This is a genomic window from Nostoc sp. (genome assembly GCF_036916575.1).
Classification (GTDB): Bacteria; Cyanobacteriota; Cyanobacteriia; order Cyanobacteriales; family Nostocaceae; genus Nostoc.
The window spans coordinates 1-57,671 of the sequence record NZ_JBALGC010000139.1 but is presented as its reverse complement, the minus strand read 5'-3'; the positions used below and the strand labels follow the sequence as shown (position 1 = coordinate 57,671).

Annotated in this window: 42 protein-coding genes and 2 pseudogenes (1 of these 44 running past the window's edge); 12 read left to right on the top strand and 32 right to left on the bottom strand. The window is 42.6% G+C overall.

Annotated features, from left to right (window positions below; translation table 11 throughout):
* A protein-coding gene (locus V7L29_RS31010) for a sucrose synthase (RefSeq protein ID WP_334737899.1) crosses the window boundary here: on the bottom strand, positions 1 to 1,291 show its 5' portion. Its footprint begins 1,121 nt before the window's first position; the window shows 1,291 of its 2,412 coding nt (coding positions 1–1,291); the start codon lies at positions 1,289 to 1,291; its stop codon lies beyond the left edge, outside the window.
* 604 nt (positions 1,292 to 1,895) lie between these two features.
* On the opposite strand from V7L29_RS31010, the gene V7L29_RS31005 reads away from it, so the two are divergent.
* Entirely contained in the window at positions 1,896 to 2,279 is a 384-nt protein-coding gene (locus tag V7L29_RS31005) for a hypothetical protein (RefSeq protein WP_334688810.1), read from the top strand.
* A 261-nt stretch (positions 2,280 to 2,540) separates the two neighbouring features.
* Here V7L29_RS31005 and V7L29_RS31000 read toward each other — a convergent pair whose 3' ends face one another.
* The 10 genes from V7L29_RS31000 to V7L29_RS30955 all read right to left on the bottom strand — a co-directional run bounded on the left by V7L29_RS31000 (position 2,541) and on the right by V7L29_RS30955 (position 13,035).
* The gene (locus V7L29_RS31000) at positions 2,541 to 5,216 is read right to left on the bottom strand and encodes a DEAD/DEAH box helicase (protein WP_334737898.1); all 2,676 of its coding nucleotides are present in this window, start codon (positions 5,214 to 5,216) and stop codon (positions 2,541 to 2,543) included.
* Between the two features lie 119 nt (positions 5,217 to 5,335).
* On the bottom strand, positions 5,336 to 6,154 hold the full coding sequence (proC, locus tag V7L29_RS30995; RefSeq protein WP_334688808.1) for a pyrroline-5-carboxylate reductase: 819 nt from the start codon (positions 6,152 to 6,154) through the stop codon (positions 5,336 to 5,338).
* 174 nt (positions 6,155 to 6,328) lie between these two features.
* Positions 6,329 to 6,928, bottom strand: a complete 600-nt coding sequence (locus V7L29_RS30990) for a cell division protein SepF (protein ID WP_334737897.1) — start codon at positions 6,926 to 6,928, stop codon at positions 6,329 to 6,331.
* Between the two features lie 85 nt (positions 6,929 to 7,013).
* Positions 7,014 to 7,262, bottom strand: coding sequence for a hypothetical protein (locus V7L29_RS30985; RefSeq protein ID WP_334737896.1), 249 nt, complete (start codon positions 7,260 to 7,262; stop codon positions 7,014 to 7,016).
* A gap of 50 nt (positions 7,263 to 7,312) precedes the next feature.
* Positions 7,313 to 7,981, bottom strand: a complete 669-nt coding sequence (locus V7L29_RS30980) for a YggS family pyridoxal phosphate-dependent enzyme (RefSeq protein ID WP_334737895.1) — start codon at positions 7,979 to 7,981, stop codon at positions 7,313 to 7,315.
* Positions 7,978 to 8,256, bottom strand: a complete 279-nt coding sequence (gene pipX, locus V7L29_RS30975) for a transcriptional coactivator PipX (RefSeq protein ID WP_229451666.1) — start codon at positions 8,254 to 8,256, stop codon at positions 7,978 to 7,980. The genes V7L29_RS30980 and pipX overlap by 4 nt, the downstream gene beginning before the upstream one ends.
* A 483-nt stretch (positions 8,257 to 8,739) precedes the next feature.
* A complete protein-coding gene (locus V7L29_RS30970) occupies positions 8,740 to 10,257 on the bottom strand; it encodes an anthranilate synthase component I (RefSeq protein WP_334737894.1) in 1,518 nt (505 codons plus the stop codon).
* 125 nt (positions 10,258 to 10,382) lie between these two features.
* A complete protein-coding gene (locus V7L29_RS30965; RefSeq protein WP_334737893.1) occupies positions 10,383 to 11,303 on the bottom strand; it encodes an energy-coupling factor transporter transmembrane component T family protein in 921 nt (306 codons plus the stop codon).
* Between the two features lie 147 nt (positions 11,304 to 11,450).
* Entirely contained in the window at positions 11,451 to 12,812 is a 1,362-nt protein-coding gene (gene der, locus V7L29_RS30960; RefSeq protein WP_334737892.1) for a ribosome biogenesis GTPase Der, read from the bottom strand.
* A 49-nt stretch (positions 12,813 to 12,861) separates the two neighbouring features.
* Positions 12,862 to 13,035: a hypothetical protein gene (locus V7L29_RS30955; protein ID WP_334737891.1), complete on the bottom strand. Its 174-nt coding sequence runs from the start codon at positions 13,033 to 13,035 to the stop codon at positions 12,862 to 12,864.
* 436 nt (positions 13,036 to 13,471) lie between these two features.
* On the opposite strand from V7L29_RS30955, the gene V7L29_RS30950 reads away from it, so the two are divergent.
* Both V7L29_RS30950 and V7L29_RS30945 read left to right on the top strand, forming a co-directional pair.
* Positions 13,472 to 16,960, top strand: a complete 3,489-nt coding sequence (locus V7L29_RS30950) for a caspase family protein (RefSeq protein ID WP_334737890.1) — start codon at positions 13,472 to 13,474, stop codon at positions 16,958 to 16,960.
* A gap of 355 nt (positions 16,961 to 17,315) precedes the next feature.
* Complete coding sequence (locus V7L29_RS30945) at positions 17,316 to 21,911, top strand: nSTAND1 domain-containing NTPase (protein ID WP_334737889.1); 4,596 nt, start codon at positions 17,316 to 17,318, stop codon at positions 21,909 to 21,911.
* Positions 21,912 to 22,085: 174 nt separating this feature from the next.
* On the opposite strand, the gene V7L29_RS30940 is transcribed toward V7L29_RS30945, so the two are convergent.
* Complete coding sequence (locus V7L29_RS30940) at positions 22,086 to 23,282, bottom strand: site-2 protease family protein (RefSeq protein WP_334737888.1); 1,197 nt, start codon at positions 23,280 to 23,282, stop codon at positions 22,086 to 22,088.
* 577 nt (positions 23,283 to 23,859) lie between these two features.
* Entirely contained in the window at positions 23,860 to 24,114 is a 255-nt protein-coding gene (psaK, locus tag V7L29_RS30935) for a photosystem I reaction center subunit PsaK (RefSeq protein ID WP_334688800.1), read from the bottom strand.
* A gap of 111 nt (positions 24,115 to 24,225) precedes the next feature.
* Between psaK and V7L29_RS30930 the strand changes: the two genes are divergently transcribed.
* Entirely contained in the window at positions 24,226 to 24,870 is a 645-nt protein-coding gene (locus tag V7L29_RS30930) for a phosphoribosylanthranilate isomerase (protein WP_334737887.1), read from the top strand.
* 83 nt (positions 24,871 to 24,953) lie between these two features.
* On the opposite strand, the gene folE is transcribed toward V7L29_RS30930, so the two are convergent.
* From folE to V7L29_RS30905, 5 genes are all read right to left on the bottom strand, one after another.
* On the bottom strand, positions 24,954 to 25,661 hold the full coding sequence (folE, locus tag V7L29_RS30925; protein WP_334688798.1) for a GTP cyclohydrolase I FolE: 708 nt from the start codon (positions 25,659 to 25,661) through the stop codon (positions 24,954 to 24,956).
* Positions 25,662 to 25,754: 93 nt separating this feature from the next.
* A complete protein-coding gene (locus V7L29_RS30920; protein ID WP_334688797.1) occupies positions 25,755 to 26,480 on the bottom strand; it encodes an SDR family oxidoreductase in 726 nt (241 codons plus the stop codon).
* A gap of 362 nt (positions 26,481 to 26,842) precedes the next feature.
* Positions 26,843 to 27,823, bottom strand: coding sequence for an acetyl-CoA carboxylase carboxyltransferase subunit alpha (locus tag V7L29_RS30915; protein ID WP_334688796.1), 981 nt, complete (start codon positions 27,821 to 27,823; stop codon positions 26,843 to 26,845).
* Positions 27,824 to 27,944: 121 nt separating this feature from the next.
* On the bottom strand, positions 27,945 to 28,964 hold the full coding sequence (locus tag V7L29_RS30910) for a long-chain acyl-[acyl-carrier-protein] reductase (protein WP_334688795.1): 1,020 nt from the start codon (positions 28,962 to 28,964) through the stop codon (positions 27,945 to 27,947).
* Positions 28,965 to 29,386: 422 nt separating this feature from the next.
* On the bottom strand, positions 29,387 to 30,085 hold the full coding sequence (locus V7L29_RS30905) for an aldehyde oxygenase (deformylating) (RefSeq protein WP_334688794.1): 699 nt from the start codon (positions 30,083 to 30,085) through the stop codon (positions 29,387 to 29,389).
* A gap of 178 nt (positions 30,086 to 30,263) precedes the next feature.
* Here V7L29_RS30905 and V7L29_RS30900 point away from each other — a divergent pair.
* The 3 genes and pseudogenes from V7L29_RS30900 to V7L29_RS30890 all read left to right on the top strand — a co-directional run bounded on the left by V7L29_RS30900 (position 30,264) and on the right by V7L29_RS30890 (position 34,293).
* A pseudogene (locus V7L29_RS30900) lies at positions 30,264 to 31,090 on the top strand (carbohydrate ABC transporter permease).
* A gap of 242 nt (positions 31,091 to 31,332) precedes the next feature.
* Entirely contained in the window at positions 31,333 to 31,620 is a 288-nt protein-coding gene (locus V7L29_RS30895) for a hypothetical protein (RefSeq protein WP_334688793.1), read from the top strand.
* A 312-nt stretch (positions 31,621 to 31,932) separates the two neighbouring features.
* Positions 31,933 to 34,293 (top strand): two-partner secretion domain-containing protein, encoded by a 2,361-nt coding sequence (locus V7L29_RS30890; RefSeq protein ID WP_334737886.1) that lies wholly within the window; start codon positions 31,933 to 31,935, stop codon positions 34,291 to 34,293.
* A 123-nt stretch (positions 34,294 to 34,416) separates the two neighbouring features.
* Here the strand turns inward: V7L29_RS30890 and V7L29_RS30885 are convergent, their stop codons facing one another.
* A complete protein-coding gene (locus tag V7L29_RS30885) occupies positions 34,417 to 35,463 on the bottom strand; it encodes a hypothetical protein (protein WP_334737885.1) in 1,047 nt (348 codons plus the stop codon).
* 315 nt (positions 35,464 to 35,778) lie between these two features.
* Here V7L29_RS30885 and moaA point away from each other — a divergent pair, with 315 nt between their 5' ends.
* Positions 35,779 to 36,765 (top strand): GTP 3',8-cyclase MoaA, encoded by a 987-nt coding sequence (gene moaA, locus V7L29_RS30880; protein ID WP_334737884.1) that lies wholly within the window; start codon positions 35,779 to 35,781, stop codon positions 36,763 to 36,765.
* A 95-nt stretch (positions 36,766 to 36,860) separates the two neighbouring features.
* Here moaA and rpsD read toward each other — a convergent pair whose 3' ends face one another.
* The gene (gene rpsD / locus V7L29_RS30875) at positions 36,861 to 37,469 is read right to left on the bottom strand and encodes a 30S ribosomal protein S4 (RefSeq protein ID WP_334688789.1); all 609 of its coding nucleotides are present in this window, start codon (positions 37,467 to 37,469) and stop codon (positions 36,861 to 36,863) included.
* Positions 37,470 to 37,930: 461 nt separating this feature from the next.
* Between rpsD and V7L29_RS30870 the strand changes: the two genes are divergently transcribed.
* Entirely contained in the window at positions 37,931 to 38,605 is a 675-nt protein-coding gene (locus V7L29_RS30870) for a hypothetical protein (RefSeq protein ID WP_442944297.1), read from the top strand.
* Positions 38,606 to 39,354: 749 nt separating this feature from the next.
* Here the strand turns inward: V7L29_RS30870 and hetR are convergent.
* Entirely contained in the window at positions 39,355 to 40,254 is a 900-nt protein-coding gene (hetR, locus tag V7L29_RS30865; RefSeq protein WP_334688788.1) for a heterocyst differentiation master regulator HetR, read from the bottom strand.
* Positions 40,255 to 40,335: 81 nt separating this feature from the next.
* On the opposite strand from hetR, the gene V7L29_RS30860 reads away from it, so the two are divergent.
* Complete coding sequence (locus V7L29_RS30860) at positions 40,336 to 40,557, top strand: hypothetical protein (RefSeq protein WP_334688787.1); 222 nt, start codon at positions 40,336 to 40,338, stop codon at positions 40,555 to 40,557.
* Positions 40,558 to 42,016: 1,459 nt separating this feature from the next.
* Here V7L29_RS30860 and V7L29_RS30855 read toward each other — a convergent pair.
* The 5 genes from V7L29_RS30855 to V7L29_RS30835 all read right to left on the bottom strand — a co-directional run bounded on the left by V7L29_RS30855 (position 42,017) and on the right by V7L29_RS30835 (position 48,350).
* Positions 42,017 to 42,142 (bottom strand): hypothetical protein, encoded by a 126-nt coding sequence (locus V7L29_RS30855; RefSeq protein ID WP_334737883.1) that lies wholly within the window; start codon positions 42,140 to 42,142, stop codon positions 42,017 to 42,019.
* A gap of 187 nt (positions 42,143 to 42,329) precedes the next feature.
* Positions 42,330 to 44,663 (bottom strand): EamA family transporter, encoded by a 2,334-nt coding sequence (locus tag V7L29_RS30850; protein ID WP_334737882.1) that lies wholly within the window; start codon positions 44,661 to 44,663, stop codon positions 42,330 to 42,332.
* Positions 44,664 to 45,287: 624 nt separating this feature from the next.
* Positions 45,288 to 46,601, bottom strand: a complete 1,314-nt coding sequence (locus V7L29_RS30845) for an inorganic phosphate transporter (RefSeq protein WP_334737881.1) — start codon at positions 46,599 to 46,601, stop codon at positions 45,288 to 45,290.
* Positions 46,602 to 46,682: 81 nt separating this feature from the next.
* The gene (locus V7L29_RS30840) at positions 46,683 to 47,729 is read right to left on the bottom strand and encodes a zinc-dependent dehydrogenase (protein ID WP_334737880.1); all 1,047 of its coding nucleotides are present in this window, start codon (positions 47,727 to 47,729) and stop codon (positions 46,683 to 46,685) included.
* A 165-nt stretch (positions 47,730 to 47,894) separates the two neighbouring features.
* Positions 47,895 to 48,350, bottom strand: coding sequence for a helix-turn-helix domain-containing protein (locus V7L29_RS30835; protein WP_334737879.1), 456 nt, complete (start codon positions 48,348 to 48,350; stop codon positions 47,895 to 47,897).
* 339 nt (positions 48,351 to 48,689) lie between these two features.
* On the opposite strand from V7L29_RS30835, the gene V7L29_RS30830 reads away from it, so the two are divergent.
* On the top strand, positions 48,690 to 49,196 hold the full coding sequence (locus V7L29_RS30830; RefSeq protein WP_334737878.1) for a GNAT family N-acetyltransferase: 507 nt from the start codon (positions 48,690 to 48,692) through the stop codon (positions 49,194 to 49,196).
* Positions 49,197 to 49,482: 286 nt separating this feature from the next.
* Here the strand turns inward: V7L29_RS30830 and dacB are convergent, their stop codons facing one another.
* Positions 49,483 to 50,955, bottom strand: a complete 1,473-nt coding sequence (gene dacB, locus V7L29_RS30825) for a D-alanyl-D-alanine carboxypeptidase/D-alanyl-D-alanine endopeptidase (protein ID WP_334737877.1) — start codon at positions 50,953 to 50,955, stop codon at positions 49,483 to 49,485.
* Between the two features lie 234 nt (positions 50,956 to 51,189).
* Here dacB and V7L29_RS30820 point away from each other — a divergent pair, with 234 nt between their 5' ends.
* Complete coding sequence (locus tag V7L29_RS30820; protein WP_334737921.1) at positions 51,190 to 51,789, top strand: hypothetical protein; 600 nt, start codon at positions 51,190 to 51,192, stop codon at positions 51,787 to 51,789.
* Positions 51,790 to 51,945: 156 nt separating this feature from the next.
* Here V7L29_RS30820 and V7L29_RS30815 read toward each other — a convergent pair whose 3' ends face one another.
* From V7L29_RS30815 to V7L29_RS30795, 5 genes and pseudogenes are all read right to left on the bottom strand, one after another.
* Positions 51,946 to 52,416 carry a tellurite resistance TerB family protein gene (locus tag V7L29_RS30815; RefSeq protein ID WP_334737876.1) on the bottom strand — a complete coding sequence of 157 codons (471 nt, stop codon included), beginning with the start codon at positions 52,414 to 52,416 and terminating at the stop codon, positions 51,946 to 51,948.
* A 393-nt stretch (positions 52,417 to 52,809) separates the two neighbouring features.
* A complete protein-coding gene (locus V7L29_RS30810; RefSeq protein WP_334737875.1) occupies positions 52,810 to 54,324 on the bottom strand; it encodes a hypothetical protein in 1,515 nt (504 codons plus the stop codon).
* A complete protein-coding gene (locus V7L29_RS30805; protein WP_334737874.1) occupies positions 54,321 to 54,698 on the bottom strand; it encodes a hypothetical protein in 378 nt (125 codons plus the stop codon). The genes V7L29_RS30810 and V7L29_RS30805 overlap by 4 nt, the downstream gene beginning before the upstream one ends.
* Positions 54,699 to 54,701: 3 nt before the next feature.
* Positions 54,702 to 56,132 carry a CHAT domain-containing protein gene (locus V7L29_RS30800; RefSeq protein WP_334737873.1) on the bottom strand — a complete coding sequence of 477 codons (1,431 nt, stop codon included), beginning with the start codon at positions 56,130 to 56,132 and terminating at the stop codon, positions 54,702 to 54,704.
* Positions 56,066 to 57,671 (bottom strand): annotated as a pseudogene (locus V7L29_RS30795) (CHAT domain-containing protein); the annotation flags it as partial. The pseudogene V7L29_RS30795 and the gene V7L29_RS30800, both read right to left, overlap by 67 nt.

Here is a 57,671-nt window from a genome sequence, read left to right as displayed (position 1 = left end):
CAATGTTGCACTGGGTAACTTTCAGCCAGCGAGATAGAAGAAAAGCCACTAAATTACCGTCGCTGTAATTGCCGATAATCAGATTAGGTTTACCTTGGAATTGAGCTAGTAATTCTTTTTCTGCATCTAGAGCAAATTGTTCTAAATAAGGCCAAATCTCAAATTTAGAAATCCAATTGTTGGTAATTTCTGGATTGAATTCACCAAAAGGAACGCGCAATATCCAAGCATTTTCAGTATCTTGGACTTTTTCTAAGCGCAGGTTGCAAAATGTCCCTTCACAGTTAGGGATTAGCCGAGTGAGAATAATCACATGTGGTTTAATACCCAGCAGGTCAAGACCAGCGAGTTTGATTTCTTCACGCAGTTTGTTTTCTAAGCTGCGAGCTTGTTCGAGGACGTAGATAACTTGACCGAGTGTTTCATCTCGTCCCAAAACATCTTCCTGTCCCACCCAGCCGTGGATGGAAATGAGAACGACGCGAAAAACAGCAGGGACGCGGGCCACAAATGTTTCTAAGATGGCAGGTTCTGGGGAGTAAATGAGTCGATCGAGGAGTTCTAGAGTTTCAGAGATTCGCGCTGTAGTGTTACCCCAACCTGGTTCAAAGCCGAGTTGTTGGAGATCAAAGCGGAATTTTTCATAGGGTTCATTGGGTGAACGCTTACTCAGTAATTTCAGCGCTTGCTTAATTTGTTTAGCTAACTGAATACCTGAGGGAATGCGATCATTTAACAGCAGGCGAATATCATTGTATTGCAGCCTACGTAATGCTTGAAACAACATTTCTACCCAATATTGGGGGTCACTCAACAATTGATTACACAGGTAACGGTTGAGGAAGGCTAAACCTTGACCAATATTTCTGGCGTCATCGACTCTTGAGGAACCCTCATAGAAGGGCTGAAGGTCGATTTCCAGGATGTGGGGTTGGTAACGATTGACTAGGCGATCTCTCACATCTAGCAGCGCTTGAGGCGTCATCTGCTCGAACCTACTAAAGTTGGCTGTCAGTTTCCAAACTTCTTGGTTAGCAATCCTGGGTCGAACCACCAACCAAGTATTTTCCTCTTCCAAAATTATTTCGTGGGTGTAGTGTATCAGTTTGCCAACAGAAGAAGAGTAGTAAAAATAGGCTGGCTTTTGGGATTGATCACAGTAGTCGGCAAAGAAGAGTAAAATCTCATTTCTCAGGAAGTAACGCTTACCTGAAGCACTCAACGCATAAATCAACTGATGCAGAGCATCTTTTTCATCACTGTTAAAGATAGCTTGAAGTAGTTCATACATGATCAGGAATCTCAGAACTTTAGCTAGGTCACGACCTCATTTTTCTCTTCATGTTCTGTGAGGTACATTTCCCCGAAAATGGTAAATAATTATAAAAACCTTCGCGTCTAGCTCTGGGATGAAACACTGCAAGTCTATGGGATTAAAGCATTGGGCATTGGGCAGCAGGAGGTAAAAGAGTGGAGTTCTAAGCCTCGTTGACGCTGCGCGTAGCTTGCTTGTCTAGTAGGAGGTACGCTAACGACGGGAACCGCCTTTCCTTTTCTGCCTTAGGCTGCGTCAACGGAACGCTACGCGAAAGTGCAGTCCAAGGTAGAGAAGACTGCGACTTCCTTATCGCTACGAGTCTTTGCAGACTTTAACCAGATAAGTAGATCAACCTAATTAAACATCAAACGCTCAGGACATAAAAGCGCGACTTTTGATAAAAAGTTGGGGTTCTAGGTATTATGTTCATACCAATCTAATTTATGATCAAACTGGGTAAATATGGAACTTTCTTAGATAACAAGTGTCAACCTAGCTATTCTTAGAGAAAATTCACTTGAAGTTTGAAAGTGAATCGAATACCCTAAGCTAGTAGACAATTTTCTCAAAGAAATCTATGAACAAAAAAATTATCTTGAATTTGCTTTCCAGTTCCTCAATTTTTGTGTCGATGATGTCTACGCTAGCAGTATTTCATCCTGCCCATGCTAGTACTAGCATTACACAGAAACTAATGCACACACAAGACGGTCGTACTTGTATCACTAACCCACATGGGGGAAAAGATTTTGTGTGCATTCGAGATTCAGAGAGAAAGCAACCATATACCTCATCTACACGTTCCTCAACCACTGTCATATCAGTATCAGCTCAGAATGTTGCCATGTTGAACTTTACTGACGCGGAAAGCGATCGGGCAATTCAGTTATTTGGATGCGACTGTCCATACTGTATAAATTCTTTGCGTCAGTTGCAGGGTACTGGAAGCTTGGTGTACTAAGGTTGAAGAGAACTGTTCGCAAGGTATAACTTCTGTTAAATACACATGATTAATCATGTATAGAAGATATCCGAAACCAAAAAAGCATTTTTAACTACGTACCACTACTATTATTTGCTCAAATCTAAATTCATTGTTGAGAGGGTTTGTAATACTACTCCAAACCCCTGAAATTAATGTTGAGGAAGAAGACACAAAGATGAACAGACGCTCTTACGCTCAGTAATTATCAAATACTCTCTGTGCTTAAGAGCGTCCTGTTTATTCAACCACTTCATTCACAGGGAATCTATCAATCAACTGCATCGCCCGATAGGCATTACGCAAGAAAGAGTCTGGCAAATGGGGAACGTGGGGTATTTGCGATAATAAATCCAACGTCCGCCGTAAAATTCTCACCACATCGCCTTCATCCAAAGTGGTATTCTCACAGAGTTGTGTCCACTCCATTCCCAGCGCCCATTGTTCCACTATGGCAATTAACTCAAACTCCAACCATATAGGCAGCGCTACATTATACCGCCGTTGTAGTTGGAACATTTGGCGGCGAATTCCCTGCAATTTTTTCAAAGCTTCTGTTACTTCATTACTAAGTTCAAAGTTAACCTTGCTATCTGGACGGGGCGTTTCCATCACCAAAGCCGCTGCTGCTGCTGCTAAATGATGCGGATCTAAGTTGCCCAATTCACCACTAGCGAATACTAAACCCAGCCACAATTCATTCTCACCTCTAATGGCGGCAGCGATTCGCCCTAATTGTGTGGGGACTAAGTTATCCAAAGCGCCAAAGTATTGCAGAATTGCGATTAAATTGAGAAACTCTTCCCAATGACGTTGTGACTGTTGCTCTACTTGCCCTTGCAACTGTTCGAGTTCGGCTTCTAGTTCGACATAGCGGGACCGACGCTTGAAAAGGGTTGCAGCATTACCTGATTGATGTAGGGGATGAGCTTCTAATTGCTCTTGGACGGCAGCAGTGCGACTGAGTTGTTCTGCTACTTCTGGTGCCAGATGTAAAGATTCTATCGGATCGGGAATACGCACAGCGATCGCAAAAGTTTCTTCACTGCCACGGCGTGACTGTCCTGGCTTCAAAGGCATCTCTGGTGGTGGTAGCACATCAGGCGGCACCTCAACTCGCGGCAGTTCGGCATACAAATCGACTACATCCCCTGTGGTTGCTACATACCAGCGGTTATCGTGTCCCAAGCATACCAAGTAAGGAGCTTGACCAGAACCAGGCGATTTTCCCACTAACACTGCAGTTACGGGTGAAGACACTGTGATGTTTTTGCCTTTGAGACTTAACAGAGTTCCTGACACTGCAAAGCCCAACATCATCCCCAATTCTTCTTGTCTATCTGAGAGTGCTTGCTCTTGCAGGGTTTTCAATATCTGGCGTTCCACTTTCAGGCGTTGCCGCAATTTTTCATAAACAGCCAGTTCATTTTCATCAACTGCGGCGATTTGCTCATGAAGTTGAGCTAATTGTGTTTGCAGTTCCGCAATTTCATCATATTCTGGTCTTAAATGCAAGGTGGCCATGTACTGCCCAAAGCTGCGCTCTATCAGTTCCCTGGTTTGCTCTAGGGTGTGGGTTTGCAGCAAATTGAGTACCATGCCATAACTGGGCGTAAACTGGCTGACTAAGGGATCTGGCTTGGATGTTCCCAAATACGCGGCTTCTTTGGCTCCTTCAAAGGGAGTTTGGACTGTCACCACATGACCTTGTTTATCCATCCCCCGGCGGCCTGCTCGTCCCGCCATTTGCAGGAATTCGGAAGCGTTCAACAGGCGGTGTCCAGTGTCGGTACGCTTGGAAAGGGTGGAAATTACCGTTGTCCGGGCGGGCATATTAATTCCCGCTGCTAGTGTCTCGGTGGCGAATACTACTTTAATCAACCCCTGCTGAAATAGTTCTTCTACCAGTGCTTTCCAAGCAGGCAAAATTCCAGCGTGGTGGGCAGCAATTCCCCGGTACAGGGGGGCAATTTGTCCAGAACGCCCTGCTTCGGGATTGCGGGCTAAAAAGTCATCAATCTGTTCCCGTAAAATTTGGGACTCTTCACTATTTACCAGCCATAAATCTCCCACTTCCGCCACTGCTTTATCACATCCCCGGCGACTGAAGATAAAGTAAATCGCTGGTAGCATATCCCGTTGCTCTAACTGGCTCAAGGTAAAAATTATGCCAGGAGGCTCAGGTCTACCACTTCTCCCCTTCTCCCTTTCTCCCCCTCTCCCCTTCTTCTTCTGAAGTCGGGGGTTAATTTTGGTTTTACTATCATTCAGTAGGGGAAATAACCCTTTGGGATTGCAAAAGTGAAATTCCAAGGGTACTGGGCGAAAATCGGAGTAAATTAGGTCAGTTGGGCCGTGAACGCGATTTAGCCAATCGGTGAGTTGATCGCTGTTGGCAACCGTTGCTGAAAGGGCTGCCAGTTGCACTTCACGGGGACAATAGATTATTGATTCTTCCCAAACTGTACCGCGCTGGCGATCGTTCATGTAGTGGCACTCATCAAGTATCACCGCTTCAACGTCTACCAATGAGATGCCGACTTGCCCAATGGGTGTGCCATAGAGCATATTTCGGAAAATTTCTGTGGTCATCACCAAAATCGGTGCATCTCTGTTAATAGAAGCATCTCCAGTTAACAGTCCTACTTGATCAAACCCGAATTTTTCTCGAAAGTCACGTAATTTTTGATTCGACAGCGCCTTCAGTGGAGTAGTGTAAAATACACGTTTTCCTCGCGCTAGGGCACGATAAATGGCGTATTCCCCTACTAATGTTTTGCCCGAACCTGTGGGCGCACATACGACTACGGAGCGTCCGGCGTTTAGGGACGCGATCGCTTCTTTTTGAAACTGATCCAGTTCAAAGGGAAATATAGACCCTAAGTCAAGTTCTGGAGACGGCGCAGGATAATTCACTCAATCACATTGGCAACCAGATTGTTTACTATACTAACGAGTCTTTTGTCAACTTCGTTAGGGATTGTGGATTGGGTATAGAGAAGAATTTTAGTAGCTAGTCCCCAGTCCCCAGTCTCTTATTTTCCCAGTTCTTGCGATCGCTCTGTGGCAGCTTTTACTGCTTCAATTAAAGCTGAACGAAATCCTGCTTGTTCTAGCTTGGCAATCCCCGCAATCGTTGTACCGCCGGGACTGGTAACACGATCTTTGAGTTCTGCTGGGTGCATTTTGGTTTCCTGCAACAGTTTCGCTGTTCCCAGGACAGTTTGCAAGGCTAGTTGATTGGCAATTGCTCTAGGTAAACCTGCGGCTACTCCGCCATCAGCAAGTGCTTCTAACAACAGCGCTACGTAAGCCGGGCCGCTACCAGATAGCCCTGTGACTGCATCCATCAGCGCTTCTGAAACTTCCACAACTTCCCCCACAGCAGAAAAAACTTGCTGTGCTATTTGGTGATGCTTGGGACTGGTGTATGCACCTGAACAAATCGCGGTAATTCCCGCTCCCACAGTTGCTGGGGTGTTGGGCATTGCTCTAATAACTGGCAATTGCACAAATGCAGCTTCTAACTGACTTAAAGGTACACCTGCCAAGATAGAAATGATCAGCGGTGAGTGTTGTATATTCAGAATATGAATATGTGCTAATTCTTGAGCGATCGCGCTAAACACCTGCGGTTTCACTGCCAAAAACACAACTTCTTTTGCTTGAGTGAAAACCTGGCTATTATCTGTTGTCACAGCAACATCATATTGCTGTTTTAAAAAATCTAGGCGTGAAGGTAGCGGTTCGCTAACTATGACTTCTGATGATTGATAAATTCCACGGGTGAGCAGGCGGGATAAGAGCGCTTCTCCCATTACCCCACCACCAATTAAGCCAAATTTTATAGTCATTGATCATTAGTCATTAGTCATTGGTCACTAGTCATTAGTCATTGGTCATTAGTCATTGGTTACAACCAACAATGAACAAATGACAAAAACAGAAGTCTGCTGAACGGAGGCTTGCGACCATCATAACTTCAAAGACAAATGACAAAGGACAAAGGACTAACAACTAATTTAACTTTATTGTGCCATCCGGTTAGTTTCGTTGCCCCAGGTTTGATTTGGAGAACCTGTAGGACGAGAGGGACGTGCTGGCGGTTGTGGTACTTCATGAAGAACGCCACCTTGGGTGCTAACTTGGACACAGCTTGGCGTAAACAAAAAGATGCTCTCGCCAATGCGCTCTTGATGTCCATCTAGTGCGTAAGTACCACCTGCAACAAAATCTACTGCTCGTTGAGCTTGATCTGGATCCATGATTGTCAGATTTAATACCACTGACTTGCGTTCTCGCAACGCTTGAATTGCCTGGGGCATTTCTTCAAAGGTGCGTGGTTCGAGTACTAAAACTTCCGAAATTCCGTTAATTGCTCCTGGCATACCAATCACATTCCCCATTGGCTTTGAACCTGCTGCTATATCATCTCCCATTGTAGGCACTGGTTCCCGCCAGCGTCGATTTTGAGCGGCTGTGCTCTCTTGGGGTGCTGGTTGGGGATTTTCTTGCTGATACAGGTTTTGGTAATTATTATCTGTATCTGGTTCTTCTTCGTAATACTCGTATTCCACTTGCTCATTTAGACCCACAAAGTCTCTGAGTTTGGAAAATATATTGTTCATTGCGTGTGTACTCTCCTGGTGCGAATTGCCAGTATTGACTTGGCTTAGGATTGATTGAGCTAGGAGCGATGCCTACGGCGGTAAACTACGCTACATCGGTGGATACTTCAGCAAGTCTATTGCTAGTTGTAGCCCATATTACGGGTTTTGGCGATGAACTGACACTTGTTGGAAAGGTCTGTGCATCGCCTAAACAGAATAATGAGTCAAGATTATATCCTAAGGTTTGTCCGAAGGAAAGTTCTTTATACCCCATTTTCCCTTGGCTATTGCTCTTGTCAATACTATATCCTTTGTTTCCAATTGCACCAGTCTGTGACAAAATTCTTGTCATCAAATCCTGAGCTTTATTAATACTGAAGAGCAAGGTTGATGACTAATAAGCTAAGAGCGATCGCCAAACAATATGGTTCCTAATCGTACCATCGTAGCGCCTGCTTGCACTGCCAGTTCGTAGTCGCCTGACATACCCATAGACAGATGCTGCATTTTAATGTGCGACCAGTTTTGCTCCTGGATTTCTTTTGCCAGCTCACGATTGAGATTAAACACACTTAAAATTTCGGAATCATTTAATCCGGAAGGCGGAATTGTCATCAAACCTTGAATTTGTAAATTTTTGTATTGATTGAGTGTAGGTAAATCAGCCAACAGTTCTGGCACACTCCAACCAGACTTGTTAGGATCGGGGAGAATTTTCACTTGCAGGCAAACCTGGGGACTCACTCCTAGCTGTTGCGCCAATTGATCTAAGCGCTGTGCCAGCTTCAAATTATCGACGGAGTGAATCCAATGGAATTGTTCGATGGCTTTTTTGGCTTTATTACTTTGCAAATGTCCAATAAAGTGCCAGGTAATATCCGGTAAGTCTTGCAACTCGGCTTGTTTGCTGGCGGCTTCTTGGATACGACTCTCCCCAAAATCACGAATTCCTGCAGCATAGGCAGACCGAATGGCCTGGGCAGAAACTTGCTTACTAACAGCAATCAATCGGACTGAAGTTGGCAGTGAGGAGCGAATGATAACAATACGTTCGGAAATCGAACTGCTCATTGGAAGGTGCGTTGGAAAACACTCTGAAGCTGATCGTACTCCTGAGATTGTCCACTGCGACGCAGGGTACGTAAGCGATTTTCTAACATCATTCTAGCCTCAGTACGTCCTAGAGACTGAAATTTAACACCTTTAACGTCATTTGCTACCAAAAAAAATAAGCGCTGGGCATAAAGTGTGGTGAACAAATCCTGGTTCTCATCAACCATACAGATTTTGTAGAGTAAACCCCAAGTTGGATGGTTTATGTAAGTTTCTGCGTTTTCTGGAGTCATTTCAGAGTCAAGGTGTAGTCAAGGTGGGAGTATATATATCTTTTCGCAGTGAATTCCGAACATTCAGACGATAATACCAACATTCGCCAGAATATTTACTTAAAATGCAAAACTGCGGTTACGAAGACCTTGATCTAGTTTTGAATAGGCAGATGAAGCTAGTGGTAGTGAGGCGAAGTGGTACAACAGAAGCCGCGAAGCATGGATTTTAGAGAGTAGAGGCTGGTCGATAAACATCACCATCTGCTTTGATGACTTCAATTTCCTAATCTGTCGGGACAAGCACAAAACAATCCTGATCCTCTTGTTAAAAGTTTGGCGTTGCAAGGAAAAACACCCTTTGAAGTTCCTAACGGCAACAGCGAACTTTTCAACTTCTTTCCATACTGCCACAACTGTCGCCCAATGGCGCAAAATAGCTAACTTAACACGAGAGTGAGGAGTGAGGAGTGGAAAGAAAACTATTCCCTATTACCTGTACCCTTATTGAGAATTCAGCATTTTCAGTGCTGCCAGTTGTGCCTGAGCTTTGTGCAGAGATTCATACCATTCTCTCTCAGGATTGCTGTCTGCGACAATTCCTGCGCCAACTTGTCCCCAGACAATGTTAAGTGCTGAGTGTTGGGAGATGAGTCTTGAGTGGGGAGATGAGGAAGAATTTTCTCTCCCTTCTGGGGACGCAGGAGCCATTAGCAGGGTGCGGATTAAGATATTTAAGTCTAAATGACCGCGCCAATCTAAATAGCCACAGGAACCGTAGAACAAGCTACGCCGCACGGGTTCTAATTCTTCAATAATTTCCATGCAACGGACTTTGGGGCAACCTGTGATTGTGCCACCTGGGAACGTGGCCCGAATCAAATCGATGGTAGTGTAGTCGCCTTTTAAAGTACCTTTGATGTTGCTGACAAGATGCATCACATGGCTATATCGCTCGATTGTCAGCAATTCGTCAACAGTAACCGTTCCCCATTCACAAACTCGCCCTAAATCATTACGTTCCAAATCCACTAGCATGATGTGTTCTGCAAGTTCTTTGGTGTTGCTGAGTAAATCTTGTGCCAGTTGAATATCTTGTTCTAGTGTGACACCACGCGATCGCGTCCCAGCAATCGGTCTGGTTTCGGCTTGTTGATTTTGCAACATTACTAAACGTTCCGGCGAACAACTGATCACTTCCCCCCAAGGCGTCTGCCAATAGCTAGCAAAAGGAGAAGGATTGATTTTTTGCAAGGCTTGGTAAATTTCCCAACCAGAAGCCGATGTAAACGCTTGAAATCGCAACGAAAGATTTGCCTGAAAGATGTCTCCAGCTTGAATATATTTTTTCGCCTGGTTTACAGCTGTTTCATAATCTGCCTGAGATGTCAAAAAATCAGGGAGGGAGGGCGAGAGGCCAGACAAGGAAGATGAGGGAGAAAATTCTACTTTTTTCCCCTTGTCCCCTTGTCTGTTCTGCAATTTCTCCTGTAATTCATTGAGTCCACTTGCATCACTGGCGGCTAGCCAAAGAATTTGTTGGACATGATCCAAAACGGCAAAACAATCTGGTTCATACCAAAAAGCTATGGGAAATGGCAGGGGATCAATTTTATCACGGGGTAGCTGTTCAATTTCCCATGCGACATCGTAGCCTAGCCAACCCAACCAACCGCCGATGAAAGGGAGGTGAGGAGATGGAAGAGATGGGGAAGCAGGGGGAGGAAATTTCTTTTTGTCCCCCTCATCCCTCCTTATGCTTTGCTGTAACAACTTTTCTAGGAAGGGAAAAACCTTTCCTACTTGTGGTGTCCACATTTGTGGAATACCATCGACTATGCGAGGAGTACCTGCACAGATAGAATATCGGCTGAGTTGGGGATGGTCGATTGGCGTTGGGTAGGGACTTTCCAGTAGGGTAGCAATTCCCGGTGCGGCGGTGGGGCGAAAAAGAGCAGCAAAAACTTCCGAACCTGTGCGCTTTTCTAAGGGTAGCGATCGCCAATACCAAGCCTTGGTCATACTGTTTAAAAGCGTTGTCAATAGTTGGTTGACAGTTTTCAGTAGTGAGTACAAATAACTTACTACTACTGACCACTGACAAAATGCAATTACCTATTACCTATTACCATTTTATCGGTGCAAAATTAGACTTCAGTTCCGATAGCTAGCCGTATTCCCCAGAATAAGATTAAAGTTGCAATAGCAAGCCAGTCACGCCCTTTTAATCGTAAATCGTGCCACTGGACTCGATGCTCGTTGGGACTGGTAAAACCTCGCACCATCATTGCATTCGCCATTTGCTCGGCTCGTAAGAGCAGATTTTCTAATAATCTTTCTGCGACTATCATCCAAACCTTAAATGCTCCTTTTAATCCCAGCTTTTTCCAATTAATTGCCCTTGTCATCACAGAGCGAAATAAGTTTTGCACTTCTTCTAAAACCAGGGGAATAAAGCGCAAGGACAAGGTTAAAGTTAAAGTAATTTCTGTGACAGGTAACTTGAAGCGTCGCAGGGGTTGCATTAAGCTTTCTATACTAGATGTGATTTCTTCTGGTGCAGTTGTCAGCAGATACAGGTTAGTGCTGTAAATTACGGTAAATATAAGTGTACTCAGGCGTACTGCCAAACTCAAGGAGTAACGAGTCACTTTAACCGGGCCTTTGTGAAATAGCACGTAGCTGTATTTTTTTTTCTCAACTGCTGGCTCTTGAACAAGATTATTAGAGTTTGCTGGCTGGGTTAGTATTTGTTCGTTAGCTGGCAGGCGTGGCTGATAATCTACACCCAATCCATCAGGACTGAGGGCTGCGATCGCTAAGACAAAAAACGATAGCATTAATAGCCAACCCATTTGCTGCTGCCATACTCGTCGGGGAATTTTAGCAATTAAAGTGGCAATAACCAATATTACCACCAGCAGCACCCGCCAAAAGTTGTTAGCCAAAACATAGCTTGTTAAAAAGCTCATCAACCAAGCAAACTTGACTCGCGGATCGATTTTATGCAGCCAAGTTTGGGGTTGTTCTAAATAAAGTCCAAGTGGCAGCGATCGCAATAAATCCATGTTTAGTCATTATTCATTATTCATTAGTCATTAGCCAAAAAACAAATGACTAATGACAAGTGACAATTATTATACGTGAGTTACTCGATTAACATGAGTCATTAGTCATTATGCAAAGGACAAATGACTAATGACAAGTGACAATTATTACACGCGAGTTGCTCTATTAACATTACCACTTTCGACATCACGGACTTTTTTACTCCGCCACAGTAAAATAATTGGCGTGCCTTTAAATCCTAGCTGTTCCCGGAATTGGCGTTCAATATAGCGGCGGTAGTTGTCGTTGAAGCGTTTGGAATCATTGACAAAGAGGGCGATCGTTGGTGGTTGGCTACTTACTTGTGTACCATAATAAATCTTGCCCTGACGTCCACCACGGGATGCTGGCGGTGAATGCCAGCTCACAGCATCTGTTAAGACTTCGTTAATTACTGATGTGCTGACACGACGTTTGTGTGATTCAGCCGCCGTTTTTACCAGCTCTAAAATCTTTTCTACCCGTTGTCCTGACAAGGCGCTAACAAAGATTGTTTCTGCCCATTCAGTAAAATGTAACCGTGATTGCAGAGTTTTTTCGTAGTCGTAGATTGTATGAGAGTCTTTTTCGACGGCATCCCACTTATTAACGACGATGATGCAAGCTCGACCTTCCTCGATAATCCGCCCAGCTAATTTTTGGTCTTGCTCAGTAACTCCATCTACAGCATCTAGTACTAATAAAACCACGTCAGCGCGGCGAATCGCTTTGAAAGCACGGTTAATACTAAAGAATTCTGTGCCGTATTCGATGTGTTTCTTTTTGCGAATGCCGGCGGTGTCAATCAAGCGGTAGCTTTGTCCGTTTCGTTCAATGACGGTATCAATAGCATCGCGGGTTGTGCCAGAAATTGGGCTGACAATTGCCCTCTCTTCCCCGACAAATGAATTGAGTAAGCTCGATTTGCCCACATTCGGGCGTCCCACAATTGCTACTTTGATTTCATTAGTTTCTGGGATGTCTTCAATAGTAGGTATGTGATTAATTAACTCGTCGAGTAACTCTCCTGTGCCACTGCCATGAATTGCGGAAATGGCGTAAGGTTCGCCCAATCCCAATTCCCAAAATTCCGCAGCTTGGATTAAGCCTTGTTCTAAAGATTCACATTTATTTACAGTTAGTAGCACAGGTACGGGTTGTTGACGCATCCATTCGGCGATTTCTAAATCTGCCAATGTGGGACCTGTTTGACCATCTACTACAAAAATAGCGGCACACGCTTCTGCAAGGGCTGTCATTGCCTGTTGGCGAATCAGTGGTAAAAATTCGGTATCATCATTAAAAACTAAACCACCAGTATCTACAACTAAAAATTCGCGATCATTCCAGAAAGCTGGCATGTAAGTGCGATCACGTGTCACTCCCGGTTCATCATGGACAATCGCCGTTTGTTCCCCGGCGAGTCGATTAACCAGGGTGGATTTGCCCACATTTGGGCGTCCGATAATTGCAACAATTGGCAGTGCCATAAAACCAGGGTAAGTCAGAGACGTAGTATATCACGTACTTACATTTTACTCACTTTAAACTTGAAGTTTTAATAATTTCCCAATCATCTGAAGCGATCGCCAGCCTTGGGCAAACTAACAGCAAGACCGAGAATATAGTAGTCGCCGCCAAGGGGATTAAACCTTGATACGCTCCAATACACCAACTAAGGGCTAGTACCGCAAGGCGGAAGTCAAAAGTCAAAAGTCAAAAGTCAAAATGAATACAGCATAAGCGTTTCATTGATTTGGAATAGGTGGCTTATTTATGCCGTGCTTTACTAGGTAAGCTGTTGTGTTTTTAATTTGCACATTGAGACGGCAGAGGAGCAGAGGAGAGGGTTTGCAGGTTTTACCGAACAGATTATGAGGCAACTTATAGGCGCGACAGCTTATAACTTCAATAAATTTGTGATTTGCTGCTCGTGAAAAGTACCCGTGGGGGTACTTTTTAAATTTAATTGGATATTTTATACAACTGATAAGGGTTTTAGTGAATGTCCTAAAACCTATGATATCCGGTTATCTTGTGCATAGAATAAAGATTTTCAACCAACATAAAAGTGGGGAAATAAACCAAAATCCCAATCATTATTATCTGAGCAGTTTAGAAATCATAGCTTTAGGAGATACAAATAATCATGACTCGTAACTTATATGCTTTGCTAGTTGGTATTGACAATTATCCTGATTTAAATCATCGACTTCAAGGTTGTGTAAACGACATTACAGCAATAGAAGAGTATCTTAACGAACGGTTTGATCAAAAAGAATACCAATTACATTTACAAACCCTTAAGAATGACCAGGCAACCCGTAAGGCAGTCATTGATGGTTTCCGGAAGCATCTTCGTCAAGCTGGGCAAGATGATATAGTTTTGTTTTACTACAGTGGTCACGGTTCTCAGGAGTTGGCACCAAAAGAATTTTGGCACTTAGAGCCAGACCATCTTGATGAAACCTTAGTATGTTATGACAGTCGTACCGAAAACGGCTGGGATTTGGCAGATAAAGAATTAGGAAAACTCATTGCCGAAGTAGCAGAAAAAGACCCGCACATTACCATTATTATGGATTGCTGCCACTCTGGTTCCGGCACTAAAGACCCATTGCAAGAGACAGGAATACGTCGCTTCCCTACAGACAAGCGAGAACGCCCACTGGATAGTTTTATTTTTTCTCTCGTCGACTTAAGGCAACTTTCAGATTCCCGTGACCCAGAAAAACATCCCAGTGGGTGGAAGATACCCAAAGGTCGTCATGTACTTCTATCTGCTTGTCGAGACTACGAAACAGCGAAGGAATACTACGGCGGTGACAAACACCGGGGTAGTTTCTCTTATTTTTTGATGGATACGCTTTCTAAAGCTAACGGAAAGCTAACTTATCGAGATTTGTTTGGGCGGACAAATGCCATCATCCGCAGTAAAATTACAGCCCAATCTCCTCAGTTGGAAGTGAATAATCCTGAGGATGAAAACAAGTTTTTCCTTGATGGAGCGATCGCAGAACGTCACCCCTACTTTATTGTTAAAAATGACCCAAACTATGGCTGGATAATTGATGGTGGTGCTGTCCACGCAGTGCAGCCACCCAAAGACGGCGAAATCACTTTACTAGCACTATTTTCCTTTGACGCCAATATCGAAGACCTGCGTGACCCAGCAATGTCTGTGGGTACAGCAAAAGTGACTAGGGTGCTACCAACGCAGAGTCAGGTAGATATTAAAGATGTGCCAAACCTCACTGCTGATGGTACTTCTTTTAAAGCAGTTGTCACCAGCCTACCGCTACCACCTTTAGGGGTTCACATTCAGGGAGATGAAGCTGGTGTAACTCTCGCACACCAAGCATTAGTAACAGCTGGACTTGATGGTAAAGCTTCACCCTATGTGCGTGAGGAGAAAGAAGTTGGTAAAGCCGAGTTTCGCCTACTTTGTCGTGATCAACAGTATTTGATTGCCCGACCTACAGATGACCGACCTCTAGTAGCTCAAATTGATGGTTATAGTCCAGACAATGCAAAACAGGCAATTGAACGTTTAGAACATATTTCCCGTTGGACAACAATTGCAGAACTCTCAAATCCAGCAGCTGAGATCAGAGCCAATGATGTAGAGATGAAACTGCTCTTTGAAAATGAAGAATCATCTCAATTGCCGCAGATGCGTTTACAGTATACGTATAGGGATGGTAGGTGGCAAAATCCGGAATTTCAACTGAAACTCACCAATAAAAGTCAGATGCCACTTTACTTTGGCTTAGTCAACCTTTCTGACAGTTTCGCTATTAGCGCCCCATTTTTTGAAGCAGGTAGCATCAGGCTGCAACCAGGAGAATCAGCACTGGCTTTAGACGGCGAAAATTTGATACTCGAAGTTCCAGACGAGTTGTGGTCACAGGGAATTACTGAATATAAAGACATGATTAAATTGATAGTCAGTCATGAGGAATTTGATGCTAAATTGCTGACTCAGAATAAACTTGATGCTCCTCGTCCACCTGCCATAAGAGAATTAGAATCTGCAAATCAAAGTAGTCTTGACCGTTTGATGAATCGAACTCAAAATCGTGAAATCAAAGCCAAAAGTGCAGCAAAGTATGATGATTGGTATGTACAAGAAATTAGCATTACCACTGTACGTCCTTTAGACTCTACCCCAGTTTCTCAGACAGAACAAAAATTATTAGGAGCAGGGGTAAAATTACAAGTGCATCCAAACTTGGTGGCAAATGCTCGCCTAACTACGACACCGCAAGTCAGCCGAGATTTAGGAAATCAAATTTTACCCCCTATCCTGCGAGAAGATGCAAAAGTTACTCGACCTTTCCAATTTACTACCAGTCGAGGTACTGACCCGGGATTAAGTGTATTGGAATTGAACGAAATTCAAGATTATACAGTTGTCACTCCAGATGCACCTTTAAAGTTATTAGTAGATGCACCATTAGCAGACAATGAATATCTTCTTGCTGTTGGCTATGATGGGGAATTTTTCTTACCTTTAGGTCGCGGTCAAACAACTCAAGATGGCAAAACAGAAATTGAGGTAGAACGATTACCAGCTCCAGTTAATCAGGGAGAACGTAGCCTGCAAGGGTCTATTCGCATCTTCTTTGAAAAAGTAATCAATCGGTCTTTTGGACGAGAATTTGAGTATCCCATTTTAGCGGTGGCTGAGGTAGGAGACGACAAGAAAGTAACCTATAAAAGGAATGTGGTTGATGTTCAGCAGCGAGTCGCACAAGCAAAACGAATTGCCCTCTACATTCACGGCATTATTGGCGATACTGAAAGTTTAGTCAACACCATTAAACACCCCGTATTGCAAGCAGATGGACAAAAGCGTTCCATCAGTGAACTTTTCGATGTAGTTCTCACCTTTGACTACGAAAATCTGAATACTTCAATTAAAGAGAATGCTGAAAATTTAAATCGGCGGCTAAAAGAAGTGGGTTTAGGAGCAAACCACAGTAAAGAGCTGCACATTATTGCTCATTCAATGGGAGGTCTAGTTTCCCGTTGGTTTATTGAGCGAGAAGGAGGTAATAAAGTTGTCCAACATTTAATTATGTTGGGTACACCAAATGCAGGTTCTCCTTGGCCAGTTGTTGAAGATTGGGTAAAACTGACTTTGGGTATTGGACTCAACAGACTTTCTACACTTGCTTGGCCCGTAACAGTGCTGACAGGTTTGATGGGAATTCTGGAAAAAAATATTAGAGTAGCCCTAGCTGAGTTAAACCCAAACTCTGATTTTCTCAAATCTTTGGCAGCAAGTGAAGATCCTGGCATTCCTTACTCGATTATCGCTGGTAACACATCTATTATTCCGGCAGCATTAGAGCAGCAGCTAGAGAAAAAATCAAGTGTTTTAGAACGGCTAGAGCAAAGTTTATTTAAGAAAGTTGTAAATTTACCTTTTTTTGGTGTACAGAATGATATTGCAGTCACTGTAGATAGTATCCAGAATATTCCCAAAGGGCGATCGCTTGCGCCCTTTGTTCAAGAAGTAGCTTGCGACCACCTAAGTTACTTTGGTACGCAATTAACAGATGTTGGGTTAGACGCTTTGATTAAAGCGATCATTGCCCAACAAAACAAGGAGACAGTTGAAAGGCAAAAATAAGCATTTACTTTTATTATTGTTGCCTTGAGAAATTATCTACCAATACAGTTAACTTAAGGATTGTTTGTAGAGATTTGATATGTGTAGAGACGTTGCATTGCAACGTTTAAAAGGCAGGTTATTAGTCGTACAACTTATCTTAACTTAAAAGTATTGTTTTAAAGGCATCAGACTTGACCGAAAACGAAAAGGATACAAGCCTCTAAATTTATTTATGGGGATCATTAATTTTGAATTTTGAATTTGAAGCGTTCGCACAGCGTCTCGTAGAGAAGCGACGTGATGCTGTGTATGTGCGTGAGATTTTCATAAGTATTCAACTGGAATTAATATTAGATGAGGACCACTAATGTTTATGCATAAATTCAACCGCAATTTTGCGATTATTATCGGTATCAATGACTATGCAAATGGTATTAGAGAGTTAGAAACAGCGGTTTCTGATGCTCACAAACTTGCTCAAATTGTCCAAAAGCAACATCAGAATCTTAAACAGCAATATCAAGCACAAAATAAATATGAAGTCCAGTTGCTATTGAATAAACGTGTTACCCTTAGCAAACTCAAACAACTGATTAAAGACTTCAAACAAGGACAAATAGCTTTTGACAACGAAAAAGTGGTAGTTACCGAGAGCGATCGCATCCTCTTCTATTTTGCTGGACATGGTATCGCTTTAGAGGCTCTAGAAAATCAAGAGGGGCCAGTAGGTTATTTGATTCCGCAAGATGCCACTTTAGGAGATAGTAATACCTACTTGCCGATGCAGGAGTTACATGATGCCCTGAATGAACTCCCTTGTCGGCACATGTTAGCAATTTTAGATTGCTGTTTTGCAGGCGCTTTTCGTTGGGCAAGTCTCAAGCGAGAGATTCAACCCAAAGTCACAGTCTATAAAGAACGCTACGATCGCTTTATCAGCGATGCAGCTTGGCAAGTAATTACTTCCGCAGCAGACGATCAAAAAGCCTTGGATTCTTTGGGTGTGCGGGGGGAAGTAAAAGAAGGTAACGAGGTTCACTCTCCCTTTGCCAAAGCACTTTTTGATGCCCTACGCGGAACTGACAAAAAAGCTGACTCGAATGATGATGGCATCGTTACGGCAACTGAACTGTACTCGTATTTGCGAGATCAAGTTGAAGTTGTCACAGAAAATAATTACAAGCGGCAAACTCCAAGTCTGTGTCCTTTGAGAAAACATGACAAAGGAGAATTCATCTTCCTACTACCTAATTTTGACCGAGATAAATTGGAGGATGCACCATCACTTAATCTCAAAAATAATCCCTATCGAGGATTGCAATCTTATGACGAAAAAGACAGTAACTTGTTTTTTGGTAGAGAAAACCTGATTGAAAACCTATACCAAAAAGCAGTTGCTAACCAACAGCCATTGACATTAGTTTTAGGTGCATCTGGAACGGGTAAATCTAGCTTAATGAAAGCCGGATTGTTACACCGTCTACGTCATTCCCAGGAGCATAAGTTTCAGATTTTAGATCCCATGCGTCCAGGGGAAAGTCCTTTGCAGGCTTTAGCACAGGTGTGTTTACCAATTGCAAATACAATTACTGCTTCACAATTGGTAAAAGACGAGCAAGCTTTAGTAAACATCATTGAAAGTTGGAGCAAGATTAATCCCCAGATTAAGTTATTGCTGGCAGTTGATCAGTATGAAGAGTTAATCACCCTGTGCAAGAGTGACGAACAACGAGAGCAGTTTCAGAAATTGATCAAGAATGCGATCGCTAAATATCCTGACAAAATCCATGTAGTTATCACCTTGCGACTCGATTTTGAGGGTCAGTTTCAAAACTCTATACTCAAAGACTTTTGGAATGATGATACCCGATTTGTCGTCCCGCCAATGACCCAGGATGAATTCCGGGAAGCAATTGAGAAACCAGCGTCTGAAAAAGTGGTATATTTCGACCCTCCCAGCCTGGTGGATGAACTGATCAACGAAGTTGTACAAATGCCAGGTGCTTTACCCTTACTTTCTTTCACCCTCAGCGAATTGTACCTGAAATATTTAGAGGAACGAAGGGACAACCGCGCCTTAAAAAAGGAAGATTACGAAGAGTTGGGAAGAGTTGTTGGTTCTCTAACCAAACGTGCTAACCAAGAATACGATCAACTAGTTGCTTCAGACCCCGCTTATGAAAACACAGTACGGCGGGTAATGCTGCGAATGATTTCATTGCAGGGTGGCGACTTAGCAAGGCGACAGGTTCCCAAGTCTGAACTAATTTACTCTGACAAGAAAGAAAGCGATCGCGTGCAAACAGTCATCAAACGTTTTTCTGAAGCCCGCTTAATCATTGAAGGTTCTAATTCTCAAGGCGAACCCTATGTAGAGCCAGCCCATGATGCTTTAGTACAGGGATGGGATAAATTACTCAAGTGGAAAAAAGAAGAAGACATAATTTTACAACGGCGGCTGACACCGGCTGCCGAAGAGTGGGAAAGTGTCGCCAGCAAGGAACAGCCATCAGGTTTGCAAGCCAAAGTTGAAACTGTAATTGATCGGTTAGATCGCTGCTTCTACGTTGTTGAAAACTTATCTTGCAAATTTAGTAAAAAAATCATAACTTTGCTTGTTCAAGGATTACAGCAAAGACAGCATCAACAAGAGCGTTTGAGGGAGAAACCTATACAGTTTCTTTGGAATAGTAATCCTTATCTTGATGTATTGAATCAGAAACTCCAGTCTCATGACAATTGGTTTAATAAGTTAGAAACAGAATTTGTCCAACAAAGTGTTTTACAGAAACGCCGGAACATTAGTTGGCGATGGCGGATTGCGATCGGAGCCAATGTTATTTTTCTCGTGTTAACTGTTTTGGCGCTGATTAGTCAAAGAAATGCAAAAATTGGTGAAACCAGTGCTTTTAGAGAAACGGCAGAAGCAAAGCTACAGCAGCAAGGGTTAGATGCATTAATTTATAGCCTACGAGCAGGAAGGTCACTACAACACCCACTGTTGCGATTATTTAGTCCGGGTGAACAGCTACAAAATCAAGTGACAGGAACGCTGCAAGAAGCAGTTTATTCAGTCCGAGAACGCATTCGCATGGAAGGGGCTAAAGGCACAGTTAGAAGCTTTCTTAGTCCAGATAATAAGCTTCTGGCTAGTGCTGGAGATGACGACACTATCCGCCTGTGGGATTTAAAAGGTCATCTTGTAAAAAAATGGTCAGCAGAGCAAGACTTGGTCACTAATCTTACTTTTAGTCCAGATGGCCAACTAATAGCTACTGCCGGCCGTGATGATACCGTCCGCCTGTGGAACTTACAAGGTCATCTTGTTGTAAAAAAATTGTTAGCAGGTCAAAGCTTTGTCAAAAGTATCAGTTTTAGCTCAAATGGTCAGCTTTTAGCTACCGGAGGAGCAAACGATACTGTCCGCTTGTGGGACTTACAAGGCAATCCCATTGGGCAACCCTTTACAAGAAAACTTGTGCCTCAACAACAAGAAAAGCTAGTTTGGGGCGTAGCGTTCAGTCCAGACGATAAAATCATCGCTAGTGCTGGCGATGACGGTTTTATTAGCTTGTGGAACTTGCAAGGCCAGCTGTTGAGAGAATGGGAAGGAAAGCAAGACGATATCAGCAGCATCAAATTTAGCCCGGATGGTCATCTACTAGCGACAGCAGGAAAAGATAATACTATCCGCCTCTGGAACTTGCAAGGTCAACAATTAGGAGAGCCATTTAGAGGGCATCAAGGTAGAATCTGGAATGTGGCATTCAGCCATAATGGTAAGCAAATAGCCAGCGCTGCTGGAGATGGGACTGTCCGTGTGTGGGACTTACAAGGTAAGCAGTTAGATATATTTCAAGGGCATCAAGGGCCTGTCAGAAGTGTCAGTATCAGCAAAAATGGCCAGCTAATAGTTAGTGCTGGCGATGATGGTACTGTCCGTGTGTGGAATTTAAACGACCAGCAGGCACAATTTAGAGAGCATCATCAACATACAACAGTCCGCAGTGTCAGTTTTAGTCCGGATGGTCAGCGAATAGCCAGTGCCGGAGATGATAATACTGTCCGCTTGTGGAACTTGCAAGGTCAGCAATTAGGAGAGCCATTTCAAGGTCATCTAGGCAAAGTCCTCAGCGTCAGTTTTAGTCCGGATGGTCAACGCATAGCTAGCGCCGGAGATGATGGTACTGTCCGCTTATGGAACTTGCAAGGTCAACAGTTAGCACAGCCATTTCGAGGTCATCGAGGCAAAGTCCGCAGCGTCAGTTTTAGTCCGGATGGTCAACTCATAGCCAGCGCCGGAGACGATGGTACTGTCGGCTTGTGGAACTTGCAAGGTCAACAGTTAGCACAGCCATTTCGAGGTCATCTAGGCAAAGTTAACAGCGTCAGTTTTAGTCCGGATGGTCAGCGAATAGCCAGCGCCGGAGACGATGGTACTGTCGGCTTGTGGAACTTGCAAGGTCAACAGTTAGCACAGCCATTTCAAGGTCATCTAGGCCCTGTTTATGACACAGCGTTCAGTCCAGATGGTAAGCAAATAGCCAGCGCCGGAGATGATGGTACTGTCCGCTTATGGGACTTGCAAGGTCAACCAAATCATCAGCCATTGCAGGTACCTGGCATCAAACTAAAAGCCGTGGCGTTTAGCCCCGATGGCAAGATGATTGTCGGTAGTGGGGAGAAAGGTAAAGTGCAGTTGTGGAATTTACAAGGTGAAAAGTTTGCAACTTGGATAGGGCATCGAGGTTCTCAAATCGAGAGCGTTAGTTTTAGCCGCGATGGAAAGTTACTAGCTACCGCAGGTGATGATGGTATCGCTCAACTGTGGCACATTCAATCATTCGATGATCTGATACAAGGGGCCTGCGATCGCCTTGGTGACTATTTGCAGAATAACCCTAATGTGGAGAGCGAGCGCCATCTCTGTAATAATTTACCATCAACCCCTGTAAATCCAGACAAGTAAGGTAAAAGCGATTTCTACGACGAGCTACGCCTACGCTAAATTTTTATAAATAAATAAAAAAGGTAGGATTTCCTACCTTTTACCCAAAAAAAGCATTTTGTAACCAAATACCAATTTAAATATCACACAAGCTTTTGACGAATCTATTGCAAAACTATGACGAGTGTATGACACTTAATTTGCAATTGACTTCGCTATTACTCCCAGTTGTAACCCAGGCGGATAGCTACCTTCTTCTTTTATCCGCTTAATTTCAGCATCTGTCATTCGCAAATTTAACTTTTGTGCCAACGATCGCACAATATCTCCCCGATCAATTACACCAGCTACAGCGCCAGCGGGAGAAAGCACGGTAATTCGAGGTAACTGCTCATTTTCCAGCTTGTTAATTACCTCAGCTATCGATGTTGATTCCACAATAGTAGGTATTTCTGTCAGGGGATGCACAATGCTGTGTAAAGTTTGGGTTTCCCATTCACTCCTTTGAGTTAAACGGAAATCGTCAATGGAAACTAGACCGCGGTAACGTCCATCAGAAGCCGCAAAATAAACCTGTGAGGGAGCGCTTTCCAACAAGTATAAATCAGCAAAAGAGCGTAATGTTTGGTCAGCATCAATTACCCGAAAGTCACGAGTCATCGCATCAGCCGCCACTACCTTGAGTAGGCTTTCTTGCAATGTAGTCACCTTGTCATAGCTGTTGGCGTTGCGGACAGCAAACCAACCTAACAGCGCAATCCACAAACCAACTACTAACTCTCTTGTCAAGAAATCTACAACAAATCCTAAAGCGATCGCACCATAACCCAAAATTTGCCCCGCCTTTGCAGCCCAGTGTACGGCTTGAAAACGATTCCCTGTTATTTGCCATAGTGCTGCTTTTAACACTTGTCCCCCATCTAGAGGTAAGCCGGGAATCAGGTTAAATAGAGCCACTACCAAGTTAATTCTCGCCAAATCTCCGACCATGACACTGAGTGGACTAGTATCCGGTATCACAGTAACTATCAGGCGGAGCAGGAAAAAGAGTATGATACTCACCAAAGGACCAGCGATCGCTACTTGAAACGCTTTGAAAGGAGTTTTAGATTCTTCTTCAATAGCAGCAATCCCGCCAAATAGAAATAGGGTAATTGAATTAACTTTAATGCCTTGCGATCGGGCTACCAAGCTATGACCCAACTCATGTAACAACACTGAACTAAATAGCAACAGTGCCATAACGATTCCAGCACTCCAAGCTATAACAGTCCCCCATTCTTGATAAGCTACCCCAAAGTTGAGAGTTGCCAACCCTAAAATTACAAACCATAACGGGTCTAAAAACAGGGGAATTCCAAATAAAGACCCAATTTTCCAATTTGTTTGCATTACATTGTCCTAAAACTAGATATCTTCAGTAGTTTTTATACCGAGATACTACACATAGTTGTATACACATTTATTTTGAGCATCAATTCGGTAGTGCCGAGTGACGAAATGCTCTTATTTCTAGAATAGATAATTAATGTCTGTTGGGCATTGGGGAGTCAGTCGCACGGGCGGGCCTCCGTTAGCGTAGCGGTAGCGACGCAGGAGCGTCACTGGCGTCATTGGGCATTAGGCATAAGTTATTTCTTCTACCCCCTGCCTCCCCCTCATATTAAGTGTGTCACATTGAAAAAATAACATTGATGACATTATGGTTCTTTCTCCTGCATCAATTAACTAAATAAGTCTTAGAAAAAGGATTAGTCCCGTCTCTAAAGCCACGTAAATCCTCGGCTGATGAAGTAGTTGAATCCTCTCTCAAGGGGAAGGTTAATACCTCTCTCCTCAGTTAGAGTGACTACACAAAGGCTGACTGGCTAATGCTTATGAGTTATCTTGCTGAAGAAAGAACCAAAATGGCTTTTAGGAGTTTTGTATTGAGCGCAACGTTACTTGTAACGCCTCTCTGGTCACAAAACTACAGACGACCGATGTTAGTCAGTCCTAAAACGATACCAATGCCGATAATATGACCAAAAGCCATCGCTGCAACGAATGTTGGAATACTAATCGGCAGGATAGGGAACTTGGGGCCAACTAGGGGTTTTTCAATCTTAGTACTTAGCAAAACTACTACTAAGCTGCTGACGCTGATGATCACCCCTACTATAGGATTCCACGCAGGTGTCGCGGGAACAGATGCAGCTGCTGCTAATAAAATAGATGAAATCAAGCTTTTGTCTCCTAAAATGTAGACCTACAAAATTATAAAATTACTAAGGTACAAAAGTTTTTCGGATAGTTTAGACTTTCTTGATGATTATTTTAAATTTGTCAGATTTCCATGCGAGTTAAGATTTGCGGCATCACTCAACCACAGCAGTCTATAGCGATCGCCTCTCTGGGCGCAACGGCACTAGGATTTATTTGTGTATCCACCTCATCTCGTTACGTGACTACATCCCAAATTCGGGCAGCAGTGGCAGAACTCCCGGCAAATATTGACACAATTGGTGTTTTTGCTAACGCGAGCATCCCCGAAATCAGTCAGATAGTTGTTGATTCTGGGTTGACTGGTGTCCAGTTACACGGAGATGAGTTACCAAATTTTTGCTACCAATTACGTCAAGCTTTACCCAATGTCGAAATTATTAAAGCACTTAGAATTCGTAGTCTTGAGCATCTTGACACCGCAGCTGATTACATTAAATACATAGATACTTTACTACTTGATGCCTACCATCCCCAACAACTTGGTGGTACAGGCAAAACCTTAGATTGGAGAATGCTAGAGCAATTTAACCCCAATTGCCCTTGGTTTTTAGCAGGAGGATTAACAGCAGATAATATTGTGGAAGCTTTAAGTCAGGTTAGTCCTAACGGCATTGATTTATCTAGTGGTGTGGAACGCTCACCTGGAGATAAAGATTTAGATAAGGTAGCACTTCTATTTCACAGTTTAAAGAACATTGATTTACCCAGAAGTTAGGAGTGACAAGTTGTGAATTAACTCCTAACCGGAGCTTTGGAGTCTCCGGCTTTGCTCCTAACTCTTAACTCAGGACTCACCATTTAAAAAAATGCTACTTGGTGGCGAATCAAGTTAAAAAATTCTTCGCGGGTTTTATGTTCCTCTTGGAATACACCAACCATTGCGCTAGTCACAGTCCAAGAACCAGGTTTCTGTACGCCCCGCATCACCATGCACATATGGCTAGCTTCCATGACAACGGCTACGCCTTGAGGTTCCAGAATAGTCTGAATTGCTTCGGCAATTTGGCGGGTTAACCTCTCTTGTACTTGCAAGCGGCGGGAATACATCTCAACAATGCGGGCCAGCTTACTCAATCCCACAACTTTTTGGTTGGGGATATAAGCAACATGTGCTCTACCCATAAATGGCAGCATATGATGTTCACAAAGACTAAAGAAATTAATATCTCTAACTAGTACCATCTCGCTATGCCCTTCATCAAAGATGGCATCGTTAACGAGTTCTTCAAGGGATTGATTGTAGCCACTGGTAAGAAACCGCATTGCCTCGGCCACTCGCTTAGGTGTTTTGAGGAGTCCTTCGCGTTCGGGGTTTTCCCCAACTCCCAATATTAGTGTCCGCACGGCGTCCATCATTTCCTCCATCTGTTCTTCTTTTGGCGGGAACACATCCACTTGTCGCCCATTATGGGTATTACGATCCGGTCTAGGAGTTATGGCTTCTGCCAAATCGGGAATCAAAGGCGATTGAGAGCAGTTGGAACCGTTGGAACTAGCGATAGTCATGATTCAGTCTTGGTTATGGTTTGAATTTAGTTATGAGTTATAAGTTATGAGTTAAAAATTCTAACTCCTAACTTTTAACTCCTAACTTGGCAATTAGAGTGCGCCAGCACTGGGCATTAGGGTCAATTCGTCAATAACTGCCTGTTGTGGTAACAAGACTGTGTGGAGAATTGACTGAGCGACAATTTCCGGGGTTAACATTTTGGAACGGTCTAAGTTGGCATGGACTGTTTCTGTGTCCCAAAGTTCGGTATTGACTGCGCCCGGACAGATAGCTGTGACACGAATGCCGTAGGTGCGTTCTTCTTGTGCTAGGGTTTGAGAGAGGGCAATCAAACCAGCTTTGCTAACGTTGTATGCTCCCCAACCCGGAAACGGTTGTTTGGCGGCAATTGAGGCGACGTTGATAATTGTGCCTGTGCCTTGATCGCGCATTGAAGGCAAAATCCCCATAATGCACTGAAACACGCTGGTAAGATTCAAGTCAATTACCATCTGCCAGTCCTCTAGAGCAGTTTCGCTCAAAGTATCTGTATAAGCTATGCCAGCATTGTTTACCAGAATGTCTATATCACCAAAGTCAAAGGCGATCGCTTGGATCTTTTGTTTTACTTCAAACAGCTGCGCTAAATCTATAGCGTAAGCTTTTGCTTCCACCCCAGTATGCTGTATAGCTTCTCTTACCGCCTCCAACTTATCCAAAGAACGGCTGACTAAAGCCACATCTATTCCCGCTTTTGCAAAGGCTAAAGCCGTTGCTTTCCCAATTCCACTACTTGCCCCAGTAATCAGAGCGCGTCGTTTTTGCTCAACACTCATGGTGTCTTCCAATTTTTTGGCAGTTCTCAAAGCCTATTACTAACCAATTATTCACGCTTCTCGGTTTGAAGAGATTAAAGGAATCTAAAAATCTGATGAGTTCTATTAAGAAACTGCTATAATCCAGTGCAATATTCGGTATCTTGTAGGTTTTATAGGCTTTACCAGTGAAGACAACAAATCATCGCCTGGAAAACCACGTCATCCACTCAAATTAGATTACTTAATAATACAAAACCCACTCAATCAAATTGAGTAGATTTACCAAACATGCAAATGCCTATGGCTAGATTGTTAAAAATCTTTAAGCACATAGGCAATTATAGCATTGCTGCTGGCTAATCAATCATTATGCAGTACTGTTAGTGGGCAACTTCTGTAAAAACACCAATTTTGCGGAATTTTTCATAGCGCAGTTGGCGGCGTTCTGGAGCAGGTAAACGATTGAGTTCGTCCAAATTTTCTAGCAGCACTTGCTTGAGAGTGGTAGCGGCTTTTAATGGGTCGGAATGAGCGCCACCAGTGGGTTCAGGCAGTATTTGGTCGATAATTCCCAACTTTTTCAGGTCGTGGGAAATAATTTTCAGAGCAACAGCGGCTTGGGGAGCCTTGGCGGCATCTTTCCACAAAATGGCGGCACAGGCTTCGGGAGTGGCGACAGTATAAACGGAGTGTTCAAACATCAGCAGGCGATCGCCTACGCCAATACCGAGTGCGCCACCGGAACCACCTTCACCGATGACGGTGCAGATAATTGGCACATCTAAGCAGAACATTTCCCGCAAGTTGTAGGCGATCGCTTCTCCTTGACCTTGGTGTTCTGCTTCTACCCCAGACCAAGCTCCTGGCGTATCGATAAAAGTTAGTATTGGCATACTAAACTTATTGGCGTGTTCCATCAACCGCATCGCCTTGCGGTAGCCGCCAGGGTAAGGCATTCCAAAGTTACGAGCAATATTGTCTTTAGTATCGCGACCTTTTTGATGACCCAACATCACCACAGGTTGCCCACTCAGACGACCGACACCACCAACTAAAGCCGGATCGTCACCACCACAGCGATCGCCATGCAATTCCATCCATTCATCACTAATAGCCTGAATGTAATCGAGAGTACTGGGGCGACGCGGATGACGAGCGACTTGTAATCGCTGGGACGGGGATAGACTAGTGAAAATTTCCTCACGCAGTTGCATGGCGCGTGCTTCTAGTTGACGAATTTGACCAGAAACATCGACGCCATTTTCTTCTGCAAGTTGCCGAATTTGATCAATTCGGGTTGCGAGTTCTGCTAAGGGTTTTTCAAAATCTAACAGTAGCGGTTTACGCTCGGTAGTTGCCATCGTAGGGGTTATAGTTACGAGTTATGAGTTTTTCAGAGTGAAGAATTAGGAGTGAGGAGTTAGGTATTAGAAGGTGTGGACTTATGAAAGTTATTAACTCTTAACTCCTAACTCCTAACTTCTAAACCAGCAGCGGTCTAAATCCATGTTTCACTGATACCCGACCAATCTGCTCCATTTTGTCTACGGTAATCTGATTGCGTCCCCACGAAAAGTTCGTGTATAACTTCTCAAATTCCAGCAGCATTGATTCAGCAAAACAAGCAAACAACTGGCGGGCTGGCACGTCCATATTGACGATTTTCATAATTTTCCAGTCAATATCCAGGGAATGCTCTACAATTCCACCATTTAACACGTGTACACCAGGATGCTGAATTTTCGTCGCTAAGTTTTTAGGATAGCCACCATCAATCAACAAACAGGGTTGTTTCAAAGTGGTGGGTTCAATTTCCACCCCTTTGGGCATACTGGCAACCCAAACTACAACATCAGCTTGGGGCAGTGCTTCTGTCAAACTCATGATTTTTCCTCGCCCCAGTTCGCCTTGCAACTCTTTGAGACGTTCTTGGTCACGGGCTATCAGCAGGAGTTCTTTGACATCTGTCTTTGCATCTAACCAGCGTGTAACTGCACTCCCAATATCCCCAGTTGCTCCACATATAGCAACAGTCGCTTTTGATAGATCAATTCCCAGTTGTTTTGAGGCTTCTTCTACCTGCTTACAAATAATGTAGGCAGTATGCGTATTTCCTGTGGTGAAGCGTTCAAACTCTAGTTTGATGTTGCGAACTTGGCTAAACTGGTCTAACTTAAAGTTTTCAAAAATAATCGAGGAAAATCCGCCTAAAGCTGTGATGTTAATGCCATGCTTTTGTGCATGGGCCATGGCGTTGAGGATTTTGCGCGTTGCGGCTTTGATGCGGCGAGTCGCTAGCATCTCCGGCAAAAAGCAAGATTCTACATACCGTCCTTCAATTTTTTGCCCAGTTATACTGGTGACAATAATGCTATCGACAATTTGCGGCGGGGCGCTGCACCAAAAGTCTAGCCCTTGATCGGCATATTCTGGGTATCCCAATTCTTGAGCCACCGCTTGAGCGTGTTCTAAACTAGTCAGATGTCCAATTAGACCAAACATGTAGTGATTATTAAGCTTATGCTGTCTTGAGCGCGTGGAATGATAAGTGGTTCAGCAGTGCTGAGTATGGAATGTGGAATGTGGGTGCTGAGTGCTGAGTCACCGTTAGCCTTTGGCGTCTCCTCTTGGGAGAAGTTCAGATATAAGGAAGCCTTATATCTAACTGCTCGCGCTCGTGCTGAGTGCTGAGATAATATTTAAACGCGATGTGCGACTTATTTTTGCAATCCCGCTTCCATTCCTCTTTGCCATAGGGAAAGAGGCTTTGATTATTGCTCCCCAACGCCACAAGGGTTGAGGTTGGGGGTTAGGTTTGAGAGAAAGTCGCAAACGGCATTATTTAAGTAAAAAAGAAGGAATTAATATTCAGATAATTTCTTCACTCTTGACTGATAACTCAGCACTCACGACTCAGCACTTTTTTAAGCGGCTATGAGTCCGTAGGCTGACAAGCGCATGATATCGCGAGTCGTAAAACCTATGTTACTTAATGCTTCACCGTATTGAATCATAAAGTCTTCTACCAAAGCATCTTTTTCCATTGCCATTGTGTGGGCATCACCCTCTACTTTGTTAAGCATTTTCCAGACGATAGGTAGGTTCTGGCGATTTGCTTGTTCTAGTTCAGCTTTGGATTCTGTAAAATGTTCTTTCAACCAAACTTCTCCAAAGTTGAGGTGGCTATATTCATCTTTTACAACTCCCTCCGTGATTTTGCGGGCAAAAGCGTCGGCGACGGGAATGTAAATGTTATATGCTGCGATCGCAAAACATTCAATAATTAAAGACTGAATCAGCAAGCAAGTAACGACCTTCCCTTCCGTCGCCGCTGTTTGGAAATTTTGGTGTAGTCCGGAGAAAAACTCTTTGGCAAATTGCAAATCTGGGGTTACTTGCAAATTGCGTCCACAAGCTTCAAATCCTTTTTTATGGCGACTTTCCATTTTGGATAGGCAAATCAATTCATTATGAGATTCTGGCAGCAGTTGGGCTAGTGTAATGTAATTCTCATGAGCTTCTTGTTCGCCTTCAATGACGATCGCATTAATCCGGCTATAAGCATCTTTGTATGTTTCGCTTTTGAAATCTAATTCTTTAAATTGGTCTGCAAGCTGCTGCATGGTATCTTTACTCCTGTAAACCTGAATTATTTAACACCAGGATTAAATTTACCCTATGAACTGAGGGTAATAATCACTGTGGTTTAATTTAACTTAACAAGTAACTATGTTTATAGATTAACTGTTGCTGGGGGCGATGCTCTAGTACTAGCGAAACAAATGCTTTGCACCTCAAGTTATGTCCAAACCAAACCCGAATCTGAAATCTGGCAATTTTTTCAGCTTAGTAGTGTTACTGCTAGGGGCATTTATCGTTCTACTACCGGTGTTTGTGGTCTTTTTCACCTCCTTTGCACGGTTGGCCGCCAGCCCGGAAAATTTGTCCAAAAATAACTGGTCTTTAGCTAATTACCGGGTTGCATGGCAACAAGGAAATATTTTTGCTGGCGTTTGCTAATTCTACCTTGGTAGCGATCGCTGTGACGGCGTTTTAGATTGTCACTTCCGCTTTGGCTGGTTACGCCCTAGCACGGCTGAAGTTTCGGGGACGTCAAGCACTGCTATTGGTTGTTTTAGCAACTTTGGTGATTCCGTTTCAGTTATTGGTGATTCCAATCTTTTTAGTTTTGAAGTAGGGACACCTGATAAATACCTATGGGGTGTTGATTTTACCCACTGCTGTCAACGGGTTTGGCATTTTCTTGTTACGTCAGTATTTCCAGACAATTCCCGTGGAGTTAGAGGAAGCCGCCGCTATAGATGGGGCAAACAGACTGCAAATTTTATGGCGGGTAATGTTACCTTTAGCCCGTCCGGCGTTGTTGACGCTGTTTTTGTTCACCTTCATCGGCGAGTAGAATGATTTGTTTAAGCCTCTGGTATTTACGACACGACCGGAATTAAGGAACGGTACAACTGGTGTTGGCTGAGTTTCAGGAACAATTTACAAATAATTGGCCCTTAATGATGGCGGTGACTATAGCGACAGTTCCAGTGATGGTACTATTTCTCATCGGTCAGCGTCAGTTTATTCAGGGTATTGCTGCGACGGGGATTAAGAATTAGCCGGGGAAGCTGTCCGAATTTTAGATTTTGCGGAAAGTTTGAGCAAAGATTTCCGCCACTCAGACTTCTCTCCACCCTGCAAGAAGTAGTTAGATATTTTTTTATTTGGAAGTCCCTTATAGATCACCAATGGCTAAAAGAAATCCAGCAGTAAAATCTTAAGTTTTTTGACGCTATGCGTAATTATTTTTAGCCAAGCTGAAATAACAATTATATATATCCTGTAGGAAATGGAAACAGTCATGAACCCTGAAACATTACAGCAGTTACAAGACGAAGTTCAACAGAAACTGCTTGAAAGCGTTAATAACGCTGGCTTATATGCAGTGCTTGAGAAGTACGGAGTATTAGATGATAGAGCCCTGGTAGTTCAGTGGCAGTGCAATCTTGATCCAAATAAAATCAAATCTGGTAATGCAGGCACAGAACAGGAAATTGGTAATGCAGGCATAGAACAAGAAATTGTGCTAACGCAATATTCCTGGTGTGTTCCTTGCCCAACTGGCAACGTTAACGGCTGTAACTGCTAAATAATTTAATCTTCGTACCATAAAGAGTTTATTAGACCTCTTGCATAAATGCTTAAATTGTCATATTAAGCGGAGCGATACATCTAGTGAGATTCTTCTCTCCACTGCGTTTCGTACCCTGCGGGAACGCTGCGCGGACAGAATGACATACCTGATTTTGGGACTTTTGCAAGAGGTCTATTCTAGTGAGTATAAAAATGCTAAACTTTGCATTTACTAGTTAGGCTAAAGAGATAATCCTAAGTATCACCATACCTAATTAGCAAAGAGCAGTATTTCAATAGACTCTTAGTTTTTGGGTGCAAGTTTGTAATGTCTGGAGATCGTAGCAGTTGGTGCTGGAAGTTAGGGATAGTGAGTACTTTAGCAATTGCTGGAGTGCTCACTTTCTTTGAGAGTTTTGCCTTAGCGCAAATACAAAAGGATGGCACACTTGGATCTGAAAGTTCAATCATTACACCAAAGCTAATCGATGGTCAGCCTATAGACCAGATTGATGGTGGGGCAGTTCGTGGTACAAACTTGTTCCACAGCTTTGAACAGTTTTCTGTCTCTGCAGGAAGGACAGCCCACTTTAACAATGCAATAGATATTCAAAACATCATTAGTCGGGTGACAGGTAATTCTATTTCTAATATAAATGGCATTGTGAAAGCTAACGGCACAGCTAACCTGTTTCTGATCAATCCTAACGGCATTGTTTTTGGGCCCAATGCTTCTTTAAATATCGGCGGTTCATTTGTGGCAAGTACGGCGAGTAACTTGAACTTTGCTGATGGTACAAAGTTTAGTGCTACATCTCCTCAAACTACACCTTTACTGACACTAAGTGTTCCCATTGGTTTACAATTCGGAGCAACTGCGGCTCCCATCCGCAATCAATCCCAAGCAAAACCAGATGGCGCAACTAATAACTTTGGACAAGGCGTTGGTCTACAGGTGCAGCAAGGCAAAACCTTGGCACTTATAGGCGGTGATATAACGCTAAAGGGCGGAAATATCACAGGAAAGCAAGCAAGAATTGAGTTAGGAAGCGTCGCTGGTAATAGTCTGGTCAGTTTAAGTCCAACGAACCAAGGTTGGGCATTGGGATATGAAGGCGTTCAAAATTTCCAGACAATTCAACTAACCGCTCAAAATGGGATTCAATCTATAGTAGATGCTAGTGGCGAAGATGGCGGCAATATCCAAATACAAGGAGCGTCTGTAGAACTTGGACTAAGTACGATATTGTCTAATGTAAGTTATAACACCGTAAACTCTGGAAACATAAATGTTACTACTAAAAACTTGGTGGTCAGAGATGGAGCACAATTGTACGGGCAATTGATCATAAACGCCTCAGACTCTGTAGAACTAATCGGCGGCGCCTCCATTCCTGTCTTGCGAGATGGTAGTGATTTAATATCGAGTGGATTATTTAGTGCAACTTATAATGATAAAAACGCTGGCAGCATCACAATTAATACTACAAAGTTGCGTATCGAAGGAGGGGCAAGAATATCAACAAGTTCTGAGGGCATATATAATTATATCACTAACCAACTTACACCAGCAAATACAGGAAAAGCAGGAAACTTGACGGTTAACGCCTCTGAATCGGTAGAACTAATTGGAACCTCACCAAATGGTTCTAGGCTCAGTGGATTGTTTTCTGGAACTGAAGGGCCTGGAGATAGCGGAAACTTGACTTTAACTACAGGGCAATTAATTATCAAGGATGGGGCTGCAATAACTGTGAGCAGCCAAGCTAGAAAAAATGTAATATATATCGGAGATCCAAATAACTTAGGGAAAGCAGGCGATTTAAATATAACCGCTCGCTCCATACTTCTGGACAACAAAGGGAAACTCACATCTAATAGTGAGTCTGGTAAAGGCGGGAATATTACGCTACAGGTGCAGAACTTATTATTGATGCGCCGCGAAAGTAAAATAACCACTAACGCCGATACAGCAAGGCTTGGTGGAGATGGCGGTAATATCATCATCAATGCACCTAATGGCTTCATCGTCGCGCCTCCCTCTGGAAATAGCGATATCACTGCCAATGCCTTCTCTGGCTCTGGTGGTAAAATCACAATCACCGCTAAAAACATCTTTGGTTTTGTACCGCGTACCCGTGCAGACGTAGAGAGACTTGATCTAAAAGAAATAAACCCGAATAACCTGCCAACAAATGACATCACGGCATTTTCTCAGCAAAATCCTTCATTAAATGGCACAGTACAAATCAACTCACCAGATGCTGATCCCAGTAAAGAATTAGTAGAATTGCCCGTAAATGTGGTTGATGCTTCGCGGCAAATTGTTGCTAGGTGTAATTCTGGTGGAAAAATAGCCAGGAGTTCATTTATTGTGACTGGACGTGGAGGAATAGCAGCCGATCCCACAGAGCCATTGATGGCTGATGCAGTGCTGACAGATTGGATCACACTGAAGCCAGAGAGTAAGAATCGTGCTGACGGTATTCAGAAAAGAGTGGTTGTTCAAGCGCAGCGAAACACAGACGAAAAATCACAGAAGGTGAATTATGTCAATGAACCTATTCAAATTGTGGAAGCCCAAGGATGGGTAATAGATGCTAATGGGAATGTGGTTCTGGTTGCTCAAGTACCCACTGCGTCGCCCCATAACTCCTCGCTCACCGCTACATCTTGCGCTGCTCATTAAAATTTGACTTTGTTGGCTGCTCATACCATCTATTGTTTACAAATGTACGACTTTGTAAGTTTAAAACCCACCTCCGTGGGTAAAGCCTCGTGTAGACGCGGTTTCTACCCGCCCTTTTAACTCCTAATTCCCCACTCCCTGACTCGTCTCCTGAATTTGCAGACGTACAGTGTGTTCAGTCGCGCCACTAAGTTGCAATTCCATAATTTCACCACCCAGAGGTTCCAAGCAAGTGAGGAGCGATCGCAAGTTGGGTGTACTTGCACCTGTATCTACATATAATCGATCTGCTAAATTACCAATCCGTTTCCAAGTCATGTAAAGTTTAGCGATCGTTTGTTCGATTTGCGATGCTTGATTTACCAAATCAGCAGCTATGCTCAAACAGCCAACTCTTTGCGCTTCTTCTAAGGCTGTTTCAATGTCAACATCTTCTTGCGTTAGCGCCTGAACTTGAGCCGCTCCTTTAAGATATTTCGCCAAGTTTCGCGCTTCGTTAGTTACCTGTTTGAGGGTATCCACATCAGGGTTAGCAGCAATTTCCTTTTGGATAAATTTTTGGTGCGATTCTGGTAGTTTTTCCATTTCCTTCACCAGTGGGGCGATGTAGCGTGTGGGAAGGGTGTTATCTGCTGCTTTTTCCTTAACTGCTTCGGGTAATAAATCTGAGGACATGGCTGTCCATTCATCGTTGAGTTGACGCACTTCGCGCCTGGTGATGCGATCACCTTTTTGTGCGGCTTCACTCACCATCTGTTGCACTTGGGGGGATGCTTTGGAGGTTTCGACAAAAGCCCGTTTACTGAAGTTGTTCACAGTTCCGGGATCAAGTTTACCGTCTTCGATGAGAGTATCGGCACTATTCGCCAGTTGAATCCAGGAATATGCTTGACTTTTACTGATTTCTCGCTCTTTTAGCCATCGGAGAAAGCCCGTACCGCGTCCGTCACCACCGACTTTCTCTCTATCGCGGATAGCCCGTAAAATTCGCCCCCGCCAGATTTCAGTTTGCAAATCAAAGCGATCGCATACCTGCCAAGCTATTTCTAGCTGCTGTTGAAAATCTGACTCTAGAATCTGTTCATCTTCTGGATCGGGCAGTTCAAAGCTGATATCTACTGGCTGTTGTAAGGCAGCAGCAAGGTCGTTAATGGAGTCGGTGTCTTGCACGATTGATGACTAACTAGTGGACGCGATCGGCTTATTATGCCACAATCTGTGGACTCTCACTTAAGGGGGAGTAAGGTATTTTGAATTACAATAAATATATAGGACTCCTATTTGATTGCGTGAAAAAACGACCTACACCTCGAAAAGGCTGATTCCCTATTCCCGTAGAGATGGGACGAGTAGCGTCTCTACCTACTCCCTGCCTATCGCGCTTGCGCTGCGCTTCTCTGCGAGACGCTTCGCGAACGCGCACCACGCAAATAATTTAAAAAATCAAAGCGGATTAGTATAGTAGGAAGGGATAAAAATAAAACGATGAACCAGGTAGATTACCTCCGCATTAGCTTAATTGATCGCTGCAATTTTCGTTGTCAGTACTGTATGCCAGAGGGAGTAGAACTGGACTATATTCTCAAGCAACAGCTGTTGAGTGATGAGGAACTACTCACCTTAATTCAAGAGGTATTTATTCCAGTAGGCTTTAATCGGTTTCGTTTGACTGGGGGTGAACCCTTATTGCGTCCGCGGGTGGTGGATTTGGTAAGCGCGATCGCAACTCTCCCCCAAACTCAAGACCTCTCAATGACCACCAACGGGTTTTTGCTGGCTCCGATGGCACAAAACCTTTACAATGCTGGTCTGCGACGAATTAATATTAGTCTTGACTCTCTTGATCCCGACATTTTTGACCAAATTATCGGTAATCAGGGCCGTTCTCGTTGGCAACAAGTTTGGCATGGGATTCAAGCTGCCTATCGCGTCGGATTCGACCCCCTGAAGCTGAATGTGGTGGTAATTCCTGGCGTCAACGATCACGAAATTCTCGATTTAGCTGCCCTGACAATTGACAAACAGTGGCACGTTCGATTTATTGAATTTATGCCCATTGGTAATGTGCATTTGTTTGGCGATCGCGGTTGGGTATCTTCAGCCGAGTTACGACAACGTATCTGCGATCGCTGGAGCTTGACAGAATCTCAAATTCGTGGTGCTGGCCCTGCTGATGTCTTTCAAATTCCCGGTGCGAAGGGGACACTGGGATTTATTAGCCAGATGTCAGAATGTTTTTGCGATCGTTGTAATCGGATGCGCCTGAGTGCCGATGGCTGGCTACGTCCCTGTTTATTGAACGAAACTGGTCAAATAGATTTAAAAACTGCTCTGCGTTCTGGTATAAGCACCGCTCAATTACAAGAGCAAGTCAGGCATTTACTCAAAATCAAGCCAGAAATTAACTTTAAAGAGCGCGATTCTGGCGTTTTAGGTACATATACCCGCACAATGTCGCAAATTGGCGGATGAAAATAGTTAGGAGTTGGAAGTGAGGAGTTAGGAATTATCGTCTTTCAACTCATAACTCATAACTCCTGTACAGACGCGATTAATCGCGTCTCTACTTACGCTTGTCGTGAGTAGTATTCCACTACAAGTAGTTCATTAATTTGTAGTGCCACCCATTCTCGCTCAATAACGCTGTTGACTTTACCAACCAACTTATTTTTGTCAAACTCCAAATGACTGGGGAGGTTGGCCAAACCGGGATATTGCAAGTTAGTTTCCACCAACTTCCGTGATTGTGCCCGATCCCTGACCGCAATTACTTCTCCAGGACGACATTGGTAGCTGGCAATATTAACTACACGACCGTTAACAGTTACGTGACCGTGATTCACCAGTTGACGAGCTGCTGGAATAGTCGGGGCTATACCCAACCGGAAAACGGTATTATCCAAGCGCATTTCTAGCAATTGCAGCAGCACTTGTCCGGTAGAACCAGTAACACGTCTGGCTTTCCGCACATAGCGTAGCAATTGCTTTTCAGTCAAACCATAGTTGAAGCGGAGCTTTTGCTTTTCCTCTAGACGGATAGCATACTCAGAGCGCTTCTTGCGGTTCTGACCATGCTGACCTGGCGGGTAAGCGCGTCTGGCGCTTTTACGAGTCAATCCTGGTAAGTCGCCCAAGCGACGGACAATTCTGAGGCGTGGCCCTCTATATCGGGACATGAGTTTCCTTAATCTAATCCTGTTTAAACTTTACGCAAACATTCAATTTTGACATTCCACTGATTAGAAATCAGAGAATTCTTGGTTCTTTGAGGCTGCTTGCCTTGGTATGACGTATCCTACCAATGTAGAGGCAGCTTCTTTGCACCAGTTGCTTTAAGTCGGTTAAGCCGACGCACTAGCTTCCAAGCCTGAATTCCGACGTGCCCCGCCGTACTCTTGCCAATAAGTTTTTTGTGTTTATTTAGTTTCGTAGACTACTCAATCATCAGATTGGTTTACGCAGTATTCTTACTCTGAAATACTTTTTACGTTGCCTACTTATCTTTCAAACAGTTATATTAACACAATTTCCGGCATAATTAATTATATCTATACCTTGCTTTTGCTGAAATTCTTTTATTCCAGAGGATTTTTCAAATATTTGAGTTAGCATAACTTTGGGTGTTTGGAGAATGGCAATGTCAATGAGCAAAAAAGTGGTTAACAGAGGTAAGAACAAAGAAGGCAGTTCCACCTTCAGGATTTTAACAGTACCAGTTTTGGCTATAGCTGGATGGTTGACAACGATCTTGCCTAATGTGGCTGTTGCTGCCTCCTACAGCAATGATTATAGTGTCTGTGCGGGTCGCGTTTTGAAGGTGGGTGTAACGGCAGAAGCGGCATCACAAGCTTGTGCAAAGGCACTACGTCCAAGAGATTTGGCTGCTTGCGTGGTTAAAATTGAAAAGCAGACTCAAATTGCCGCCACAGATGCGCTTTCCTATTGTGGAAAGGCCCGACGTCCTGAGGAGTTAGCTACCTGTGTAGTCGGCGTCAGTTCAAGTACTCAGGAAGCAATTAATCCGGCAGCTTTAGATTACTGTGGTCGCAGTTTGTTGCCCGTGCGCTTTGGTCAGTGTGTAGTTGGCTTGCGCGGTCAAATCGACCTTCCCCCTACCCAGGTATTGGATACTTGTATTAGTGCTAGTGACAGCGTTATCGGTGCTTCATCTTCGTCTACACCGCCGACTTTAATACCTACGGGATCAAGTCCAAGTTTAGAGACTACTCCATTTCCAACGCAACCACTTGTTCCAACACAACCGCTTGTTCCAACACAACCGGTTGTTCCAGCGCAACCCGGCACCAATTAAATTACAAGGATGGTAGGTTAGTTAATTAGTAGGATGGGCATTGTAATGCCCATCCTACTCTGATTGGAGCGACACTACTCATCTAAAACCCGCTAAAATTGCCCTCTGAAAAGCAAATTATCAGGTAGACGAGAAGCCCAAAACTCCGGTAATTACATTCGTCAGATGTAGGGCAATCGCTGATTAAAATCAGCGTCAACCAATGCAAGGATTTTGGATTGCCTCTAACAGGGTTAGCTTTGACCACAAAGGTACGAGGCTTGAGGATTTTAAACTTGGGATTTTGGATTTGCTTTGTCCATAAGGACGGCGCATGAACCGAAATAATTTTTAATTCTTCAATCTAAAATTGGCACGTCAAGTGTTAAAATATCCATGTCAGTACAAGACATAAAAATTTATCGGGCAACTCTGCAAAAGTATACGATATTCTCGCGGAAAGACGTAGTTAATGAAAATCTCACTTGGTCCAATTTGACAAACTAGGTGAGCTGGAGAACTTGTAAAACAATCTGGATAACATTCTGCAAGGGATACGTTGTGAATCTTCCTTCTTCTAAGTAGAAGAGTGTCAAGCAAACTAAATACTTAACAATACAAAAGTCACAAGCAATTTTGTGACTTTTGTACTACTAGTACAGTATTACAATGTAAATAGAGCAACCAGATCCCTAATGTTAAGCAAGGGACAAAATTAGTAAAAAGCTTACTTTCTCAGCTTTTTAAATTTTGAATTCCGCCTAATGGCGCTAGTCTTCTTTTTCGCCAAAAGCCGTCTGTAAAATCACCGCAATACCTCCGTCTTGGTGATATTTATCTGCCCAGGCACGGATAACTTCATCCAATTCTTCCATAGCCTGCTCCATTTTTTCTGGGAGGATATCAAGTTCTTCCAGCAAGCGCATGGCATTTCGTCGCCGTTCTGCCCAATTTTTCATCATCCGGAAATACCGGGCGGTATCTTCCACCATGATGTAAGTGCGTTCTTGATCGTCTGCTGGGGCATAAAAAGGACGGGTAAGAACGTAGAAGGGCATTCCCCAAGGAGAATCAACGCGTGTTACTGTGCCTGAGTAGAGTAGACGGCGCTTGATATGCTCACCCAAAGCTTCACTCAAAGGCATTTGGTGTTCGGGTGGCAAGTCATCTTGCGATCGCTTGTGCAAAAACTCAATCAAATCCAGAAACTCAAAAGAGCTAACTAACTGGGCGTCAGGTAGATTACTTGGCAGTTTTTGCTCAATTTGTCTTTTTTCTTCACTTGTCAGACTGCTACCAGGAACACGTGATCGCCCTGGTTGCCAAGGATACTTTTCTAGCCAGACATAAGGCAATTGAATCAAATAGCGAGGTTCCTGAGAACCCAGCATTTTTAACAGTTTGCCTTCTGTGAGCGCCTGTCTGACTTCTTCTACAATAATTTTTACCCGTTTCGGCTCTAGGTGGTGCAAATGCCCTGTCATTCGCAGGTTTTGTCCCTGCTCCAAATAGGTCATGTAAATTGCACATTTTGCTGCTGTTGCGGCTGCGTCTAAAAATGCCCCATGCCTGTGCCCACTCGTCCGCATGGCACTAAAAGCCAGATAAAGCATGATCTGATCCATCGCACTGGGGTCAAGACGTTTGATCAGATCTATGTCGTTACTCATATTACAGACAATTGAATAGCACGTTTACACAGTTTTTAATCGAGTGAAAAATGGTAGGTAGTATACACCTGGCTAAAGGCAATGTCTTCACTTCAGACTATATTAGTATGCGATAACTATGAAATCAGTGGTAGCGCAAACTACCGTTTTCGCATATTTTATGGTACACAAGCAGATTCGGTGGTTGTTACTATAACTGTCTGTGCATCTGACCGGAAAATTACAGATATCACCAAGTTGAGATTGACGGCGGTTTACGCCCCAAAAGTCAACTGTGTTGCAAGTAATCTACAAAGCCTCTAAGTTCTCTGGAGTTTTTTTCATCTTTCAAGAGCAACAACGTCAAGCTACTTACACCTAATTATGGCACTATGGCGATTTGGAGTAAAAACTAGTTTGCGCGGTTCATCTGGAATATCTGTTACTCAAAAAAGATGGTTTTTTCAGCTTTGGCGAATTATTTTTAGTACACAGATAGCTAGAAATAATTGGGGGTAGTCTAAAAATAAATCGCTTACCAGGTGTAGCCATATTTAGAGGTTGAGCCACACGGCTCGTTGTCAACTATTATCTTGTTCACAACCTCCAGTGATGTCTCGGCAATATAAGCCGTTGGCTTGAGGGAAGATAGTAGACATCAAATACAGCAAATAATTCCAATTTCAAAATACCTGTTGTTTTTTCAAATTTCGTTCCTTATCATATCATTGTTTTTTGAATTTGGAATAACTTTATATATTTTAAACTTTCCTAAATAATGAGTATTTAAATAATCTATCTTCTGATTAAATCATGGTTTGATAATATTTTTATTTTTACTTAAAATCCGATTATTAATTATCTTTTTGGGTTAATAATTTGACCCAAAAAGCTGCGATTTAGTCTGAATTAATCGCATAGTCATCAGGCTTTATTTATCATACTAATAACCGAATAATTAGTTACTAGCCATACCTAGAATAAAACATATTGAATTCCATCTGATGATTATTTAGAGATTTTTGCTCAATGAATTTATATTTTTTTCATGAAAAAATTTTAAAACTTCATGATTTAACTAATTCATTGGCTACTTTCAAGTATGTTTTTACCTCGCTGTTTTATATATTTGAGAGACTTGAATTGTGTAGATACTTTGCTGCTAAAAAAGGAAGATAATTCGCAGTAGGCTACAATATAAGCTTCTTTCTCTAGACATCTGAGCGATCGCAGACCAAATTGATTACTACAGACCGACAGAAATAAATATACCATCTCACCAACCTAAATAAATAAGTTGGCGTGAATAAATAAAGGTTTATAGTAAGCGGCTTCAGCCTTAAATATGGCTGAAACCCTTACTGGGAGACAATTTAATCAATTTATATTGCGTAACATAGTTTAATTTATTCTTGCCCACTTATTTAGTCTCCCACACTAAAAAAACGGGTTACTCTAAACACTTGTACTACTTCTTCATCTTCTAGTTGCAAAATGTGCTGCAATGGTCTTAACTCCTTGCCAATCTCTTGTGTGAGCAAGTACTCGTGCTCAATTGCTTGAGCCAGTACTACTCTACTGCTTATATATACGTGTTTTCCCTAGCTGTATCAGGCTAAATCTATAAAAATATATTACAAGTGAAGTCCTGTTTGATTACTGCGCTATATACAAATGTTATCCCCACCTGTATCAGGCTAAATCCGTAAAATATATTATCGGCTTACGCGATAGGCGCAAAACTCTGTCTCAAAGAAGCACAGATGTAGCGCTAACGGCAAATTTATTTGTTGTCAAACGGGCTAGAATCTTCGTGGCTTTTAGCCCGAAGGTGCGATTCGTTCACTCGAAATGAGTAGAAATATTCAGGGATATATGGAATACCTGCGATCGCATTAAGCTGTTCCACATGTGAGAAAGCATATATTGGGCGGGCTTTTCCGCCCACCCCACAAGAAATGTACAATTTCAGATTATGCAAACTATATATGGTTTAGCTTAGTTTAGAGAAGTTACAAGTGGGTGTCAGGATTGACGCAAAGAGTGATGGGAGGTAAAGTAGCTCCCACCACACTTAAGCTGATTGAACTCGTCATTTAATTGGTAGGACTAGAAGGTTTAACCTGATTTCGCATTGTTTCAAAACTGAAAGCAGCCCCGCCAAAGGTTACTAACAACACTCCCAGAATTTGCACGATATCCAAATTTTCTTGAATGATTAACCCAGCAAAAATCACGGTTAAAACTGGGATGCTACCACCGATGAGCGCCGAGCGTGAAGCACCTAGTTTACTAATACCAACATTGTTGAGTAAATAGCCGGCAAGAGTCAGCACACCCAAAATAAACGCGCTTAAAACCAGTTCCAGCATCTTAGAGGGGTCAACTACCAAGTTCCAACTGCCTGGTAAAGGTAGCATCAAGCAGATAAAGCTCAACAACAACATGGTAGCGAAGTTAATTAAAGTAAAAGTCACGGGATGCAGTTTGCTAGCACAAACCCGCGTCAAAATTATGTAGGCAGCAAAAGCTACACCTGAAAGAATAGCGGCGCTGCTTCCCATTGAAGTATTACCTATACCTATGCTGGGAGAACCTCCTAAAACCAACAATTCACCGCAGCAAATCGCGGCGATCGCAGCGATGCGGAATAGAGTGGGGCGATCGCGAAACAGAAACCACGACAATAGACCACTAACCATCGGATAGACAAAGAACAGTGCGATCGCCATTCCAGTCGTGACTTGAGCGATCGCAATGTAGATTAGTACCTGAGATAAAAACAAAAAGCACCCACTCACAATCGACAACAGTAAAATCTGCTTGGTAGCTGCATTAGCAGATGTGGGATTTCCTCGGACTGAAGCGGCCAAGTTTTCCAAGTCTTGCCACAATCGAGGATGCAGTATGGGAGACAACAGTACCATCAGTGGTACTACTACCATAAATCTTAGCGTCAAAATTAACAGAGTATTGCCCAAAGTCGGCCTTAGCAAGCGCTCTACCTCTAATACTCCAAAAATCTGGGAACCTTCGTGGAAAATTACCTTGATGGCTACGTTGTAAAGCGACGATACCACTGCCGATAAGACAATCAGCAAGAAACCAATTTGGAGCGGCGATAACCCTGAGGAATTGTGCGATCGGGATTCTGGAGGTTTTGCTTTTGGCTGCGACTCCAGCGCAGTTGGAGATGAGGATTTAGCTTTGTTCTGTGATCCGTTTCTGCGGAGAACAGAAGTTGGTTCAGCAGCGTTTCTCCTTTGTGAAGGTTGTATTGCTCTCGGCTGTAGCACGGATGCAGTCGGAGGCTCTGATGTAGTTTTGTTTTCCGGTAAGTCCTTATTGAAGACAGAAATTGGTTCGGTGGCATTGTCCTTTGGTGGCGGAACTACAGCAGCAGTCGGCTCTGATTTAGTTTCCGTTTGGGACAAGTCCCTACTGGGAACAGGAATTGGGTTCGCGGCGTTTTCTCTAACAGCAGTTGGCTCTGATTTAGTTTCCCTTTGAAACAAGTCTTTGCTGGGAATAGGAATTGAATTCGCGGTATTTTCTCTAACAGTAGTCGGCTCTGATTTAGTTTCCCTTTGAAACAAGTCTTTGCTGGGAACAGGAATTGGGTTCGCGGCGTTTTCGCTAACAACTGGAGGTTGTGATGTCGTTTCCCCTTGTGAAAATTTATTAGGGATCGGGGAAATTGGCTCAGAGGAATTTTTTATTATTTCGCCAAACGGTGGTGGGGATGTCTCAAAAGAACTGTTTTTCTCTGGCTCCGTAAACTGCAAAACAGTCGGTGTACCTGCTGTTGCTGGTTTGCGTGAAGTTTCTTTTATAGTTTTTTCTAGTTCTCCATGCAGGCGATTAACAAACTCCGCCAAAATCGTTTCCCCTTGCTGCTGCTGGCTATACATCCGTGACAACTGTTGGGAAAGATTACTTTGATAGTTCTTCAGCTCCTGTTGCAGCGAGTTAAAGGTAACAGTAACGGTATCATCCAGGCTGTCAAACATGTGTTCGACTTTTTCATTGATTTCACCTACTACATTGCTGCTCACTTCGGCGGACTTCAGCGCAGCTTGTTCGTAAGATTTGCCCTCTATGGTTTGGTTAGCTAAAGTTGCCAGAGAGGATTGCAGTTGTGAAGATATATGCTTTGCTAGAACTTCTGCCAGTTGACGAATTAACACTTGCTGCTCAGTGATTTGGCGCACTTGTTGTAAATGCTCTTTTTCCTCTACCAAGCTTTGAATGTCATCAGATAACCGATTTTTTTCTGACTGAAGGCGCTTTACGTCTTCCTGCAATCCTCTGAGGACATTCTGCTGAAGATTTTCTAAGTCTTCAACTACAGCCCAAAGAGCATTTTCTGCTGCTCTGGGTAGCTCGCCTCTAACTCTTGGGTTTTCTGGTTGCTTCTCGAATCGCCCCATTAACTTCTAACCTCTAACACCTTGACGATAAAGCTGCTTCCGGTACACTTTATTGGCGCTCATCCTAATTTCCTGTATTTTGTCAGATAAATTAAAAATTTTAACAGTACTTCCGCATTTCAACGTAATTCTGTCATACTAGACACAGCTTCGCAAAGCATCAAATTTGCTCTACTGCTTACTAGACGGTCTTCTCTTCAGCATTGACAAGTATTTAGTCAATTTAATTTCCATCAATATATTTGCCAATGAGATTTTTACTTTTAAAGAAATCTCATTCCAAATAAATATTTATTGTTTTGCTGCCAATAGTGATTGGCAAATACTTGCAGATGCGTGCGCGTAGGCGTAAATCGACTTATCGCCAAACACCGCCACAAAATTGTCTGACTTGCGAAACTAACTGTAAATTCGTATGGAATGTAACTTGTGTGACAGTTTACATCTCTAAATGAAGATTAAAGTATCTTTCTGTGGAAATTCAAAGTTACGCTATCCCCTGCACAACATTCTAATGAATTAGCAGCAATTCTGCAAAAGCACGCTTTTTTGGCGTTGTTGCAGTCTAGGTTTTACTTTGAGTAGATGCAGTAGAAGAAAAAGTTAGGAAAATATTAATAATTCTTAGAAGAATAAAATCCGGGCGATGCTAAAGATGGCAGCGCTAAGAATAGCACTCACGGGGATTGTAATTAGCCATGCGGCAGCAATGCCTTTTAGTGTTTTGAATTTAATCGACTTGATATTTTGCACCAGTCCAATACCAACTACACCACCGACGAGAGCGTGGGAGGTGGAGACTGGTAAACCTAGCCGGGAGGCGATGAGGATGGTGGTAGCAGTAGCAAGTTCGGCACAAAATCCACTACTAGGTTGCAAGGTAATAATGTTTTCGCCAATGGTGGCGATGACTTTTTTACCCCAGACAGCTAAACCAGCAACAATACCAGCACCACCAAGGATTAAAATCCAAATGGGGATAGTGATACCATCTGTAGGTACGCTACCAGTACGATTGATGTAGACGATCGCAGCTAAAGGAGCGATCGCATTTCCCACATCATTAGAACCATGAGCAAAAGCTACAAAGCAAGCACTTAGCAGTTGGAATCGCGCAAATAGGCGCTCAACGGGATTTTGGATTTGAGATTTAGTATTTTGGATTGATGGTAATTCCTGAGTTTGGGGTAAAAATTTTTTCTCTAATCCCCCTTCCCCCGTCTCCCCTAACTGTCGCCAACTAATGATTGTCAGTCCAACTGCTGCTACTGTACCCGTTAACAGTGGAATGTCGTAAGCAGGGATTGTAAAACCAAGCTCAATTACAAAATTGGTTAGTGGTTCAGTCAGCGATGGTAATACAATTACACCGAATACACCTAGCAGTACAGTACTCAACCAGGGAATCCACTCTTGTAACTGCACTACTTGATTAGGTTGATCCAAAATCCAGTACTTGATTTGACTGTAGAATAAAGCGGCGATCGCACCACTAATTAACGGCGTTAAAATCCAGCCAATAGTGATTAAGCCAATTGATGACCAATCAATTGCATTTACTCCCAAAGCTACCCAACTAAATCCGGCGATCGCACCAACAACCGCATGAGAAGAGGATACAGGTAAACTGCGTGATGTGGCAATTTGCAACCACACACCACAGGAAACTAGCACTGTTACCATCCCAACAACGAATATTTGAGGCGTAGCAGCGAATAAGGCGGGATTAGCAATTTTCGTCGCTAGAGTTTGGGTTACCTCATGCCCAAACAATACAGCACCTGTAAACTCTAATACCCCAGCAATTATTAGTGCCTGTTTGAGGGTAACAGCTCTGGAACCTACAGAGGTTCCCATTGCGTTAGCAACATCGTTTGCTCCGAGATTGCAGGCGACGTAGAAAGCTAGTAGAGCTACTACAACTTGGGTAATAAGCATTTTTTTGAATTTAACAAAAAGACGAGGGAGCAGGGAGAGCAGGGGGAGAATAATTGCTTCCTCATCCCCCTCATTTCCCTTTTAGGGATAAATTAAGATTTTATAAGTATCCGGTGTGGGTGCGATCGCAACTTCCACAGCCGCTGATAAATCTTTTAATGGATAGCGATCGCTAATCAATGCTTGCACGTCAATCTGCTGATTAAATACAATATCAGCTGATAGATTCTGAAGCCGATAAGATGAACTGTAACTGCCGATCAAGTCAATTTCTCGACGGTAGAGGATATTAGGATTGATCGGAATTTCCACCTCATCAGGGAATTCGGCGAAAAACAAGATTTTGCCACCTTTGCGGGTACAATCAAGTGCTTGAAAGAAAGCTTTATCACTAGGAACAGCCAGCAGGGTAACATCAACACCCAGTCCACCAGTTAGGGCATGGATTTTTGCTGGTAAATCGGGATCACGAGCATCAAAAGCCGCCTCTGCACCGACACTCAAGGCTTTTTCGATTCTAGAGGGTAGTAAATCGGTGGCGATCGCTTTTGCTCCGAAATACTTCACCAACATAATGAACATTAACCCAATTGGCCCAGCACCAGTAACTAACACAGTTTGTCCTGGGGCAATTTGGGCTTTTTTCACAGCTTTCAAGCAGCAGTTAGTCGGTTCTACAAAACTAGCTTCTTCAAAACTGATGTTATCAGGGATGGGAATTAACCCGCCATTTTGGACAATATGTCCGGGAACCTTGACATAATCAGCAAAACCGCCGCCACTGGCGTTAAAGCCTGCGGTTGTGGAGATGTTCTTGTAAACATCGCACATGGAGAAATTATCATTTAGGCAGTAGGCGCAACGCATACAGGGGATGTGGTGCATCACCGCTACCCTTTGTCCAACTTGCCAACCTTTGACATCATTGCCTAATGCTGCGATCATGCCGGCAGTTTCATGTCCAAAAATGCGCGGCGGTTCATACAGTGGATAACGAATTTTTTTAATATCTGACTGACACAACCCCACTACCCGCACCTGTACCAGCACTTCATCTGGTTCTAGGGTTGGAACTGGGATATCTTCGTAAGACAGTTGATTGACGCCTCTAAATACTTGTGCTTTCACGTTGGTTTTTCACCGCTCAACGATACTAGATGTAACATTTAGTGGCTCAGGTTAGGTTATCAAGTTTGGGATTTAATATTGTTTGTAAATCTTGGTGCTTCTCTACTGTACACAAGAATCTAGCACAGCACGATACATAATACTCAGTAAATAAATGAGAACACCTTACTCATAAAATCCTAACTCTTGGCTTTCGCCTATTAATTCATCTAGCAGTTGTCTACGTTTAGTATCCCTTTGCTGTTTATATTTTCTTAAATCCTCAAATTTCACCCGTCTATGAGTTCCTACCATAATATAAGGAAGCTCACACTGCTCTAATAATTTAATCAGATAGGGACGTGACACATTCAACAAATCAGCCGCTTGTTGTGTTGTTAGTTCGGGATTATGTGTAACTATAGATACATTTTTACCTAATGCCATTGCCTGCACTACTTGGCGTAATACACGAAATACAGAATCAGTAATAGTCATTTCTTCGCCGTTTGCTGTGACTAATATTAGTTGACTATTTTCCTGATTGAGTATGTGTTCAAGTTCCTTTATAGCCTCCGCTTCGCCTTCTGTAATCATGCTGGAATCAATAAGCAGATTTTGGTTAGATAGGAAGGTATTCATAAAGAGGGTTAGCTTGGTATTTTGTTTTTATTGTATTACACAAACGCAATAAACGAAATAAAAATCAAGCACCTATCCATATTCCAGGAGTAAAAAATAGATGATTTTTAGAGAGAGTATTCTTTATCTTTAGTAACTGATTTTTGTTTCTGGTTGTAATATTGTCTAACTCTTGCTGGTTCAATGTGTCTGAATATTTCTGAAACTTTTCCTAATTCTGCAAGTTTCAAAGCATCTTTAATTAAATAATCATTTTTTTCGTCATCTGATAATGGAATGTTATCGTAACGCTATATTATTTTTGAATATTTTCTCAAGATTTACTCCAAGACGGTAGCAATGACTATTCGCCATGCAACTGAAACTGACTTGCCTGCTATTGTGGCAATTTATAATGCTGCAATTCCTAGCCGGATGGCAACCGCTGATTTAGAGCCAGTATCTGTGGAAAGTCGCCTTCCTTGGTTTAAGGCGCGATCGCCTTCACAACGCCCACTTTGGGTAATCGAAGTAGAGGGAGTAATTGCTGGATGGCTTAGTTTCCAATCCTTTTATGGGCGGCCCGCCTATAGTACGACTGCCGAAATTAGTATTTACATAGCCCCTAACTTTCATCGGTGTGGTTTGGGACGACAACTATTAGCACAAGCAATTAGCGAAAGTCCTAGTTTGGGTTTAAAGACTCTAGTCTGCTTCATTTTTGCCCACAATCAACCCAGTTTAAAACTTTTTGAAACGTTTGGTTTTGAGCATTGGGGACATTTACCTAAAGTTGCCGAAATTGACAGCGTTGAACGCGACTTAGTAATCATGGGACTCAGAATTATTGACATTCCCACAGCTTGAAGTTGTGGGATTGCAAGGTTTGAGTGGATCTGTTCATTGCCGATATATCTATCCAAATACAACGGCGAAATTCGCTATCTTTGTCTATCTGAATCATCCTATAGTAATCCGATTTGATTCCTGAATTACTCGTGAAGACCGGGGACTGGGGACTGGGAAGAAGGAATAAAAGTGTACTGAGTTTTTTTCAAAAATCAAATATGAGTCTTATATACTGCGATCGCTTCAATTAGTTGCCATAGTAGGCAAATGTAGAGACGCGAAATTTTGCATTTCTAAACATTTGTTAACAACGCTGTAACTGTGTTAACAACACAACAATTTCATCAATAGCTTGGCGCACAACTGTTGTCGGTTGTTCCGATTGATTCACGATAATACTAAAAACTAATGGCTCATATTTAGGCGCATTTATATATCCAGATAGAGAAACTACACCCGTTAACGTACCTGTTTTTGCTTGCACAATGCCCTCAGCAGAGGTGTTTTCAAAGCGGCCCTTCAAAGTTCCACTTTTACCCGCCACGGGTAAAGATGCGCGATATACATATGCTGCTGGTGTTCTTGCTATTCCTCGCAAAGTTTGTACAAAAGCTTCTGGTGTCACTAAGTTACGACGTGATAAACCCGAACCATCCACTAAAATATAATTTGCTGGATTAACTCCCAATTGAGTTAAACTCGTTTTGACAACTTCTAAACCGACATCAGCGCTAGTCTGATTTTTCATTCTGGGTTTTTTTACAGCTAATGTTCTCAGAAGTGCTTCAGCATAAAGATTATTACTATTCTGAAGAGTTTCCATTAATAATTCAGATAAAGGTGGCGACTCTACAAATGCTATTTCCTCTTGATTAACGCCACCACTTACTACTAATGTTTGCCCCAAGGTAATTTTTTCTGTTGCCAAAGCAGTACGGAAGCGCCGTAAGAAGTAATAATTAGGGTCAACTACAGGCAAATCTATTAAAGACGGTTCAGAATTTGTTGTCAGTTGTCCTTGAATTCGTAATACTGTTCCTGATAATTCGCGGGTAACGTTAACGTAGCTTGGTTGATTTTGGGCAACGGTTACTGACTGATTAATTGTCCGCCACTGTTTCGCCTCGCCAGCATCAATCCACAGCACTTGTAAAGATTTACCTACAGCCTGTGGTACAAGTTTTAAGCTAAAAATATTTTGATTTAGAATAAAGCTGCTGACTGGTGCGCCATAGTCTGACTCCACATCTTCCCATTGCCAGGTAGGATTAACAATATCCCCTTGAATATAACTATCATCAGCTATCAACTTCTGAATTTGGGTAATACCTTTCTGTTTTAGCTGATGTGCCAATGTTTGCAGTTGAGTATCATTTAAGCTGGGATCTCCCCTACCGACAACACGTAAAACACCATTGCCATTCTGATAAATTGAAGTGCGAATCCGAAAATTAGCACCCAACTGCTGCAATGCAGCTGCCGTTGTCAGCAACTTGAGGTTAGACGCGGGAGTAAAATATTTCTGAGCATCCCGACTGTAAAGAGTTGTCCCGGTTGACAGGGGTTGCACCAAAATTCCCCAGCGCCCCCGACTGAATAAGGGACGATTGATTACAGCATCTATAGCTGTTCCCAGTCGGGTAGAGCAAATTGATTTTGTGGTAGTTGTTGGTGCAACTGGGGTTTGTGCTTTCGCAACTCTAGAACTAAATCCTATCTGGCTAGTCAAAAATATTAACAAAACACCCAGTGGTTGATTTAAAATCTTAAGTCTCACCAATACTCCTTATCCTAAAGATAGATATTTTTATCTTGCTAACAACTTCTTTCCGGAGAGAGAAGAATTAGCTCAGTAAAGTTACTTAATCAGTATAAGGAAGATGTTTGCATATTTCATAGGTGGGCGATGTCTACGACGGGCTGCGCCTACGCACAAACATAGTTTATGGGACTACAAAATAGAAACGTAAGTCAACCTGAATATACACAAATACGGAATCGAGGCAATGGTGTGAGTACATTTTTATCTGGTGTAGCTGTATTACTCTCTACTTTGGCTTTAGGATGTAGCGGCTATGTAGCTTACGAAGTTTTCATGCTACGGCAGACACTAAATGCCAATAATACAGTCACTAACACCATTCCTATTCAAGTGCCAAGTCGTACAGCTACAACTTCTCCCCAAGCTACGGCTTCATCATTGCCAGCCACTGCTACAACCTCAGCAATTAGCCCTGGTCAATTTGTGCAGCCTGCTTTTGGCAAAAAGGCAGAAGTTGAGTTACTTTCAGCAAAGCGAATTAAAGATCCAGAAACTGGAAACCGTGATGTGGTAAATGTGCAAATGCGTATTCGTCGCCTTGCCACAGACGGAGTTGTTGGTAGTGATATTATATCGGTTGCTAGTACAACAGCTCGCAATCCTGACACTAGCGTAACCTACAAAGGAGTTGCTCTTAATCGCTCAACAGGAAGCGTTTCTTTGTTCCAAGTACGTCCACAAGCCTCCGCAGATGCTTATATCTGGCTAAGAGTTCCCGATAGTATCAATAATTTGGACATTTTTGTGCCAGATACAGCCGCATTTAAAAATGTATCAATTTCTAATTAGTGGTCTATTGGATTAATTTTGATAACGTGCAAGATTCCCGACTTCATGAAGAAGTTGGGAATCTGAAAAAATTAACTCAAACAAAATTATTTCATACTCTAAATTAGCAACCCCAATTAAAGATGGTAGATGACTGAGGCTGCAACTCAAAAAAGATTACTCCTCTTCTTCCTCTTCTTCCTCTTCTTCCTCTCCGAACACTCCGTCTATAAGTTCCTGTGCGCGTTCGTCTGAAATCTTTAAGGCTTCCTGAAGCTCAGAGATATAATCTTGTTCAGCTTCGGGTACTTCTTCATCAATGCCTACCACTAAGATAGCTGTGATGTATGCAGCTTCGCGATAACGTTTATTGGGTAAGGATTCGATGGACTGAGCGATTAAATCTTCTGGTTTTTCTTCTTCAATCAAGCTGACGACTTTTTCGTTCAATTCTTCAAAGTCTTCATCGGAGTAATCTTCAAACAAGTCAATTTGACTAAGAAATTCACTCAAAGCATATTCTTCTGTTGAAGAAATACCTTCACCATCAGCCCCTGCGGAAAACAACCCAAGGATTGCGATCGCAACTTCTGGTTCTAGAGCAACTGAATTGGTGCTACGGTCTTTGGGCAAATTGCGTTTAGACATAATTATCCTTTAAAAATTATGTAATATTTCAGGAAGTAATACCTTACGGTTTGTAATTCTTCCTCTTATGATTCCCAAAAGAATGGGGAGAAATACATTGGTATGAATCTTTTTTTCATCAAAAATCCGCCGAGGATACATTCCTCGGCGGATAAAAACGGTTAAATTTTCTTGAATTATCAAGATTTTTAGGACTTTGACCTCACTTCCATTCCTCTCTCCTCTTAGGAGAGAGGCTTTGAGGCTTACTCCCCAACGCTAGCAGGGAAGGGGCTGTTCTTGTTAGGTCTTTATTAGACTCAATCAACTGCAAACTGATATAATCCCGTCTTTACAAGAGTTCTATCATTTCTCTATTTACTTCTTATCTCTAGGATAATATTGGCATTTAGTTTAGGACTTACGCACACTCTCCGAATTATCGGCGCTCTTGGCGTCTTGGCGGTTCGATAAATTAAGCTTTTTAGCAATTTTTGCGTAAGTCCTGTTAAGCTTTTTAGCAATTTTTGCGTAAGTCCTGTTAGTTATCACCCAACCTATGCCAATAAAAAAGAATGTGGCTAAAACACTCAACAATAAAGATGCATAAAACGGATGGGGTGGATTCTTGGGAGATATCGCCGTTAAAGGTTGGTTGATTTTGTCGATGTGTTGGACGATTATACCAGAGGCGATCGCACCACCGCCAAAGCCTATACCTAATATTTGGATGTTATTATTTAAGATGCGATCGCGTTCTGCTTGTTCTGTTTCTACTATACCTCGGATAGTAGAAACCATCTCTCCAAATATTTTTTGACCTGGAGTGAGATAGTTAATATCTGTTTGTATTTGTTCTTGCCATTTCTTGCAGTCCTTATTAATAAAATCTTGCCAAAATTGGGGACTCTTTCCGTTACCAATAGTTTGAATATTATCTAAACAAATTTTGTAATTAGTAATATTAGTAGTAATTGCTGTGTGGTGCGTTTGTAAATCTTGCAAGCATCTGGTGTAGTCAAAGTTTTTTTTGAAAATTTCTCCCATTAACTTTTTTAAGCCAGCTAAGTCTGCTAAGTCTATTGATTTTTTTGATATCAGACTGTTAAATTTTTGGATTTTATTTTTTTCTAAATCGCTGTAAATTTTTCTTGCGTCTCCGTAGCGTTGACGAGCTAGTTGATAAATATAAAGTATTTTGTGGTAGCTCACGAGTAAACTTCGCAACTGGTCATAGGCTTTTCCTGCAAGTGTTCCTGTTGAAGCTTGACTATTATTAATGACTATTAAAATATGACATTGTTTAGCAGGATTATCTGGTTCATCGGGGTCAATTGCTTGGTATTTAAATAAAAGACTACCAAACAGTTCTCCCTGTTGTTTTTCTACAGGATTTAACTTTGTACCGGCTACTAACGCTTTGGCAAATTTCTCAGCTAGTACATCACAATCTTCACTTGGATCTACTTCTCCATAAATCCATAATGTTTGTCCTAAAGATGCTTGAATATTAGATGGTAGTAAAGAACTTGACTTAAAATGTTGCAGTTGTGGTATATCTATCGAGATATTTGATGGTTCTGGAACCAGAGTTAAATCAACTGCGTAGGTATCGTTAAGCAAGAAAGGCTGAAGATTAGCATTAATTTTAAAGCCTTCTGTTGTAGGGAGACTACCCAAATCTAAAGTTCCCGAATCAGTTAACCATTCTGTTTTTCTTCCTTGTTCCCGCTTCGGGTCGTATTTACCATTTTGATAACAAATTAATTTTGAGCGTAAATCTTTCAACCCAACAAAAGTCAGCGAAGTTTCACCCACTTTTACCAGATTTTTCCACAAGAGATTAGCACATGGCACAACTTCATCGGGAAGTTCAGTTAGGGTATTGCGTAAATGAAAAGCATAGAGGCTAAGGCTGAAATTCTTCACGATTTTTGATTGGATTTTGTATTGTCAGATAAAGGAGAGTTCTTTTTTATCGTATTTTCTAGAAGTTCCTTAGATGATTCACTAGGTTGATTGACTGGAGTTTGTGATTTACTATTCGCTATTCCTAAGTTTTTATCTAAATCAATAGGAGATGCAGCACTGAGTGATTGCAGATTTTGCTTGTAAGCTTCTAGAAGTTGACTACGGGATTCTGGTTTCAACCAATTTTCTATGATTTCTGAGATTTCCTCATCGTCGTCTGGTAACTGACTAGGTAGTTGCTGCAATTCATTCCAGTCTTGAGTTGGAATCAATTTCGATTGAGAGTCAAGCACTTGAATAAAAGCTAAAATGCTATTTTTATAAACTGACATTTTCTAAACTCCTTTACCTATGTTACAAAAAGCAGCCCAATAAAAAGGTGATTCAAAGGGTTTGGTTGAGGTATTTTCATAATTATAAAAGTATCGATTTATTTCTATCTGGCAAACTATACTTAGTGAGGATTTACTCACCCAATCTTGAAATTCTTTGACATTTGTATTTTTTAACCAACGTTGTGCTCTATTTAAAGCTAATACAATATTACTTTTCTCCTTTAGCTCTTCGTAAAATTTTATCATCAATAAAGCTGTAGCTGTAGCATTGACAGTCCAAAGGCTACTAACTACATTGGTGCTACCAGCTAACAAAAAACCACTGGGTAAACCAATGTATTCATCACTGGTGCTTGTGAAGTCAGTCAAACCAGTTTCGCAAGCAGAGAGAGTGACTAGGCGACAGTTTTCTAGTTTGAAGTGAGTAATGATATCTGCTAAAGTTAAGCATTTTGTCAAATCCACTGCTATATCTTCATCTCCAGGTACAGGTATATAATGTTTATAATCTACCTTAACTGACTCTGAAGAGACAAAACAATCTTTTAATAGTAATGCTGAATTTTCGGGATAATTAGGGTTAAAGTATCCATGACAGAAGAAAAAAACACAATTAGCTTTCAGCAATTTTTCATGTAGTGTGACATTGTGAGGATTTTCATTAATACAGAGAATTGCTGATTTTTTGGCTTGGTCTTGCTTCAAAATCTGATGTTCAATAAACTGTTTCTTAATGGCTGCAACTGCTCCTAAATCTCCTTCGTATAAGTTTTGTGTGGGATTTTGGATGGCAAATAAAGATTTAAAATCAAGATTCTGACGCAGTTGGACTTGTTGGAGAAGTTGACAACTGGGTGCATAGCTTACACCTTTGGGGAATAAGTCAATTAGGTATGATTCTTTAACAGGAAAAGCGTGGAGAGGAAACAGGTGTAAGTAGAGATGAGGAATAAAAATTAATCTGTAACATTTGGGTATTTGGTATAATATTTCCTCAATATGCAGAATTTTTGATAACTTTTTTAGGCGTTCTTCTAGCTGATTCTGCCATTGGGCTTTATATTGTTGGTCTTGCGGGTTGTAGTAGTCAATCAAATATTCATTTGTCCAATCGATTAAGGCATTTAAGTCTTGTTGACTAGAATGCCAGATTGCTGGTTTATCATTGTCGCGGGTGATGATGAAAGCCCGAAAACAATCATTAAAAATGTACCATTCGATGATTGCTGTTTCGTTATCTAAGAGGTTTTTAATTTCTGAAAATTGGATGCTGCTACCAATTGAAGGCAATTTTTCTGGACTCGTTAATGTTGCTTTGGTTAACAGTTCTACTAAATTGCGGGTTTTGCTACGTTCAATATATTCTATGCCTCGGTATCTCTTGCCAATGCTAGGCAAACTTCCACCATGCGTATATAAAGCTGATTCCATTCTTCTGCTTGTTTGTGCTTGGCTTCTTCGCCAGAAGCAATTTCAACCCGCAAAGCTTCTACTGTTTCTATTGCCTTAACAAAGATATTGTAAGCTGAGTTAAATTGTTTTTCGTCTTGGTATAACCTGCCGAGATTTAACAAAGTTTCTGCATGGTCTTGAGGAAAGGCGCTGCGGGTTCTAACTTCGAGTGCGTCTGTATAAGCCTTGACCGCTAATTCAATATTCTCGGCTCGTTTTCCTTTTATTCTGTTACGGTAAGCAATCCCCAGATTATTTTGCGTCATTGCCCAATCAACAGGAAAGGCGCTCCGGGTTCTAACTTCGAGTGCGTCTGTACAAGCTGCGATCGCTTTTTCAATATTCTCGGCTGGTTCTCCTAATATTCTCTGAGCGTAAGCATTCCCCAGATTATTTTGCGTCGCTGCCCAATTTTCCGGAAAGGCGCTGCGGGTATAAACTGACAGTGCGTCTGTATAAGCAGCGATCGCTAATTCAATATTCTCGGCTGGTTCTCCTAATATTCTGTCACTGTAAGCATTCCCCAGATTATTTTGCGTCCTTGCCCAATATTGGGGAAAGGCAGTGCGGGTGTAAACTTCGAGTATGTCTGTATAAGCCTTGATCGCTAATTCAATATTCTCGGCTCGTTCTCCTAATATTTTGCTATCGTAAGCATTCCCCAGATTATTTTGCGTCGCTGCCCAATTTTCCGGAAAGGCGCTGCGGGTATAAACTGACAGTGCGTCTGTATTAGCCTTGATCGCTAATTCAATATTCTCAGCTCGTTCTTTTAATATTCTGTCACGGTAAGCTTCCCCCAGATTATTTTGCGTCGCTGCCCAATCTTTAGGAAAGGCGCTCCGGGTTCTAACTTCGAGTGCAGCAGAGTAAGCTGCGATCGCACTTTCAATATTCTCGGCTGGTTCTCCTAATATTCTGTCACGGTAAGCAATCCCCAGATTATTTTGCGTCATTGCCCAATCAACAGGAAAGGCGCTGCGGGTTAATACTTCCAGTGCCGCAGAACAAGCTGCGATCGCACTTTCAATATTCTCGGCTCGCTCTCCTAATATTCTGTCACGGTAAGCATTCCCCAGATTATTTTGCGTCCTTGCCCAATCTTTAGGAAAGGCGCTGCGGGTTCTAACTTCCAGTGCAGCAGAACAAGCCTTGAGCGCGAATTCAATATTCTCGGCTCGTTCTCCTAATATTCTGTCACGGTAAGCATTCCCCAGATTATTTTGTGTCCTTGCCCAATCAACAGGAAAGGCGCTGCGGGTTGTAACTTCGAGTGCAGCAGAATAAGCTGCGATCGCTTTTTCAATATTCTCGGCTCGCTCTCCTAATATTCTCTCAACGTAAGCATTCCCCAGATTATTTTGCGTCATTGCCCAATCAACAGGAAAGGCGCTGCGGGTTCTTACTTCGAGTGCGTCTGTACAAGCTGCGATCGCTTTTTCAATATTCTCGGCTCGCTCTCCTAATATTCTCTCAACGTAAGCATTCCCCAGATTATTTTGCGTCATTGCCCAATCA

Excerpts from the sequence above, each read along its gene's own strand:
- hetR (WP_334688788.1), bottom strand. The coding sequence starts at position 40,254 with ATGAGTAACGACATAGATCTGATCAAACGTCTTGACCCCAGTGCGATG.
- V7L29_RS30860 (WP_334688787.1), top strand. The coding sequence starts at position 40,336 with ATGTCTTCACTTCAGACTATATTAGTATGCGATAACTATGAAATCAGT.
- pipX (WP_229451666.1), bottom strand. The coding sequence starts at position 8,256 with ATGACTCCAGAAAACGCAGAAACTTACATAAACCATCCAACTTGGGGT.
- rpsD (WP_334688789.1), bottom strand. The coding sequence starts at position 37,469 with ATGTCCCGATATAGAGGGCCACGCCTCAGAATTGTCCGTCGCTTGGGC.
- V7L29_RS31005 (WP_334688810.1), top strand. The coding sequence starts at position 1,896 with ATGAACAAAAAAATTATCTTGAATTTGCTTTCCAGTTCCTCAATTTTT.
- V7L29_RS30890 (WP_334737886.1), top strand. The coding sequence starts at position 31,933 with ATGTCTGGAGATCGTAGCAGTTGGTGCTGGAAGTTAGGGATAGTGAGT.
- V7L29_RS30870 (WP_442944297.1), top strand. The coding sequence starts at position 37,931 with ATGTCAATGAGCAAAAAAGTGGTTAACAGAGGTAAGAACAAAGAAGGC.
- folE (WP_334688798.1), bottom strand. The coding sequence starts at position 25,661 with ATGACTATCGCTAGTTCCAACGGTTCCAACTGCTCTCAATCGCCTTTG.
- V7L29_RS30815 (WP_334737876.1), bottom strand. The coding sequence starts at position 52,416 with ATGTCTAAACGCAATTTGCCCAAAGACCGTAGCACCAATTCAGTTGCT.
- V7L29_RS30910 (WP_334688795.1), bottom strand. The coding sequence starts at position 28,964 with ATGTTTGGTCTAATTGGACATCTGACTAGTTTAGAACACGCTCAAGCG.
- moaA (WP_334737884.1), top strand. The coding sequence starts at position 35,779 with ATGAACCAGGTAGATTACCTCCGCATTAGCTTAATTGATCGCTGCAAT.
- V7L29_RS30950 (WP_334737890.1), top strand. The coding sequence starts at position 13,472 with ATGACTCGTAACTTATATGCTTTGCTAGTTGGTATTGACAATTATCCT.
- V7L29_RS30965 (WP_334737893.1), bottom strand. The coding sequence starts at position 11,303 with ATGGATTTATTGCGATCGCTGCCACTTGGACTTTATTTAGAACAACCC.
- V7L29_RS30805 (WP_334737874.1), bottom strand. The coding sequence starts at position 54,698 with ATGTCAGTTTATAAAAATAGCATTTTAGCTTTTATTCAAGTGCTTGAC.
- V7L29_RS30800 (WP_334737873.1), bottom strand. The coding sequence starts at position 56,132 with ATGGAATCAGCTTTATATACGCATGGTGGAAGTTTGCCTAGCATTGGC.
- V7L29_RS30920 (WP_334688797.1), bottom strand. The coding sequence starts at position 26,480 with ATGAGTGTTGAGCAAAAACGACGCGCTCTGATTACTGGGGCAAGTAGT.
- V7L29_RS30905 (WP_334688794.1), bottom strand. The coding sequence starts at position 30,085 with ATGCAGCAGCTTGCAGACCAATTTAAAGAATTAGATTTCAAAAGCGAA.
- V7L29_RS30980 (WP_334737895.1), bottom strand. The coding sequence starts at position 7,981 with ATGAGCAGTTCGATTTCCGAACGTATTGTTATCATTCGCTCCTCACTG.
- V7L29_RS30830 (WP_334737878.1), top strand. The coding sequence starts at position 48,690 with ATGACTATTCGCCATGCAACTGAAACTGACTTGCCTGCTATTGTGGCA.
- V7L29_RS30970 (WP_334737894.1), bottom strand. The coding sequence starts at position 10,257 with ATGACCAAGGCTTGGTATTGGCGATCGCTACCCTTAGAAAAGCGCACA.
- V7L29_RS30985 (WP_334737896.1), bottom strand. The coding sequence starts at position 7,262 with ATGACAAGAATTTTGTCACAGACTGGTGCAATTGGAAACAAAGGATAT.
- V7L29_RS30845 (WP_334737881.1), bottom strand. The coding sequence starts at position 46,601 with ATGCTTATTACCCAAGTTGTAGTAGCTCTACTAGCTTTCTACGTCGCC.
- der (WP_334737892.1), bottom strand. The coding sequence starts at position 12,812 with ATGGCACTGCCAATTGTTGCAATTATCGGACGCCCAAATGTGGGCAAA.
- V7L29_RS30990 (WP_334737897.1), bottom strand. The coding sequence starts at position 6,928 with ATGAACAATATATTTTCCAAACTCAGAGACTTTGTGGGTCTAAATGAG.
- V7L29_RS30850 (WP_334737882.1), bottom strand. The coding sequence starts at position 44,663 with ATGGGGCGATTCGAGAAGCAACCAGAAAACCCAAGAGTTAGAGGCGAG.
- proC (WP_334688808.1), bottom strand. The coding sequence starts at position 6,154 with ATGACTATAAAATTTGGCTTAATTGGTGGTGGGGTAATGGGAGAAGCG.
- V7L29_RS30835 (WP_334737879.1), bottom strand. The coding sequence starts at position 48,350 with ATGAATACCTTCCTATCTAACCAAAATCTGCTTATTGATTCCAGCATG.
- V7L29_RS30895 (WP_334688793.1), top strand. The coding sequence starts at position 31,333 with ATGAACCCTGAAACATTACAGCAGTTACAAGACGAAGTTCAACAGAAA.
- V7L29_RS30930 (WP_334737887.1), top strand. The coding sequence starts at position 24,226 with ATGCGAGTTAAGATTTGCGGCATCACTCAACCACAGCAGTCTATAGCG.
- V7L29_RS30915 (WP_334688796.1), bottom strand. The coding sequence starts at position 27,823 with ATGGCAACTACCGAGCGTAAACCGCTACTGTTAGATTTTGAAAAACCC.
- V7L29_RS30945 (WP_334737889.1), top strand. The coding sequence starts at position 17,316 with ATGCATAAATTCAACCGCAATTTTGCGATTATTATCGGTATCAATGAC.
- V7L29_RS30940 (WP_334737888.1), bottom strand. The coding sequence starts at position 23,282 with ATGCAAACAAATTGGAAAATTGGGTCTTTATTTGGAATTCCCCTGTTT.